Source organism: Agrococcus carbonis (genome assembly GCF_900104705.1).
GTDB classification, from domain to species: Bacteria; Actinomycetota; Actinomycetes; order Actinomycetales; family Microbacteriaceae; genus Agrococcus; species Agrococcus carbonis.
The window spans coordinates 1,729,297-1,784,808 of the sequence record NZ_LT629734.1 but is presented as its reverse complement, the minus strand read 5'-3'; the positions used below and the strand labels follow the sequence as shown (position 1 = coordinate 1,784,808).

Sequence of the window (55,512 nt, the reverse complement as noted above, 5' to 3'; positions counted from 1 at the left end):
GCCCGGCGACGAGCGCGACGGGCGTGCCGATCTGCGCAGCGGCGCCGAGCGCCTCGGCCGCGCCGTCGGCGAGGGCCGGGTCTGCGCCGTCGGCGACGGCGGGCGCCGCGAGCAGCAGCGCGAGGACGGGGGTCTGGGTCTCGCTCACGATGCTCCTCACACCAGCCTGCGGTCGGCGAGGAACGCGACGATGCGCTCGGCCGCGTCGCCCTCGTCGGTGATGATCTCGCCCGCCGCGCGCGGGGGCCGCTGCGCGACCGCCGTCATGATCGAGCGGGGTGCGGCGGTCTCGTCGGCGTCGACCTCGAGGTCGTCGAGCGTCAGCACCTCGAGCGGCTTCTTCTTCGCGCCCATGATGCCGCGCAGCGCCGGGAAGCGCGGGTCGGGGAAGGTCTCGGTGACCGAGACGATCGCCGGCAGCGGGGCGGCGACCGTCATCGCGCCGCCGTCGGTCGCGCGCGTGCCGCGCACCGCATCCGCCGTGATCTCCATCGTCTCGAGCCGGGTCGCGAGCGGCAGCTCGAGCAGCTCGGCGAGCATCGCCGGGATGACGCCGCCCGTGCCGTCGGTCGAGCCGTTGCCGGTGACGATGAGGTCGAAGCCCATGCGGCGCAGCGCTGCGGCGAGCACCTCGGCGGTACGCACGTAGTCGGCGCCCGCGAGCCGCTCGTCGGCGACGTGCACGGCCGACGCCGCACCCATCGCGAGCGCCTTCCGCAGCGACGCCTGCGCGTCGCCGGGCGCCATCGTGAGCGCGACGACCTCGACGCCCTCGGTGCTCTCGGCGTGCTTGATCGCCGCCTCGAGCGCGCGCTCGGTGATCTCGTCGAGCACGGTCTCGCTCGCGGCGCGGTCGGCGAGGCCGGTCTCGAGGCTCAGCGCCCGCTCGCCGTAGGTGTCGGGCACGGGCTTGACGAGCACGACGATCTTCATCGCGGCGCTCCCTTCGTCGTCGGGGCGGGCTCCATCGCCTGGGCTACGGTGAATCGGTACGAGGAGGATGCCATGAGCGCCAGGACCTCGGGGGAGCGCCCGATGCCCATCGACCCGATCGCCGAGGCGCGGCGCCAGTGGCTCGAGCACGGCTGGGCGGATGCGGCGCCGGGCATGACGCTCGTCACGTCGGTCAACCGCGCGCAGCAGCTGCTCGAGGCGCGCGTCGAGGCGGTGCTGCGGCCCTTCGCGCTGTCGTTCGCGCGGTTCGAGGTGCTGCGGCTGCTCGCGTTCACGCGCGAGGGGCGGATGCCGATGCAATCGGCCGTGCGGCGCCTGCAGGTGCACCCGACGAGCGTGACGAGCACGGTCGACCGGCTCGTGCGCGCGGGGCTCGTCGAGCGCGAGCCGCACCCGACCGACGGCCGCGCGACGGTGCTCGCGATCACGGATGCGGGGCGTGCGCTCGTCGAGCGGGCCACGGCCGCGCTCAACGACGAGGCCTTCACGGCGACGGGGCTCGAGGAGGAGGAGCTCGCCGAGCTCGTGCGCATCATCGCGCTGCTGCGGAAGCGCTCGGGGGACTTCGAGGATCCGCGGCCGGTGCCGGAGCCGTTGTAGCCGGAGCCGTTGCAGCTTCCGTCGGTCGGGGAGGCTGCGGTGCTCAGCGCCGCTGCCGTCACGAGACCCGCCTCTCGGGCGAGCTGGTGGTCTCGTGACGCGAGCGGCCTACGGCCGCGCGCTCCTCGACCGGCGGGGTGGGGGCCGCGCGCCGCGTGGTCTCGTGACGCGAGCGGCCTCAGGCCGCGCGCTCCTCGACCGGCGAGGTGGGGCCTAGCGGTGGCGGAACTCGGGCTGTCGCTTCTCACGGAACGCCGCCATCCCCTCTTTCTGGTCCTCGGTGTCGAACAGCGCGGTGAACTGCTCGGCCTCGAGCGCGAGGCCCGCCTCCAGGCCCGTCTCGAGGGCCGCATCCAGCGCCGCCTTCGCCGCCACGAGCGCGGGCAGCGAGCGCCCGGCGATCTCGGTCGCGAGGCGCTCGGCCTCGGCCTGCAGCTCGGCCGCGGGCACGACGCGCGAGACGATGCCGAGCGAATCGGCCTCCGCGGCGTCAATGCGCCGGCCGGTGAGCACGAGCTCGGCCGCCTTCGGGTAGCCGATCGCGCGCACGATGCGCTGCGTGCCGCCGATGCCGGGGATGACGCCCAGCCCGATCTCGGGGAAGCCGAACTGCGCGGTGTCGCTCGCGAGGATCACGTCGCACATGAGCGCGAGCTCGAAGCCGCCGCCGAGCGCGTAGCCCGAGACGACCGCGATGACGGGCTTGCGCACGCGCGCGAACTCGAGCCACGGGCCGAAGTGGTCGGCCTCGCGCATCTCGGCGGCCGACTTGTCGGCCATCTCCTTGATGTCGGCGCCGGCCGCGAAGGCCTTCTCCGAACCCGTCACGACGATCGCGCCCACGCCGTCGTCGGCATCGAGCTCCTTCGCCGTCGCGACGACCTCGCGCATCAGCTGCGCGTTGAGCGCGTTGAGCGCCTCGGGACGGTCGAGCGTGATCCAGGCGACGCGGCCGCGCCGCTCGACGCGGATCGTCTCGGTCTCGGGCACGGCGGCGTCGGCGGCAGCGGTCGAGTCGGTCATGCGGGCTCCTTCATCGCAGCGGGAAGCACCAGGTCGCCCTCGGGCACCGGTGCGAAGCACCCCTCCACCATGGCAGGCGTCACCTTCTCGAGCGTCGACGGCGTCCACTTCGGCGCGCGATCCTTGTCGACGAGCTGCGCGCGCACCCCCTCCGCGAAGTCGGCGGCGAGCGAGGTGTGGCGCGAGACGCGGTACTCCTGCACGAGCGCCTCCTCGAGCGAGCCGAGGCCGCGCGCACGCCGCAGCGCCTCGAGCGTCACCGCGACCGCGAAGGGCGAGCGCTGGGCGATGCGGTCCGCGAGCGCCGCGCCCGCCTCGCCCGCGCCGCGCAGGCGCTCGACGATCGCCGCGGCGTCCGAGCCCGCGAACATCCGGTCGAGGAAGGGCCGATCCCGCTCGAGCGCGCTCACGCCGGGCTCGGCCGCGAGCCGCTCGATGACGGCATCCGGATGCTCGGTCTCGAGTAGCGAGACGAGCTCAGGCAGGCGGTCCTCGGGCACGCACCGGTCGGCGAGGCCGAGCGCGATCGCGTCGGCGGCGCCGAAGTGGTCGCCGGTGAGCGCCGCGCGCGTGCCGAGCTCGCCGCGGCGGCGGGTGAGCAGCCAGGTCGCGCCGACGTCGGGCACGAAGCCGATCGTCACCTCGGGGAACCCGATGCGCGTCGAGTCGGTGACGATGCGGTGGCTCGCATGGCCCGAGATGCCGACGCCGCCGCCGAGCACGATGCCGTGCTGGATCGCGACGACCGGCTTCGGGAAGCGCGCGATGAGCGCGTTGAGGGCGTACTCGTCGCGCCAGAAGCGAGCGGCGCCCTGGCCGCGCGTGCGCTCGACGTCGTCGCGCAGCGTCACGACGTCGCCGCCCGCGCAGAGGGCCCGCTCCCCCGCGCCCGTGATGAGCACGCGCTCGACCGCGTCGTCCGCGGCCGCCGCGCGCAGCGCATCCGTGAGCCCCTGCACCATGCCGTGCGTGAGCGCGTTGAGCGCCTCGGGGCGGTCGAGCTCGATGTGCGCGAGCGCGCCGCGGGTCTCGGTGCGGATGTGGGTCATCGCTCTCCCAGCAGGTGTCGGCCGACGATCATGCGCATCATCTCGTTCGAACCCTCGAGGATGCGGTGCACGCGCAGGTCGCGCACGACGCGCTCGATGCCGTACTCGTGCAGGTAGCCGTAGCCGCCGTGCAGCTGCAGCGCCTCGTCGGCGACGCGGAAGCCCGCGTCGGTCGCGAAGCGCTTGGCCATCGCGCACGCGACGGGCGCGTCGGCGGCGCCCGCGTCGAGCTTGGCCGCGGCCCGCTCGAGCAGCGCCCGCGCCGCCTGCAGCTCGGTCTCCATGTCGGCGAGCGCGAACTGCACGTGCTGGCGGGTCGCGAGCGGCTGGCCGAAGGTCGCGCGCTCCTTGGCGTAGGCGACGGTGCGCTCGAGCGCCCACTGCGCGCCGCCGATCGACGCGGCCGCGATGCCGAGGCGGCCGCCGTTGAGCCCGCGCATCGCGATGCCGAAGCCGTCGCCCTCCTCGCCGAGGCGGTGGTCGGCGGGCACCCGCACGCCGTCGAGCACGACCTGGCGCGTGGGCTGCGCGTTCCAGCCCATCTTGTGCTCCTCGGGGCCGAACGAGAGGCCGTCGGCGCCCGCGGGCACGATGAACGCGGTCATGCCGCGCGAGCCCTGCTTCGCCGGGTCGTCGCCACCCGTGCGGGCCATCACGACGTACACGGCCGAGGTGCCGGCGCCCGAGATGAACTGCTTCGTGCCCGTGAGCACGTAGTCGTCGCCGTCGCGCACGGCGGCGGTCGCGACCGCGGCGGCGTCGCTGCCGGCGCCGGGCTCGGTGAGGCAGTAGCTCGCGAGGTCGTCCATCGTCGTGAGGCTCGGCAGCCAGCGGCGGCGCTGCTCGTCGGTGCCGTGCTGGTCGATCATGCCGACGACCATGTTGTGGATCGAGATGTAGGCGGCGACCGCGACGTCGCCGCGCGCGAGCTGCTCGTAGATGGCGATCGCGTCCATGCGGCTGAGGCCCGCGCCGCCGACGTCCTCGCGCACGCAGATGGCGCCGAGGCCGAGCTGGCCGGCCTCGCGCAGCGTCTCGACGGGGAACTCGTGGTCGGCGTCGCGCTGGTTCGCGAACGGGGCGAGGCGTGCGTCGGCGAAGTCGCGCACGGCCTCGACGAGCGCCTCGCGCTCCTCGGCGCTCGTGGCGCTCGCGCTCGTCCCGCTGCCGGTGGGGCTGGGCATCGTCATGGTCACCCGCACGACCTCCTCGTCGCGTGGCGGCTGGGCCGCGCTCGCCCTTGTGGGGCTTCTTGTGTCGTCCTGCCAGTTGCATGGACGTCCACATATCTACCATCCTGAGTGCACGGCACGCCAGCCGCGGCGATCACGCGCCCACGCGCGGTGCCGCTACGGTCAGAGCGTCGAAGGCGACGGAGGGCACATGGAGATCGACGGGCAGGTGGCGCTCGTCACCGGCGGAGCATCGGGGCTCGGCCTCGCGACGACCGAGGCGCTGCTCGCGCAGGGCGCGCGCGTGGTGGTGATCGACCTGCCCGGCACGCCGGCGGCGGATGCGGTGGCCCGCCTCGAGGGGGTCACGTTCGTGGGCGCCGACGTGCGCGACGAGGCGCAGGTCGCCGCCGCGCTCGACGCGGCCGACGCCCTCGGCGACCTGCGCGTCGTCGTGAGCTGCGCCGGCGTCAACGACGCCGCGAAGGTCGTCGGTCGCTCGGGCGCCTTCCCGCTCGACCGCTTCCAGCGCGTCATCGACATCAACCTCGTCGGCACCTTCAACGTCATCCGGCTCGCCGCCGAGCGCATGGCGCGGCTCGAGCCGATGGGCGGCGAGGCCGGCGAGGAGCGCGGCGTCATCATCTCCACCGCATCCGTCGCCGCCTTCGACGGGCAGATCGGCCAAGCGGCCTACTCGGCGTCGAAGGCCGCGATCGTGGGGCTCACCCTGCCGGTCGCGCGCGAGCTCGCGACCCACCGCATCCGCGTGAACGCGATCGCCCCGGGGCTGTTCGACACCCCGCTGCTCGCGGCCCTCCCGCAGGAGGCGCGCGACTCGCTCGGCGCGCAGGTGCCGCACCCCGCGAGGCTCGGCAAGCCGAGCGAGTTCGCGCTGCTGGTGACGCAGATCGTCGCCAACCCCATGCTCAACGGCGAGACCATCCGGCTCGACGGGGCGATCCGCATGCAGGCGAAGTGAGGAGAGACGGATGCGTTCAGACTTCTACGACGACGAGCACGAGGCGTTCCGCGAGAGCGTGCGCGAGTTCGTCGCGCGGCACATCGCGCCGCACCTGGCGCAGTGGGAGGCCGACGGGCTGACCGACCGCGACCTCTACCGGCGGATGGGCGAGGCCGGCATGGTCGGGCTCGCGATCCCGGAGGAGTACGGCGGCATGGGCGTCGACGACTACCGGTTCCGCCTCGTGATCAGCGAGGAGCTCTCGCGCGTCGGCGCCGCATCCGTCAACGCGACCTTCGGCGTGCACGACGACATCGTGCTCGCCTACCTGCTCGACCTCGCGACGCCCGAGCAGCGCGAGCGCTGGCTGCCGGCGATGGCGTCGGGCGACTCGATCGCCGCGATCGGCATGACCGAGCCCGATGCCGGCAGCGACCTGCAGGGCATCCGCACCGCCGCGGTGCGCGACGGCGACGACTGGATCCTGAACGGCTCGAAGACGTTCATCACCAACGGCTTCCACGCCGACAAGGTGCTCGTCTTCGCGCGCACCGACCCCGAGGCGGGCTCGCGCGGCTTCACCCTCCTCCTCGTCGAGAACGGCATGGCCGGCTTCGAGCGCGGGCGGAAGCTCGACAAGATCGGGCTGCGCTCGCAGGACACGGCGGAGCTGTTCTTCCGCGACGTGCGGGTGCCGGATGCGAACCGCGTCGGCGAGGTGGGCATGGGCCTCATCGCCATGATGGAGCGGCTGCCGCGCGAGCGGCTCTCGATCGGCGCCGCCGCGCTCTCGTCGGCCGAGGCCGCGTACGCGTGGGGCCGCGACTACGTCTTCCAGCGGAAGGCCTTCGGCGGGCTCGTCGGCGACCTGCCGACGGTGCGGTTCGCGCTCGCCGAGCTCGAGACCGAGCTCGACATCGCTCGCGCCTACGTCGAGCGCTGCATCCTCGCGCTCAACGAGGGGCACCTGACGACGGCGGATGCGTCGAAGGCGAAGTGGTGGACGACCGAGCTCGAGCAGCGGGTCATCACCCGCAGCCTGCAGCTGCACGGCGGCTACGGCTTCATGGAGGAGTACCCGATCGCGCGCGCCTTCCGCGACTCGCGCGTGCAGTCGATCTACGGCGGCACGACCGAGATCATGAAGGAGATCATCGGGCGCGACATCGCGAAGCGCGCGAAGGGCTGAGGCCGCGCGGCGCTCAGGCGGCGGGCGGCTCGGCCGTCCTCTCGGGCGCGGGCTCGAGCGGGCCGTCGACGAGCGCCGGGCGCATCGCGTGCGCCATCCACCACCAGGTGAAGATGCTGACGACGATCGGGATGACGAGCGCGAGCAGCTGACCGATCGCGAGCCACGGCCCTGCGAAGCCCAGCAGCGTGCCGGGGTCGGCGATGCGCTCGAGCATGTCGGCGCCGTCGGTCGCGAACCAGCGCTCGAGCTCGGCGTCGTCGACGGGGCCCGGTCCCGGGCCGAAGCGATCGATGTCGAAGCCCGGGCCGAGCGGGAAGCCGCCGAAGAACGGCAGCGTCACCGAGCCCGCGCCCGAGAGCAGCACGGCGGCGGCGACGGCGATGCCGAAGCCGGCCCACGTGATGCCGACGGGTCGTCGCACGTCGGGGTGGCGGAGGATGCGCGTGCTGACCCAGAGGCCGAGGAGCGCGACGAGCAGCCCGATGGGCACGCCGATGCCGAGCAGGATGCCCCACGGGCTGCCGAGCCACTCGAGCATGCTGTTCCAGGCGCCGCCGGTGGCGCTCGTGCCGTCCTGCCGGAAGGCGAAGCCGAGGCCGAACACGAGCGAGCCGACGAGCACGGGCAGCAGCAGCAGCGTCGCGCACAGCTGCATGATGCCGATGCCGAGCCATGCGATGCCGCCGCCGACGCCGCCGGCGAGGCGCGCGCGGCGCGCCGCCTCCTTCGTCAGCTTGGGCCGCGGCGGCTTCGGCGGGCCGGCGTCGTAGACGGGCGGCACGTACGGCCGGGTGGGCTGGGCGGCGGCGTAGGGCTGACCGGCCGCCGCCTGCTGGGCGCCGGGCGCTGCGAAGTCGGGGTTCTGCGCGAACGGCTGCGGCGGCAGCTGGGGCGCGGGGTTGGGGACCGTCATGCCTCCACGCTAGGCACTTGCGGTGCGGGGCGCATGGGGGTTGACCGCCGTCCTGCCGTCGGGCTCCCCACCCCGGCGGGGCGCGTCAGGCGGCCAGGGCGCGCTCGATGTCGGGGCGGATGTCCTCGGGCGTCGTCGTCGACGCGTAGCGCTTGAGCACCGTGCCGTCGCGGCCGACGAGGAACTTCGTGAAGTTCCACTTGATCGCGCCGCCGAGCAGGCCCTTCGTCTCGCGCTTGAGCCACGCGTAGAGCGGATGCGTGTCGGGGCCGTTGACGTCGATCTTCGCGAACATCGGGAACGAGACGCCGTAGTTGCGCTGGCAGAACTCGGCGATCTCGGCCTCGGTGCCCGGCTCCTGATGGCCGAACTGATCCGAGGGGAACCCGAGCACCACGAGCCCCTGGTCGCCGAGCTCCTTCCAGAGCTGTTCGAGCCCCGCGTACTGCGGCGTGAAGCCGCACTCGCTCGCGGTGTTGACGATCAGCACGACCTTGCCCTCGTAGTCGGCGAGCGAGACCTCGCCGCCGGTGAGGGCTTCCGCCGTGAAGTCGCTGAGGCTCGTGGTCGTCTGCGTCATGCGCTCAGCCTGCCACGCGCGGCTATGCGCCCGCCGTGCCGCGGCCGATGCCTGCTGGGGTCTCGGGTGCGTCGGCGATCGCGCCGTCCGCTCGCCCCTCGCCCCGACCGAGCCACACGGCAGCCGCCGCAGCCGTGATCCCGATCGCGGCGAGCAGCAGCAGCCAGCGGAAGTCGAGCACCACCATCGCGCCGGTCGCGCCGGCGAGCATGACCATCTGCGGCACGTTGATCGAGACGTTCATGGCTGCCGACGTGCGGCCCTGCAGCCGCGGCGGCACCAGCCGCATCCGCAGGGTGGAGAGCCCCACGATGGTCCACGGCACGCCGAAGCCGATCGGCCACTGCACGAGGGCGATGCCGGCCCAGCGCATCCACGACTCCTCGAGCGGCCACTGCACGATCGCCCACGCGGCGAACGAGCCGATCGCGACGAGCGTCATGCCCCACGCGAACAGCCGGCGCTCGCCGAGCCGGCGCAGCGCGAGCGCCGACACCAGGCCGCCCGCGAGCGCCGCGACGCCCTGGATCGCCTGCGCGGGGCCGAGCGCGGCGGGGCCCTCCTGCAGGCCGTGCTCGAGCAGCGGGAAGATCGTGGCGTTGAGGATGCCGGTGAGGCCGAAGCCGACGGCGCCCGCGATCGTGAGCAGGCGCAGCAGCGGGTCGCGCAGCAGCTCGCGGAACCCGGCCGAGACCTCGTGCCAGTAGCCGGCGCCGGGCTCGGGCGGCTCGGGCGCCGACTCCGCGATGCGCACGGTCAGCAGCATGAGCGCCATCACGAGGTAGCCGCCCACGCTCACGGCGACGACCGCCCAGGGCCCGGCGAGCACGTAGAGGCCCGCGCCGAGGGGCGGGCTGATGATGCGCATGCCGTTGTCGATCGACGTGAAGATGCCGTTCGCGGTGCCGATCTCGTCGTCGGGCAGCAGGTCGCGCAGGAGGCCCGACTGCGCGGATGCGGTGAGGTAGGCCGAGAGGCCGTAGCCGAAGGTCACGGCGTAGACGAGCCACACGTGCTCGGGCCCCCGCACGAGCAGCAGGGCGAGGATGACGGATGCGGTGGCGAGGTTGGTGACGATGAGCAGCGGCCGACGGCGCACCCGGTCGGCGAGCTGGCCCGCCCACGGCGCGAGCAGCGCCGGCAGCCCGAGGAAGAGGAACACGAGCGCGCCCGCGGCGTCGGAGCCGGTGAGCTCGCGCACCCAGATGGCGAGGACGAGGTAGAGCGCGCTGTCGCCGAGGTTGGTGGCGAGCCAGCCGACCATGAGGCGGCGGTAGGCCGGGCGGCGCATGGGCGACGGCGGCTTGGTGGTGGGGGTGGCGGATGCGGTGCGGGTCATGGGAGGACTCCTGTGTCCTGGGAGGTGGGGTCGCGCCCCTGTCGTTGGTCGAGGAGGCGCAGCAGGCGCCCGCTGTCTCGCTGGTCGAGGAGGCGCGGCCGGCGCCCGCTCCCTCGCTGGTCGAGTAGGCGCCGCAGGCGCCGTATCGAGACCACTTCGGTGGAACGGACGTCGTCTCGATACGCCCCTGACGGGGCTACTCGACGCCCGATGGAGGTGAGGAGGCGGCGCCTACGCGCCCGCCGGCTCCTCGCCCGTCGCGGGCAGGTCGAAGTCGGGGTTGAGCGTGGCGAAGAGGTGCGCCTTGCGGCTCCCCGCGGGCCGCTTCGACGGGTCCTTGCTGCGGCCCTGGAAGCGGTCGACGAGGTGGTGGATGTCCTCGGCGAGCTGGGCGAGCTCGTCGGGCGTCGCCCAGATGGCCGCAGAGTTCACCGTCGTCCCCGGCAGCCACCGCTCGTCCCCGAGCCCGTGCCGCGTCAGGAAGTCGACCATCCGGTTCGCCTCGTGCTGCACGTACATCGCGGCGACGGACGCCGAGGTGCGCATCGACTCGGGGTTGCTCGGATCGGGGCGCAGGTCGCGGCTCTGGTGCACGGGCTTCCAGGGCTTCGACGTGCCCTGCGCCTCGGCGCGCTCGATGAAGCCGGCCTTGGCGAGGGTGCGCAGGTGGAACGAGCAGTTCGACGGGCTCTCCCCCACCTTCTCGGCGATCTGGGTGGCCGTCGCCTCGCCCAGCTCGTCGATGACGGAGAGGATCTCGACCCGCAGCGGATGCGCGAGCGCGCGGAGGAGCGCCGGGTCGCCGGTGCGGAGGCCCCGCCCGCCGTCGACCTCGAACTCCTCGGTGCCGACGCCGTGGCTGTCGGCACCGCCGCCGCTGGGCTGCGCGTCTCGCTGCTCGGCCATGCTCAGATCAAACCACGCTGCGTGGTGAGCTCTGCGCGCAGGCGGTCGTAGTAGCGCTGCTGGTCGTCGCGCTCGAGGCGCGTGCGGTTGCGGCGCTCGGCGACGATCGCCAGTGCAGCGTCTGCGCTGCGGGCGATGCGGCTCTTGCGTGCCATGGGATGCCTCCTGGGTGGGAATCGGCGGGCCGTTCCCTGCCGACATCCGAAAGACTACTTTCAAAGCGCTCGCTTCGCAAGGGTTCTTTCAAAAGAAGTGCTTCGGCGTGTCGCGCCCACGCATGGGATAGGGCTCCCGCCGCGCGGCGGGAGCCCTCGAAGCAGACGCGCCCCTAACTCAGGTGAGCTCGTCGCGGCGGATCTCGACCCAGGGGCCCGCGGGGTTGATGACGAGCGACGAGAAGCGCGTGCTCCGGTGCAGCCGCTCGAGCACGGTGCTCGTCGTCGTCGAGATCACGCCGTCCTCGGGGTGACGCGCGGCGATCTCGGGTGCCGACGTGAAGGCGAGCAGCGACATCCGGCCGTCGGGGCGCGTCGTCATGCGCAGCCGCGGGTGCTCCTCGCGCTCTTGCCCCTCTGCGAGCTCGCCCGCGAGCAGCAGCGGGCCGTCGACCTGGAGCGCCTCGACGATGGCCTCTCGCGAGCCGCCGCGCTCACCGGCGGCGATCGCCCGACTGAGGCGGTCGTTGCGGGGGTGCCGCAAGGCGTAGGCGATGTCCTTCTTCGCGATCGCGACCGAGTCGTCGCCCGGATCGATCGAGAGCCACGCGACGCCGTGGCGCTGCGCCATCTCGAGCACGGCGCCCGCGGGCTGCGCGACCGCGCGATGCGGCGCGCCGGCGGGGTGCATGCGCGCGACCTGGTCGTCGCTCGTGAAGGCGAGCATCGCCGGCTTGCCGTCGGGCCCGATGCCGCCCGTGAGCGGCACCTCGGCGCCGTCGACGGATGCGCCCTCGGGCAGGTCGACGCCCGTCACGTCGAGCAGCAGGTCGCCGACGAGGGCGGCGCGCAGCACGTCGATCATGGTGCGCTGGTTGGCATCGTCGGCGAAGGCGACGATCGCGCGGCGCAGACGCGCGTTGTCCACGTGGCCGGAGCTCATGCCGCCCACCGTAGTCCGCGGGAGCGGCCGCTGGGAGATCCAGGCGAGCGGACGGATCTCGCCGCGGGTCTCGACGATCGCATCACTGTTGACTTATATAAGTTCACGTGCAACCATGGCCCCATGCACGCCCTCGACGTCCTCGGCGACCCGGTGCGACGACGCATCCTCGAGCTCCTGACCGATGGGGAGGCGAGCGCGGGCGCCATCGCCGCCGTGATCGGCGACGAGTTCGGGATCAGCCAGCCCGCCGTGAGCCAGCACCTGCGCGTGCTGCGCGAGCAGGGCTTCGCGACCGTGCGCCCCGAGGGCCAGCGCCGCCTGTACGCCGTCGACCCCGAGGGTCCGCGGCAGGCCCGCGAGTGGCTCAGCGCGTTCGACGGCTTCTGGATGCCCAAGCTCGCCGCGCTCGACACCGAGCTCGCGCGCGGCCGGCGGCAGCGGCGCCTGCAGGCGGAGGCTCGAGCCGCGGCGGACGCCCGGTCGGCACCCGGCGGGGCGGCAGAGCGCACGACGGAGGATGCTGCGGCCGCTCGGGCCGACGCATCCGCCGCGCATGACGACACCGACGGCGAGGGCTTCGGCCCCGCCGAGACCCGCGAGGAGGAATGACCATGGTGGATGTGCAGGGGCAGCTCGGCGCCGTGTCGCGCGGCGTGCGCAGCGAGGTGATCGACGGCGAGGCGTCGAGCGTGCAGACGCTCGAGCAGGTCTACCCGTCGCCGGTCTCCGACGTGTGGGATGCGGTGACCGATCCGGCGCGGATCGCGCGGTGGTTCATGCCGGTGACGGGAGAGCTCGAGCTCGGCGGCAGGTACCAGCTCGAGGGGAACGCCGGCGGTGAGGTGCTCGAGTGCCGCCCGCCGGAGGGCGAGGGCGCGAGCTACCGCGTGACGTGGGAGTTCGGCGGCGGCGTGACCTGGCTCACCGTGCGGCTGCACGCGGAGGGCGAGGGCACGCGCCTCGAGCTCGAGCACGTGGCCCGCGAGGCCGATCTCCCCGCCGAGCTGGCGGCGACGTTCGGCCCGGGCGCCACGGGCGTCGGCTGGGACGGCGGGCTGCTCGGCCTCGCGCTGCACCTGGGATCGCCCGACACGGCGATGACGCCCGAGCAGGGCGAGGCGTGGGCGTTCACCGGGGAGGGGCGCTCCTTCTACCGCGGCTCTGCCGATGCGTGGGCTGCCGCCTCGGTCGCGAACGGCACCGACGAGGCGACGGCGCGGCGGCAGGCGGATGCGACGTACGGCTTCTACACGGGCCAGACCGGCGAGGCGACGGGCACGGAGGACGGCGACGCGACGGGCGCCGGGGGAACGCCGAGCGCGTGAGCAGCTGCCCGGACGACTCCGGGGCCACGTCGGGGCGGGTCGGCGCATGCCGACCTGCCCCTCGTCGCGCGGCCGCGCCCGTGGTGCCGCCCGCCCGCGTCAGATCGCCCGCAGGTGCGCGCGCACTTCGGCGCGCAGGTCGTCCTGCCGCTGGATGAGCCGCGCGGCCTCGTCGCGCACGGTCTGGCGCTGCTGCCACGACAGGCGCTGCGCGGCCCGGCGCGTGCTTCGCTGCATGCGTCCCATGGTGATGCCTCCCTCGGTCGCGGCGACGGCTCTCGTCGCCGGCCTGCGAAGCGCCTCGCGGGTGCCGCCGCGGCCCCGGCCCCGTCGATCGCTTCGCCTCCATCCCAGCACCGGCCACCCACATGGATGGGGGCGGCGGGAGCCGGTCGGCGACCGCGCCCGAGGGCCGCGCTACCGCACCGACACGGTCAGCAGCACCACCGCATCCGTCTCGGCGTCGAGGGCGTGGACGGCGTCGGGCAGCTCGACCCAATCGCCGGCGTCGAGGTCGAGCGCCTGCTCCTCCCAGCGCAGCCGCACGCTGCCCACGACCACCTGCAGGGTCGCCTCGCCGGGCGCGACGTGGTCGTCGAGCCCGCGCCCGCGGGTGAGCGCCATGAGCGTCTGGCGCAGCCGCGCATCGCGGCCGGATCGGATCGAGCGGGCCGCTCGGCCGCTCGACGCCTCGCGGGCGGCGGCGAGCAGCTCGTCGGCGGTGGGGGTGAGATGCACGAGCTCCATGGCCCCAGCATGCCCGCACGCGCGCAGAAGGCCTAGCCTCTCGGCATGACGACGGATGCGGCGGGCCGGGCCGCGAGTGCCCCGGCACCGAGGATCGTGGCCGACACCGGGCTGCTCGCGGCGGCGGCCGCCGATGCCGACCGCGCCGACGAGCGAGGCGCCGTGTGGCGGCTCGCGGAGGCCGAGCGGCACCTCGACGCGAACGTGATCGCGGTGCCGGCCGGCGCATCCATCGACCGCCACGTCGGCCCCGACGAGGACGTGCTGTGGCACGTCGTGAGCGGTTCGGGCACGCTCTCGACCGACGAGGGCGACGTGGCGCTCGCACCGGGCGCGGTCGTCTGGTTGCCGCGCCGGTCGCGCCGCGCGGTGACGGCCGGCGAGGCGGGGCTGCGCTACCTCACGGTGCACCGCCGGAAGCCCGGGCTGCAGATCGGTGAGCGGCCGGGCTGACCGAGCAGCGGAGCTAGCGCGGTAGCGGAACGCGGTCGCGGCAGGCGGATGTTGTCGAAGCGTGCCCGGCGGGCGGACCCCAGCCCGCCTCGACGCAACGGATCGCCGCTCCGGCAACCCCCCGCGCAGACCCGTTGCGCCGATTCCCGAAACATGCGCGCGATCGTCGCTACATTCGGCGATGTGAGCGCTGTCGCACCCCATGCCGTCATCCTGATCCGCGCGCAGCGGTTCCGCCCGAACCCCGCGACCGCGGCCGACAACGCCTTCCAGGCCGACGCGCCGGCGAGCCAGAGCGACGACACGACCGCGGCGAAGGCGCTCGCCGAGATGGACGCCGTCGCCCATGCGCTCCGCGACGCGGGCGTCACGGTGCACGTCTTCGACGACGAGGACCACACGCGTCCCGACAGCGTCTTCCCCAACAACTGGCTCTCGACGCACGCGGGCGGCACCGTCGCGGTCTACCCCATGTACGCATCCAACCGCCGCCACGAGCGGCGGGCCGACATCCTCGAGTTCCTCAAGGCGCAGTACCGGGTGCAGGCGATCATCGACTACTCGGGGCTCGAGCCCGACGGCATCTTCCTCGAGGGCACGGGTGCGATGGTGCTCGACCCGGTCTCGCGCGTCGCCTACCTGGCCCGCAGCCACCGCGCCGACACGCATGTGCTCGAGCGCTTCTGCACCGACTTCACCTACGAGCCGATGGTCTTCGACGCCGTCGATTCCGAAGGCGTGCCGGTCTACCACACCAACGTCATCGCGACGATCGGCACCGAGGTGGCGCTCTTCGCGCTCGAGATGATCCCGGATGCGCGGCGGCGCGAAGAGGTGCGCGAGCGGCTCACCGTCAACGGCCGCACCGTCGTCGAGCTCACCGAGCACCAGGTGCGCGAGTTCGCGGGCAACGCGGTCGAGCTCGCCGGGCGGTGGCCCGACGGCCGCCGCCGCACGATCATGGCGATGTCGGCGCGCGCGAAGGCGTCGCTGACGGATGCGCAGGTCGCGGTCATCGAGGAGTCGTGCGAGATCGTCGCGGTCGACATCCCGACGATCGAGCTCGCGGGCGGCTCGGTGCGCTGCATGATCGCCGGCGTGCACCTCGACCCGCGGCCGGCGCGGCAGCCGGAGCTCACCGAGGCGGTCGAGGCGATCGCCGAGGAGCCCGAGACGATGGACGGCGTCGAGGCCGCGTCGGAGCTGCCGGTCGGCTGAGGCGGCCCCGGTCGCGCGAGGAGGCGGCGCCCGTCGCGTGAGGAGGCGGCGCCGGTCGCGTGAGGAGGCGGCGCCGGTCGCGTGAGGCGGCGCCGGTCGGCTCGGGCGGCGTCAGAGCATCGCGGGCCGCACCGCCTGGCGGCGCGCCAGCATGAGCCACGCGGCTCGGCCGATGAGGGCGCCCACGACGATGCCGAGCAGCGCCGCGACCGGCACGAGGCTCGTCAGGGCGATCGCGACGCCCGTGAGCTCGCGCGCGACGGAGACGGCGAAGACGGCGAGGTCGACGAGCACGCCGCCGATCGCTGCGAGCACGACGCCGAGGCGGGTGATGCGGCGCCGCGCGTCGCCCCACGCGCGCAGCCGGCGTCGGCTCAGCCAGACCGCGCCCACGAAGAGGAGCGCGGAGACGGCGAGCAGCCCGACGGGCAGCACCGCTTGGCCGTAGTCGACCTCGGTGCCCTTCCAGCCCGCGAAGAGCACGAACGACACGAGCGTCAGGAGGCCCGGCAGCAGGAGCGTCGCGCCGATGCCCGCCATCGCGCCGGCCACCATGCCGGCCGAGCGGAGCTCGCGCCACGACTGCGGCGTCAGCGGGGGTCTCGCGCTCGCAGCGTCGCCGCCCGATCCCGACGCCGCAGTCATGACTGTCGACTCTACGGCGGCAGACGCGAGGGATCCTCAGGGCTGTGCGAGCATCCGCTCAAGAAGGCGCGGTCACTCGACGCTCAGCAGCGCGTCCCCGGCCTCGTCGTTGAAGTAGGCGCCGACGACCACCGCGACGTCCTGCGCCTGCTCGCCGGCGAGCGCGATGAGCGGGTTCAGGTCGCCGCCGCTGTCATCGTCGTCGTAGCGGATGTCGGCGCCGGGCACGAAGGCCCACATGCGCGTGTCGACGTCGGAGGTCGCGAGGATCCGCTCGTCGCCGGTCGCGAGCGGCACGAGGGCGACGACCGGGATGCCCGGCTCGAAGGCGAACGCCGCGGTCTCGCCGGGGGCGACGACCGTCGTGCCGGTGAGGATCTCGAGCTCGAAGTCGGTCGCGTCGCCCGCGAACTCCTCGAGCTCGACCGTGTAGGTGCCGGGATCGAGCGCGGGGTCGAGCGCGGTGAGCTGGAACGAGAAGACGTCGAGCTCGCCGATCGAGTCGTCGTCGGCCTCCGACACCTGGTCGCCCACGAGCCGCATCCGCAGGTCGCCGCCGTCGGGCGAGGTCGCGCCGAGCACGACCGCGGCGCGCTCCGAGATCCGGAGCTCGATCGTGGCGGTGCCATCGGCCTCGACGCGCCCCTCGTACTGCGCGACGGAGGGGGCGCTGCCGGGCCGCGCGTCGCCCTGCGACGGCAGCGGCTGCTGCGGGCCGGAGGGCACGGCGGTCGGGCCGGTCGGCGGAATCGCAGGGGGCGGCGGGATGCATCCGGCGAGCGCCAGGCTCGTGACGGCCGCGACGCCGAGGGCACCGACCGCTCTCCGAACCACTGCTCCGTGTGCGCTGCGCATGCTCGATCGATCTCCCTGGTGCTGGCTCGGCGAGGACTCCTCGATCGTATTGCCCGCATGCGGTGCGCCCGGTCTCGCCGCGGGGGCCGAGGGCGATACGGGTCGGTACGGGGCGTCTTCGCTCACGGCGAAGACACCCACTCGCCGCGCACGCCCGCGAAGTGAGAGGATGGAGGGTCGGAGCGCGCCGGATCGGCGATGCTCCCCATCCCACTCCAATGGCGGATGCGCCCGCGCGACCGCCGTGCTGCATCCGTCGTCGGCATGTCACCACTCACCGCACGGAGGACAGGCAGCATGAGCGCCACCATCACCCAGGACAAGACCGCGACCGCACCCGAGGCGGGCGCGAAGGCACCGGAGCAGCCCCGCAAGGCCCGCCGCTGGCCGTGGATCGTCGCGCTCGTCGTCGTCGCCGCGCTCGGCGCGACCGGCACCGGCATCGCCGCCTCGCAGGCGCAGGCCGCGAACGCCGAGCTCGCCGCGCTGCAGGCCGACTACGGCGACCTCGAGACCCGCGCGGGCATCGCCCAGAGCAGCCTCGACCTCATCCGCGACCACCGCGACCGCCTCGAGCTCGAGCTCGAGGAGCTGCGCGCGGCCGAGTAGTCCACCGCCCTCGAAGCGGCGCCGCGCCTGATCGCGCGGCGCCGCTTCGTCGTCCCGGGGCGGCCGTCTACCCCGCCGCGAGCCAGGCGAGCGTGGCCGACACCGCAGCCGGCAGCGGCGTCGTCGGCAGCCGCTCCGGCACGGTGCGCCACGGCCACGCCTCGAGCGTGCCGCGCTCGCGCAGCCGCGGCGCGCATCCGTCGACGTCCTGCCGCGCCACCTCGGCGTGCAGCTCGAGGAAGAGATCGGGCGTGTAGCCCGCGTCGCGCCAGCGCCGCGCGACCGGGAGCCAGCGGTGCGCGATACTCTCGGGCACCTCGCCGCGGCGCAGCTGCCCGTAGACCGTCGGTCCGTGGAAGGGCTTCAGCCACGTCGGCGACCAGTGCGCGAGCACGGTGAGCCACTCGAGGTCTAGCGCCCGGGCGCGCGCGGCCTCGAGCGTCGGGAGCTCGTCGGGGCGCGGGCGCGGCTCGGGAGTCGGGGCGGCGGTCGGCCGGCAGGTCGGCCCCTGCGTCGGCCAGGCGGTCGGCCCGGGCGTCGGCCCGGGCTCGGGGATGGGTGCGTGCACGTGCATGGATGCTCCGTCCTCTCGGCGAGAGGCGCGCGCCTCCCGCTGACTTGCCCCGCGCGGGTGCGCCGGGCCGGCTCTTCCCCTGGGGCACCCCGCTCAGCGGAGGAGGGTTGCCGTGCAGCCGGCCAGGTACCGAATGGCTGCAGCTCGTGAGCTCGGCATCAGTGTAGGCGGATGCGGTGACACGGCCGGGCAGCGCAGCGGGCAGATAGGGTCGCGGCATGGCCGAGCGCACCACCTACCTCCTCGTCGACGGCGAGAACATCGACGCGACGCTCGGCGTCTCGATCCTCGATCGCCGGCCCGAGCCGCAGGAGCGGCCGCGCTGGAACACCGTGCTCGACTTCGCCGAGTCGGCGTGGCAGCAGCCCGTCAAGGGGCTGTTCTTCCTCGCGGTGCCGCACGAGCTGCCCACCTCGTTCGTGCAGGCGCTCATCGCGATCGGCTACCGCCCGGTGCCGCTGCGCGGCGAGGGCAAGGTCGTCGACATCGCGATCCAGCGCACCGCCGAGGCGCTCGTCGAGCGCGACGGCGACGTCATGCTCGTGAGCCACGACGCCGACTTCGCGCCGCAGCTCGAGCGCCTCGCCGAGCACCCGCACCGGCGGGTGGGCATCGTGGGCTTCGGCGAGTTCATGGCGGGCGGCCTGCGCGACGTGCCCGGCGCCGAGTTCTTCGACCTCGAGTACGACGTCGCGGCGTTCAAGAGCCGGCTCCCGCGCGTGCGCATCATCCCGATCGACGAGTTCGACCCGCTCGAGTTCCTCTAGCCGCGGTCGGCATCGCGGCGCCGACGTACACTCCGGTCATGAGCATCGTCGCCGCCGGCAAGGACGCCGCGCCCTTCCTCGACCTCGCCGATCCGGCGTTCGACGTGACGGGTGAGGCGGTGCATGCCGCGCGCGACGACAGCTGGTACGCCGAGACGCCGTACGGCTGGGCGATCCTGCGCTTCGAGGAAGGCACGGCGCTGCTCAAGGATCGCCGCTTCCGGCAGGGCAACGACAAGTGGCCCGACCAGAACGGCATCCACGACGGGCCGTGGCGGCAGTGGTAGCAGGAGACGCTCCTGAGCCTCGACGGCGACGACCACCTGCGGCTGCGGCGGCTGCTGACCCCCGCGTTCCGCTCGAAGACGATCGAGGCGATGCGGCCGCGCTTCCAGGCGCTCGCGAACGAGCTCATCGACGGCTTCGCCGCGCGCGGCGAGGCCGAGTTCGTCAGCGAGTTCGCCGAGCCCTACTCGAGCCGCATCCTCTGCATGCTGCTGGGGCTGCCGGACGACGAGTGGCCGCAGGTCGCGCACTGGGCCGACGACCTCGGCAAGTCGTTCGGCATCAACGTGCGGGCCGATCTGCCGCGCATCGAGGCGGCGCTCGAGGGCCTCGCCGGCTACATCGAGCGCGTGATCGAGGATCGCCAGGCGCGCCCGCAGGACGACCTCGTCTCGACGCTCATCGCCGCGCACGAGGGGTCGGATGCGCTCAGTCGCCGAGAGCTGTCGGTCGCGCTGGTGTTCCTCGCGTTCGCCGGCATGGAGACGACCCGCAACCAGCTGGGCCTCGCCGTCCAGACCTTCCTCGCGCATCCGGAGCAGTGGCGGCTCATGGCCGAGCGGCCCGAGCTCGGCGCGCGCGCCGTCGAGGAGGTGATGCGCGTGAACCCGACCGTCACGTGGGTCACGCGCGAGGCCAGGGAGGACGTCGACCTCTACGGCCTGCAGATCCCGAAGGGCGGCATCGTGCAGGTGCTCTCACACGCGATGGGCACCGACGAGCGCGCGATGGCCGAGCACGTGCCGTTCGACATCCGCGTCGACGACCGGCCGCTGCACTCAGGCTTCGGCGGCGGCGTGCACCACTGCCTCGGCCACTTCGTCGCCCGCACCGACATGTCGGTCGCGCTGCCGCTGCTCGCGCAGCGAATGCCGGATGTCGCGGCCGACGGCCCGGGCGAGTGGCTGCCGGTCTCTGGCAACACGGGGCCCATCCGGTTCCCGCTGCGGTTCACGCCCACGCGCTGACGCCGCCGGGCGCAGGGCGCCCTACCGCTCGAGCAGCAGCTTGCCGCCGGGCGCCTCAGGCGAGCCCATGAGCGCGTGCGCGCGCTCGGCCTCGGCGAGCGGCACGCGCGCGCCGATCACGGGGCGCACGTCGCCCGCGGCGATCTGCGGCCAGACGGCTTCGCGCGCCTGGCGCACGACCTCGGCCTTCGAGCCGCGGCCGCCGGTGCGGGGGCGGGCGCGAAGCGTCATCGCGCGCAGCGTCACGCGGCGCTGCATGAGGCGGCGCAGATCGACCTCGGCCTTCGTGCCGCCCTGCACCGCGATCACCGTGATCGCGCCGTCGAGCGCGAGCGCGTCGAGGTTGCGGCCCAGGTAGTCGGCGCCGATGACGTCGAGCACGAACTCGGCGCCGCGGCCGTCGGTCGCGGCGAGCACGACCTCGACGAAGTCCTGCTCGCGGTAGTCGATGACGACCTCGGCGCCGAGCTCGCGGCACAGCGCGTGGTGCTTCGCGCTCGCCGTCGCCGCGACCCGCCAGCCGGCGGCGCGCAGCATCTGGATGGCCATCGTGCCGATGCCGCCCGAGCCGCCGTGCACGAGCGCGAGCGCGCCCGGCTCGGGCGCCGGCACGTCGCGCATCGCCGACCACACGGTGCAGACGGCCTCGGGGAGCGCCGCCGCATCCGCGAGCGCCACGCCCTCGGGCACCGGGAGCAGCTGCGTCGCCGGCACCGCGACCCGCTCGGCGTAGCCGCCGCCGGCGAGCAGCGCGCACACCTCGTCGCCGACCGCCCACCCCTCGACGCCGTCGCCGAGCGAGACGATCGTGCCCGAGCACTCGAGGCCCAGGATGTCCGACTCCCCCTCGGGCGACGGGTACTTGCCGGCGCGCTGCATGAGGTCGGCGCGATTGACCGCCGTCGCGGCGACCTCGACGACCACTTCGCCGTCGGCCGCCACCGGCTCCGCCGCATCCGCCCACCGCAGCGGTCCATCGATCTCGAATGCGATCGCCTTCATGCGACGCTCCCCTCTTCGCCTCTCGTGCCGCCGACGGTCGGCCGGCAGGCACCACCACCCTGCCGCACCCGCGAGCGCGATGTCGCCGACCCCGCAAGCCGCCCCTACCGGAGCGCCGCCGGCAGGCATACCGTCGCCGCATGGATGACGATCCTGTCGCGACGAATCCGCAGCTCTACTCGGTGGTCTTCGAGAACGAGCGTGTCCGCGTGCTCGAGTACCGCGACGAGCCGGGCGCCGAGAGCACCCCGCACCGGCACCCCGACAGCGTCATGGTCACGCTGAGCGACTTCGACCGACGGCTCTCCTCCGGCGTCCGCGCGGTCGACGTCGCGATGGCCGCAGGGCAGGCGCGGTGGCTGCCGGCACAGGCGCACGCAGGCACCAACATCGGGTCGACCGAGACGCACGTGATCTTCGTGGAGCTGAAGGAGCCGGGCCCCGCAGCGCCACCGGAGGACGAGCCGCTCGGTCCGCGATAGCGCTCGCCCGCGCTCCGCGGCGACGGCGCCCTGCCTTCGTGCGCCGCGCATCCGACCGGGGATCGGGCGCGGGGCGTGTCGGCTACCTCGCACGCGGCGTCAGCAGCGGGTGCTCGGCGACGAGCGCGTGCAGCGCCTGCGTGATCTCGCGCACCCGCAGCAGCTCGGCGAGGTCGCGCGGCACGACGAGCCAGTAGGTGCGGCTGACGCGCACCTCCTCCGGCAGCACGCCGACGAGCGACGGGTCGGCGTCGCCGATGTAGGTGGGCAGCAGGCCCACGCCGAGGCCGGCCCGGGTCGCGCTGTGCTGACCGGTGATGTTGTTGGTCTGCAGCCGGGCGTTGGCGCGCGGCAGCAGCTCGTCGAGGATGCGCAGCGGCTGCACGTCGAGCAGCGCGTCGACGTACCAGATGAGCGCGTGGTCGCGCCGCAGCTCGTCGACGGACGCGGGGGTGCCGTGCCGCTCGAGGTAGTCGCGGGAGGCGTAGCAGCGCAGCTCGTAGTCGGCGAGGTGCTGCACGGCGGCGGCGCGCGGCGAGGGCCGCTCGAGCGTGACCGCGACGTCGAAGTCGCGCGCGGTGATGAGGTCGTGGCTCGTCGCGGTGATGACCTCGAGCGACAGGCCGGGGTGCGCGTCGAGCAGCGGACGCATGCCCGGCACGAGCACGTTGGCGCCGAAGCCGTCCGGTGCGAGGATGCGCGCGGTGCCGCTGAGATCCCCCGCGCGCGAGACGACGGCCTCGAGGGCGCGCGAGACGCTCGACTCGATCGCCTCCGCGTGCGGGATCACGAGCCGGCCGGGCTCGGTGATGCGCCACCCCTGGGGCGTGCGGTCGAACATCCGCACCCCGAGCTCCTGCTCGAGCCGGCTGATGCGGCGCGAGACCGTCGTCTCGTCGACCTGCAGCTGCGCCGCAGCGTCGCGCAGCCGCCCGGTGCGCGCCACTTCGAGCAGGTAGCGGAGGTTCTCGGCGTCCATGCCTCCAGTCTGCACTTCTGCAGTTGAGCCTGCGGTATTGGTCGTTGCGTCCTGCATCGGTGCATCCGATGCTGGAGGTTCCCGACCACCCCGCCACCCGCGGGACCGACCACGAAGGCGTGCACCGGTGAGCTTCGACATCAACACCCCTCCCGTCCTCCGATTCGGCGCGGGCAGCGTCGACACCATCGGCGAGCTGCTCGCCACGATGGGGGCCGCGCGGCCGCTCGTCGTCACCGACGCGTTCCTCGTCGGCGCGGGCGTCGCGGCACGGGTGACGGATGCGCTGGCCGCGGCAGGCGCGCAGGCCGCGGTCTTCGACGGCACGATCCCCGACCCCACGACCGACTCGCTCGAGGCGGGCGTCGCCGCGATCCGCGCGCACGGCGCCGACAGCCTCGTCGCGCTCGGCGGCGGCAGCCCGATCGACACCGCGAAGGCGCTCGCAGTGCTCGCCGAGCGCGGCGGGCACATGCGCGAACTCAAGGCGCCGTTCCGCTTCGCGGGCCCCGCGCTGCCGGTCATCGCGGTGCCGACGACCGCCGGCACGGGCTCGGAGGTGACGCAGTTCACGATCATCACCGACAGCGAGACGAACGAGAAGATGCTGTGCGCGGGCCCCGGCTACCTGCCGAAGGCCGCGGTCATCGACGTCGACCTCACGCTCTCGATGCCGCCGCGGCTCACCGCCGACACCGGCATCGATGCGCTCACCCACGCGATCGAGGCGTTCGTGAGCCGGAAGGCCAACCCGGTCTCCGACACCTACGCGCTCGCCGCCATCTCGCGCATCGGCCGCTACCTGCGCCGCGCTTACAGCGACGGCGGCGACCTCGAGGCGCGCGAGGAGATGATGCTCGCGGCGACGCTCGCGGGGCTGGCGTTCTCGAACGCATCCGTCGCCCTGGTGCACGGCATGAGCCGCCCGCTCGGCGCGCACTTCCACATCGCGCACGGCATGGCCAACGCGATGCTGTTCGCCGAGATCACCGCCTTCTCGGTCGACCACGCCACCGAGCGCTACGCGACGTGCGCGCGCACGCTCGGCGTCGCATCCGACACCGACACGGATGCGGCGGCGGCCGCCGCGCTCGTCGCCGAGCTGCGTGCGCTCGCCGTCGAGGTCGAGGTGCCGACGCCCGCGACGCGCGGCATCGAGCGCGAGCTCTGGGAGGAGCTCGTGCCGGTCATGGCGCAGCAGGCGCTCGCGTCGGGCTCGCCCGCCAACAACCCCCGCGTGCCGACCGCCGAGCAGGTCGAGCAGCTCTACCACGCCGTCTACGCGTGACCCCTCCCCCCGAGTCCGCAGACCCCTTCACGACCAGGAGCATCCCGATGACCATCACCGAGCAGGCCACCGGCCAGCAGACCACCGAGACCATCCCCCACTTCATCGCAGGCGCCCGCCGCGAGGGCTCGGGCCGCACCGCGCCCGTCTTCAACCCCGCGCTCGGCACCGTCGCGCGCGAGGTCGCGCTCGCGTCGGCCGACGAGGTCGCCGAGGCGATCGCCGCGGCGAAGGCCGCCTTCCCCGCCTGGCGCGACCTCTCGATCGCGAAGCGGCAGGCGATCATGTTCCGCTTCCGCGAGCTGCTCGTCGCCCGCAAGGACGACCTCGCCCGCATCATCACCGCCGAGCACGGCAAGGTGCACTCGGATGCGCTCGGCGAGATCGCGCGCGCGATCGAGGTCGTCGAGCTCGCGACCGCGTTCCCCCTCATGACGAAGGGCGAGTTCTCCGAGAACGCCTCGACCGGCGTCGACGTCTACTCGCTGCGCCAGCCGCTCGGCGTCGTCGGCATCATCAGCCCGTTCAACTTCCCGGCGATGGTGCCGCTGTGGTTCGCGCCGGTCGCGCTCGCCGCCGGCAACTCGGTCGTGCTGAAGCCCTCCGAGAAGGACCCGTCGGCGGCGGTCTTCATCGCCGAGCTCTACGCGGAGGCCGGCCTCCCCGACGGCGTGCTCACCGTCGTGCACGGCGACAAGGAGGCGGTGGACGTGCTCCTCACCCACGAGGACGTCGCCGCGATCTCGTTCGTCGGCTCGACCCCGATCGCGCAGTACGTCTACGAGACGGGCTCGAAGCACGGCAAGCGCGTGCAGGCGCTCGGCGGCGCGAAGAACCACATGCTCGTGCTGCCCGACGCCGACCTCGACGTCACCGCAGACGCGGCCGTCAACGCGGGCTTCGGCTCGGCCGGTGAGCGCTGCATGGCGATCTCGGTCGTCGTCGCGGTCGAGTCGATCGCAGACGAGCTGCAGGCGAAGATCGCCGAGCGGATGCAGAGCATCCGCACCGGCGACGGCACGCGCGACAACGACATGGGGCCGCTCATCTCGGGCGCCCACCGCGACAAGGTCGTCGGCTACATCGGCACCGCCGAGCAGGACGGCGCGACCGTCGTCGTCGACGGGCGCGACCCGGCTGGTCCGAACGGCTCTGGGGTCGATGGCGACCCGAACGGCTTCTGGGTGAAGCCGACGCTGCTCGACAACGTGCCCACGGAGTCGGCCGCCTACAAGGAGGAGATCTTCGGCCCGGTGCTCTCGATCGTGCGGGTCGCCTCGTACGAGGAGGGCCTCGAGCTCATCAACGCCAACCCGTTCGGCAACGGCACGGCCATCTTCACGAACGACGGCGGCGCGGCCCGCCGATTCCAGAACGAGGTGCAGGTGGGCATGGTCGGCGTGAACGTGCCGATCCCGGTGCCCGTCGGCTACCACTCGTTCGGCGGCTGGAAGCAGTCGGCGTTCGGCCAGGGCAAGGCCTACGGCAAGCACGCGTTCGACTTCTACACCCGCGAGAAGGTCGTCACGAGCCGCTGGCTCGACCCGAGCCACGGCGGCCTGAACCTCGGCTTCCCGCAGAACTGAGCCGCTCGCTCGCCTGAGACGACGGATGCGGTGGCCGGCCCCGGTGGCCTGGGCACCGCATCCGTCGTCTGGGCCTGCGCTGCCCGCTGACCGCTGCCTGCTGCCGCGGCCGCGGGCGGTCAGCGGCTGGGCACGCGCGAGCGGCGCTGCACGGGCCAGCCGAGCAGCAGGCCGATCGTGACGCCGAGGATGCCAGCCGCCGAATCCCAGGGGTCGCCCGCGCGCTCGGTGAGCAGGTAGTGCTGCACGACCTCGCTCGCGACCGCGTGCGCGCCGAGGCCGAGCCCGAGCAGCAGCGACCGCATGCCGGCGAGCATGCCGACGAGGGCGGGCGCCGCGAAGATCAGCGTGTGCACGACCTTGTCGGCGTGCGGGAAGCCGACGCCCGACGGCAGGCTCGGCAGGTAGAGCGCGACGAGCTGGCCGACCATCGCCAGCCAGAACACCCAGGTCCACGTGCGCTTCCGCTGCGCCGTCATCCTGCGATCGTCGCACTGCCGACGGGCGGCCGGGCCGAGGATTCACGCAGGGTTGCGCCGATCGGCCAGCCGTCCGCTCGGTCGGGCCTCGCTCGGTCGACCGTCCGCTCGGCCAGGCCTCCGCCCGGTCAGCGCAGCGCCGCTCGTGCCTCCCCGAGCACCTCCGCGATCGAGGTGATCGTCGCGAAGCGCCCCGACAGCGCGGCCGCCGTGCGGGCGATCACCTCGTCGGCGCTCAGCTCGCCCGAGCCGTCGTGCAGGGCGAGCGGATGCGTCGCGGTCGCGTCGAGCACCACCTCGACCTCGTAGCCCAGGTCGCTCGCGAGGCGCGCGGTCGTCTCGACGCACTGCTCGGTGCGGATGCCCGCGAGGCGCAAGCGGCGCGTGCCGGCCCGGGTCAGCCGCTGCTGCAGGTCGGTCGTGGTGAAGGCGTTGTGCGCGTGCTTGGTCAGCACGGGCTCCCCGGCCTGCGGCTCGAGGCCCTCGAGCATCCGCACGTGGCCGCTCGCCGGATCGAAGACGCCGCCGCTGCCGGGCTCGGCGTGCAGCACCCAGATGACGTCGTCGCCCGCGGCGCGAGCGCCCTCGACGAGCCGCGCGACGTCGTCGGCGATCGCGGGGTTCGAGATGCTCGCCCACTGGGGCTGCTGGCGGAAGGACTCCTGGACGTCGATGACGACGAGCGCGGTCTGCATGGGGCAAGCGTCGCCGATCGCAGGCGCCGCGCCAAGGGGCGGGAGCGCCAACCGTCGTCGAGATCGCGCCAGTCGGCGACGGCGGCAGCGGTCCGCGCGTCGGTTCCCGACCGGCGCTTGACGGTTCCGCACGACCGTGCTTTTCTGATGCCATGCGCAAGGGCGAGGCGACCAACCAGGCGATCCTGCGCGCCGGCCTGAGCGAAGCGAGCCAGGTCGGCCTCTCGCGGCTCACGATCGGCGGCCTCGCGACTGCGATGGAGATGTCGAAGAGCGGCCTCTACGCCCACTTCGGCTCGAAGGAGCAGCTGCAGGTCGACATCCTCGACTTCGCCGCCGACCACTTCCGCGACGTCGTCGTGCTGCCCGCGCTCGCCGAGCCGGCCGGCCTCTCCCGCATCCGCACCGTGATCGAGCGCTGGATGGGCTGGGACGGCGAGGGCGAGTACGCGCTGCCCGGCGGCTGCGTCTTCGCGGCTGCCGCGACCGAGCTCGACGACGCCCCCGAGGGCCCCGTGCGCGACCGGCTCGCCGAGCACCACGCGGCGTTCCAGGAGGCGCTGCGGCGCATCCACCGCTCCGCCGTCGTCGTCGGCGACCTGCGCGACACCGACAGCGCCGACTTCGCCCACATGCTCTACGGCCACATGCTCGGCTTCCACTTCGCGCACCGCATGATGCGCGACCCCCTCGCTCGCGAGCGCACCTGGCGCGCGATCGACGCCCTGCTCGAGTCGCAGCGGGCCTGACCTCTCCCCCTCCTCTCGCCACGCATCCGAACGGAGCCCTCATGTCGGCAAAGAAAAGCACGATCGTGCGAAACGCGCAGGCGGCGACACTGCGATCGACCTTCGGGGCGCTCGAGCGCACGGCGCCAGCCCTGGGCGCGCAGCTCGCCGAGCGCCTCTGGTTCTCGGTCGGCCGGCCGCCGTCGCGCGCAGAGCGCGGCCGGCGAGCCGGGCTGGCCGAGGCGGGCGTGGCGTTCACGGCGGATGCGGCGGGTGCGCCGGTGCGCGGTCGCGTCTTCGGCGACGCGGTCGCCCCGCTCGCCACCCTCGTGCACGGCTGGGGCGGGTGGTGGCAGCAGCTGGGCGCCTTCGTGCCGCTGCTGCTCGAGCGGGGCTACCGCGTGGTCGCGTTCGACGCGCTCGCGCACGGCGACTCCGGGGCGGGAGCGCTCGGGCGCCGCTCGACCACGGTGCCCGAGATGGCGGAGAGCTATGCCGCTGTCGTCGATCGCTTCGGCGCGCCGACGCTGACCGTCGCGCACTCGATGGGATGCGTGTCGGTGGCGTGGGCGCAGCGCGAGCACGGCATCGTGCCCGAGCGGCAGGTGCTCGTCGCGCCGGCGGCGACGACCGACGGGATGGTCGACACCTTCGCGACGGCGCTCGGCATCGGACCCGCGGTGCGCGCCGGGCTCGTCGAGCGCTTCGTGCGCCGCGTCGGCCGCCCGCTTGAGGACTTCGACCTGCTGCCGCTCGTCGAGGCTGAGCAGGCGGCGGGCCGCCTCGCCCCGGCGCTCATCGTGCACGACCGGGCGGATGCGGTGACGTCGGCGGATGCGTCGGCTCGGCTCGCGGAGGCCTGGAGCGGGTCCGAGCTGCTGCTGACCGACGGGCTGGGGCACCGCCGAGTGCTGCGGGACGCAGGCGTGGTTGCGGCCGCGAGGCGGTTCCTCGACGCGACGGCCGACCGGCCAGCGACGCGACTCTGAGCATCACGCCGAGGCGGGCGCCAGCGAGCCGCGCCGCCTCGCGGCCTTCACGCTGAGGTCCGACCGGCTGCGGGCCGTCGTCGAGCGCGCCCGCCTTTCCGGCGTGCGCGACCGCGTATGGTGACGCCATGCACCGCATCGCCGCGTTCGCGCTGGCCCTGCTCGTCCTCACCGGCTGCGCGACCGGCGAGCCCACCGCCGACGTACGCAACGAGGTGCAGACGGCGATCAACGTTGAGCTGATCCCCGAGAGCATCGTTGAGGCGGTCATGGACGGCGACGAGGCCGCGCTCGAGTTCGTCGAGAGCATGCACATGGTCTCCGAACAGCTCACAGTCGACATCCTCGACGACGACATGTGCGGGTCGGTCGCGTACCGGGTGGGGCTCAACGAGCCGACGCTCATCACGGCCCACGAGCGCGGCTGCGCGGTCGCGGCCGAGCTCGGCGCGCGCTGATGGTTTCGCGCTCAGGCGCGCGATCGCGACGCTCGCGAGCCCGACCGCTGCGACGGCGAGGTTCAACCTCGAGATACCGCTCCGACCTGGTGGATGACGACGACGAGAACGGGCGGGCCGCGCTGCGAGATCACGGCGAGGCTTCGAGGCGAGCATGCCCTTGATCTCGGACTCGTTGCGCCGCAGCTGCAACGCGGAGCGGCTCCAGAGACGGCGAAGGGGCCCGGCGACGCATCGCCAGGCCCCTCTGTACGGCAGCGTCAGCCGATCACACCGTCCCCCTCGTACCCGACGACCGACCGCGACTCGAGCAGCGGGATGATCTGCTCCTTGCCGATCTCGGCGAAGTGGGTGCTCTCGCGGTGCGCGGTGAACGCATCCGCGTCGACGTACGTCTCGACGATCGTGAAGACGTGCGGCTGCTCGAGGTCGCGCGCGACCGAGTAGGCGATGTTGCCGGGCTCGGTGCGCGACGCCTCGGCGAGCTGCGGCAGCAGCGCCGCGACCTGGTCGGCGGTCTCGGGCTTGGCGGTGTAGGTGGCGACGACGATGTAGTGCTGGGTCATTGTTCTTTCCTGTAGGTCCAGAGCGAGCGCTGGCTGGTCGAGATGCCGGCCGCGCCGCACGCGAGCGCTGCCTGCAGCGATCGCTCGTTGGCGACGAATCCGCCCGCGATCACGGGCGAGATGCGCATGACGGGCTCGTCCATCACGTAGGGCAGCACCGGCGCGGGCATGATCTGCACGAAGCTCGGGAGCGATCCCTCGAGCCCGTGCGTCGAGCGCGGCAGGTTGAGCCGGTCGGTGACGAAGAGCTTCTGCATGGCCACCATGCCGGTCGCCTCGATGCGGGCGACGGCGGTGGCACGAGTGGTGACGACACCGGCCGCACCGATCTTCGCGAGGAAGTCGATGCCGCCGCGGTCGAGCTGGAGGCCGCCCACGCTGTCGGCGTTCACGAACGTGAATCGATCCGCCGCCTGGAGCCGGCTCAGCACCGGCTCCAGGCTCAGCAGGTCGAAGCTCGCGACGATGCCGATCGGCGCGTCCGTGTCGAGGAACGCGTCGACGTCGTCGGGTGAGAAGAGGGCCGCGATCGCGGGTCGCGTGCGGAGCCTCGTCGACACCCACTGCCGACGTCGCGTGAGCGCATCCATGGCTACCAGATTATCGAGCGAGCCCCAGCTTGCCGGGGTTCAGGATGCCCTTCGGGTCGAGCGCGCGCTTGACCGTCTGGAGCACGCCGAAGGCGCCGCCGAGCGACGGCTCCATGAAGCGCGCGCGCAGCAGCCCGACGCCGTGGTGGTGGCTGAGCGTCGCGCCGTGGCGGATGATCACCGCGTTGGCCGCATCCCACGCCGCCTGGTACCAGTCGGCCCGGTCCTCGACCGCGACGTCGCCGCGGAGCGAGAAGTAGAGGCAGGCCGAGTCGACGTACGCGTGCGACTGGTGCGCCGAGCCCGCGAGGGTGCCGGGCACCTGCTGCAGCGCCTCGACGACCTCGTCGTAGATGGCCGGCAGGTCCTTCCAGGGGCCGATCATCTCGAGGGTGTCGGCGACGAAGCCGGGGCTCTTCTTGAAGCCCTCGGCGCTCTTGCCGGTGAGGTAGCGCGTGTCGAGCCAGCGCTCGAAGATCACGTCGCCGTCGAGCTCGGTGCCGCCGACCTCGCGGCACACGCGCTCCGAGATCTCCATGCCGGCGTCGACCAGACCCTGCGGGCCCTCGTCGGCGATGAGCAGCACGTGGCGCTCGGGCTCGTCGAACTGCAGCCCGCTCTCGAGCGCGTCGTAGAGGCGCAGCGCACCCGGCGTCGCGCCCTCCTGCATGATGCGGCGGCACGCCTCGAGCCCATCCGCGAACGAGTCGAAGCCGTAGGCGATCGCGCGGCCGTAGTCGGGCAGCCGCTCGAGCTTGAAGCGGATGCGGGTGATGACACCGAGCACGCCCTCCGAGCCGATGAAGAGCTGCAGCAGGTCGGGGCCGACCGCGGCGCGCGCCGAGCCGCCGAGCGTCACCTTCTCGCCGTCGGCGAGCACGACGTCCATGCCGACGACCATGTCCTCGATCTTCCCGTAGCGGGTCGAGAGCTGGCCGGCGCCGCGGCACGCGACCCAGCCGCCGACGGTCGAGATCGCGTACGACGACGGCCAGTGACCCATCGTCATGCCGTACTCGCGCTGGATGGTCTCCTCGAAGATGTCGCCGAAGACACCCGTCTCGACCTCGACGATCTGGCTCTCGGGATCCCACGAGACGAACTTGTCGAGCCCGCACACGTCGAGCACGATGCCGCCCGCGAGCGGCAGCGCGGCACCCGTGACGTTCGAGCGGCCCGCCGAGACCGTCACCGGGATGCCGTTCGCCGAGGCGATGCGCATGACCTGCTGCACCTGCTCCTCGGTCGAGACCTTGACGATGACGCCCTCGATGGCGGCAGGGGCCCCGCTCGTCTCGGCGATCATCGTGCGCGCCCACCAGTCGCGGGTGCCCTCGATGAGGCCGGCCTGGTCGGTGATGACCTCGTCGGATGCGGCGCGCAGCTCGTCGACGACGGCTGCGGGCACGTCGATGGTCGCCGTCGCGAGCGAGGCGCTCGTGGCCTCCGCGGGCGACTCGGGCGCCCAGTGCGGCTGCGTCGGCGCGCCGACGGTGTAGTTGCCGCGGTTGTACCCGCGCTTCACTGCTTCCTTGCTGATCATGCTGCTGCCCCCTTGGCGCTCAGTGTGTGGATCTCGGTGGTCTGGCTGCTGGCGGTGTGCCCGAGCAGGATGGCCTTCTCCTTGGCGGTCGCCGCGCGGTACTCGGCGACCTGGCGGTCGCGCTCGGCGTCGCTGAAGCCGAGCTCGGCCTGCAGCAGCTCGGCCACGCGCGGCGCCGCCGCTGCCGAGGCGTCACGCGCCTGGATGCGGCTGCGGGTGCGGCGGCTCAGCACGTCGTCGACGCTGCGCGCGAGCTCATGACGGGCCGAGTAGACGACCTCGGCCTCGAGGTACGGCAGCCCCTCGACGATCGGCGTCTCGAGCGACGGGTCGGCGGCGAGGATCTGGCTGAGGAACGCCGACTCGGTGCCGTAGCGCTCGCCGAGGTGGGCGGCGAGGCCGCCCGAGGCGACCACGGCCTCCGGGTCGTAGCCCGCGGCGCCGAGCAGGTACGCATCCTTCGTCTTCACGCGGCGGCGCTCGCCGAGCACCTTCTGCACGGCGTCGATCGTCTGCTCGGCCATGTGGCGCGAGGTCGTGAGCTTGCCGCCGACGACCGTGACGAGGCCGTCGTGGTCGGTGCGGATCTCGTGGTTGCGCTTCACCTCGACGGTCTTGCCGCCGGGCGGGGCGACGAGCGGGCGGGTGCCGGCGATGGAGCCGAGCACCTCCTCGGGCTCGATCTCCATGTTGAGCGCCGTGCGGGCGCCGTCGAGCAGGAAGTCGAGCTCCTCGCGGGTGGTGTGCACGTCGTCGAGGTCGCCCCGGTAGTCCTCGTCGGTCGTGCCGAGGTAGGAGGTGTTGCCCCAGCGGGTGATCGTCGCGCGGCGGTTGCGGCCCGGCACCGGGATGGTGACGGTGCAGTCGTTCTGGATCTTGAGCCACGGCACGGCGACGTGCACGCCCTTCGCGGGGCGGATGTTGGGCACGTCGGCGTCCTTCGCGGCGCCGTTCCAGTCGCGCAGCCACGACCCGACGGCGATGATGACCGAGCGCGAGCGCACGGCGATCTCCTCGCCGTCGACCTCGACGGTGACGCCCGCGACCTTGCCCGACTCGCGCCGCACATCCGTCACCTTCGCCCCGTTGAGCACGGCCGCGCCGTGGTGGGCGGCGGTGCGGGCGATCGCGAGGGTGAGGCGGGCGTCGTCGGCGCGCGCGTCGAAGTAGAGGAAGCCGCCGTCGAGGCGCTCGGACTTGAACGTCGGGCAGTGCGCGAGCACCTCGTTCTTCGAGAGCTTCTGATGCAGGATCCCCTCGCGCCAGCCGCCGGCGAGGTCGTACGTCCACAGCAGCGACTCGAAGCCGGCCGCGAGCCGGCGGTCGAAGACGCCGCCGACCGACATGACGGGGAAGAGGAACGGCAGGCGCTGCACGAGGTGACGCGCGTTGCGGCGCAGGCGCTGGCGCTCGAGCAGCGAGTGGCGCACGAGCGGCAGGTTGCCCTGCTCGATGTAGCGCAGGCCGCCGTGGATCATCTTCGACGACTTCGACGACGTGCCCGAGGCGAAGTCGTCCTTCTCGAGCAGCGCGACCTTGTAGCCGCGCAGCGCCGCATCCATCGCCGCGTAGACGCCGGTGATGCCGCCGCCGACGATCACGATGTCGAAGCGCTCGCTGCGCAGGCGCTCCTTCTGCTCGGAACGCTGCAGCCGCAGCGGCTCGGTGATCGTCATGCTCTCCCGGGCACGATCGGTCTTGCGAGCGGGCAGGCCCACCATGTCAGTCCTCCTCGTTCTGGTCGCGCACTCGGCGCACTTCTTCGTTCACGCGGTCGCGCCAGGCGCCCACGCGGTCGTCTCGCTCGGCCCGGTCGATCGCGGGCTCGAACTCGGCATCGGGCACGAGCGTCGCGGTCGCCGCCGCGAGGTCGGGCCACACGGTGCCCGCGCCGCCGAGGAAGGCGGCGCCGCGCAGGCTCGCCACGTCGGTGGCGCGCAGCCGGCGCTGGGGCACCTGGGTCAGGTCGGCCTGCATCTGCAGCAGCGGGTCGCTCTGCGACAGCCCGCCGCCGACGAGCACGCTCGAGGCGTCGACGCCCGCCGACTCGCTGCTGCCCTCGAGCGACCACGCCATCGAGTGCGCGATGCCCTCGAGCACCGCGGCCGCGACATCGGCCTTGGTCGTCGAGAAGTCGAAGCCCGTGAGGGTCGCTCGCACGCGGGGCTCGACCACGGGCATCCGCACCCCCGTCATCGCCGGCACGAACTGCACCTGGCGGCGGGCGGATGCGTCGGCCGCGGCCGCGGAGATGGCCCGGCCGCTCTCGAACCAGCCGAGCGTGTCGCACAGCCAGTCGATCGCGCTGCCGGTCGTGGCCGAGAAGGTCTCGACGGTGAAGCGCGACTGCTGCTGCGCGCGCCAGGCGACGAGCGCGAGCGCGCCCTCGTAGAGCCCCGGGCGCTCTGGCATCGCCGCGCCGAGGGTGAGGTCGACGAACGAGCCGGTGCCGTGCACGCACATCGCGTCGCCCGGCTCGAGCGCGCCGAGGCCGACGAGGCCCGCGTGCTGGTCGCCGAGCGCCGCGGAGACCGGCACCTCGATGCCGAGGATCGCGGGGTCGGTCGTGCCGAAGTCGTCCTGGTCGTCGCGCAGCTCGGGCAGCAGCTCGCGCGGGAAGCCGAGCGCGTCGAGGTAGTCGGTCTCGTAGCGGTGCTCGCCGAGCACGTACGCGCCGCAGCTCGTGGCGCTCGTGGCCGTCGTGACGAGCGGGCGGCCCTGCACGAGGTTCCAGAGGAGCCACGTGTCGATCGTGCCGAACGCGAGCGTGCCGGCCCGGTGGGCCTCCCGCACCCGCGCATCCGTCTCGATGAGCCGCACGGCGCTCAGGTAGGGCGAGCGCACGCCGGTGGGGCGGCCGACCTGCGGGATGAGCCGCGCATCCCACTCGGGTGCGAGCTCGGCGAGGTCGGCCGCGTACCGCGTGTCCTGCCAGACGATCGCCGGGGCGAGCGGCTGGCCGGTCGCGGTGTCCCACACGACCGCGGTGGCGCGCTGGGCGGCGATCGCCATGCCGACGATCGCCACCCCCTCGCGCCGAGCATCCGCCACGGCGTGCTGGACGGCGTCGATCGTCTTGCGGAGGATCTCGGCGGCGTCCTGCTCGACCACGCCGGGTCGCGGCGCGGCGACGGCGAGGCGCTCGTAGTGCAGCCCCCCGACGATGCCGTCGGCCGCGACCCACGCGGCGCGGGTGCCGGTGGTGCCCTCGTCGATGGCGAGGATGCCTCGGCGGATGCTCATGCTCTCCCCCGCCCTCAGCGAACCGCGACGGGCTCGGCGTCGTCGGCGAACTGCGGTGCGTCGGTCTCCTCATCGGGGCTGACGAGCGCGCGGCTCGGCTCCCACTTGATGACGCTGCAGATGATGCAGGCGGTCAGCGGCACGAGGGCCAGGATGAGGAACGTCGTGCCGAGGCCCAGCTGCTCCTTGAGGAGCGGGAAGACCATGAGGCCGAGCGCCGCGCCGAGCGAGCCGATCGCGCCGATGATGCCGTTGGCGCCGGCGCGCAGCTCGCTGCGGAACGACAGCGTCGAGAGGCTCTTGCCGTTCGCGCCCGGGCCACCGGAGTGGAACAGGATGAACAGGCTCGGCACGATGAACGCGAGCCACAGCGGCATCGAGTCGAAGAAGAGGCCGAGCACGACGAGCATCGCGAAGACCGCGCCGAAGCCGATCGCGGATGCGCGGCGGAGGCCCAGCTTCCCGGCGATGAACGACGACGAGAAGCCGCCGATGATGCCGAAGACGTTGAACACGAGCGTGCCGAGCGTGGCGAGCACGAAGTCACCCTCGCCGAAGATCGCGATCGAGATGATCGGCAGGTACCAGCCGACGGCGAAGTACTGGATCGACTGCGCCATCTGCACCGTCGCGGCGAGCACCGTGCGCGGCAGGTAGGTGCCGCGGAAGATGAGCGCGACGTTGCGGACGCCCTTGCTCGCGAGGTTCACGACCGGCACGCGGTCCTCGACCGGCGCGGCGGTGAACTGCTCCTTGTAGATCTTCGTCATCGACTGCGCGGCGCGCTCGAGGCGCTCCTTGCGCGCGAGCCACGTGGGGCTCTCGACCATGAAGGTCGCCTGCAGGATGAACAGCACGAGGGCCACGACACCCGCGGCGCCGACGGCGTAGCGCCAGATCGCGTCGCCGACGTTCCAGTTGTAGAACATGATCGCGAGCAGCAGGTTGGAGCACACGGCCGTGTACCAGATGCCCTGCCACGTGTTGAGGCGGCTCTTGAAGCGGGCGGGCGTGAACTCGGCGAGCAGCGCCATCGCGATGGCGAAGTCGATGCCGTAGGCGGCGCCCACGAAGAAGCGGCCCGCGACGACGAGCTCGAAGGTCGGCGCCCACGCGGCGATGCCGGCGCCGGCGAGGGCCAGCACCTTGGCGACGAGCAGCGGGGGGATGCGGCCGAAGCGGTCGGCGAGCCAGCCGCCGATCGGGTTGAACGCGAGCGCGACCCACGACGCCATCGAGGTGAGGATCGCGACCTGCGTGGGCGTCAGCTCCATGTCGCGCGTCATCGGCCCGAGCCCGGCGCTCAGCGCCGAGTTGGAGAACGCGTCGAGGAACAGGCCGCCGAGCGCGAGCCACCAGATGATGCCGGCTCGGCCGCGGATGCCCGGGCGCGAGTCGATGTAGCCGACGACGTCGTGGACGCCGCGAAGGATGTTCGTTGCCATCAGGAAGTTGACCTCTCTGTCAGCCCCGACGGATGCAACGTCTACATGGGAAAAGGGCACTACGAAGACTCCGCCAGGAATCTTCGTCTTGCCCTAGTGGCTCTGACTGTACACGGAGGTGGGCGTCGTGCCAAACGCACCGGTAACAGTGTGATCCGGGGGCTCAGGTTCAAGCATGGCGGTGGGCGCATGCCTTCTCCCCTCCACCGCGACTCAACCGTGGACGCGACTCGCGAGTCGGGCGGCAGGCGCGACTACTCCTCTACGTCAATACGGCGTGCGAGGTGGACGACCGCGCGCCTCACGTGGGGACCGCGCTTGCGGCGGACGAGATGATCGCGCATCGCGCAGGTCGTCTACGAGCCGTGTGCAGGCGGCGCGCGACGAACGAATGTTTGGCATTCGCCCCGGGGATGGCACTTCCATTCCATGCAACTTCGTGCGTCCGCTGCAACTGGCTCCCTCGCGGCAAGATCGTCGGCCATGGCAAACCGCTGCTCCCTGGAGGCCCCCACCGCGCCCTCCTCCCCAGCGGAGGAGGGTTTCGGCCCGGCTCTCTTGAACCTCTGAACGGCGCCTCCCCGGGGCAGGGCGTCGAGCTCATCGTCGCAACCCCCGTCCGGCAACGGCACGCCCATCTTCACAGACGACGGCGGCGCCGCGCGCCGCTATGCGTGCCGGTCGGCTTCCACTCGTTCGGCGGTTGGTAGCAGCCGGCCTTCGGCCGGGACGGCCTCCTGGTGAGTGGAGCGGTGAACTGAACCACTCCACTTCCGAAGGCCTGCGCCTACCCGCGGATCAGGCCAGTGTCAGGAAGCAACGTCGCCGGGCGTCGCAGTGACCCGCGACGCTGGCGCGGCAGCTGGGGGAACCAGGGCTTCCGGACGCATGAGTGCGCGCGGCAGTTAACGTGGCACCTGTGAACATGAAGCCTTCGCTGAGCAGGTCGACGGCTGGACGCGAGTGGCTACGCAACTTTGAAGAGCCCGATGCTTCTTCAGCACGACTACTACTGAATGCCATCCAGGTAGTCTCCGAGGCGCAGTTCCGGACTGAAATGAAAGCGCTACTCGCTGCGCTCAGCGATCAGAACCCCAACGGCTGGGATGCAGCAATCCCGGTCTGGTCGCTTCCGAGAAATTTCGAGCCCCATTACCTGTGGTGCGAGGGGAAACACTCGCGCGCTCCCGCCACGCCGTGCCCGCGCCCAGAGATGACGGGCAGTTCGCTGATTGTGCAGAACTTGCTTGGCCAAGTAGCCAGCGCGCATCGACTTCTGAACTCCCCAATGCAAACAGAAGCGATCGACAGAAAGGTCCGCCGACTCTTCCTGGTGACCGACAACGTTGTGTCGGGCGAGGAGGTTTCTCGCTTCATTCGGTACGTCCGCACCAGCCCAGCTATTCGAAGTTGGAACTCATATCAACTAATCAGCGTGGAACTGGTCACACACTCAATTGTTGAATCTCGGCTGACTGACCTTGAGGCGGTGCTTCCCGTGCATTTCGTGCAGCTCAGCCCCACCTTCAGGGACGCCGACTGGTCCGACGCTGAGCGCGAGGAGGTGCGGCGGTTCTGCTTGAAGTACGGTGGCGGTCGCGCTGATGCGCTGGGTTGGGCAAGAGCCGAGTCTCTTCTCGTCTTTGGCCACACTTTCGGTAACGGAGTGCCCGCTGTTGTGCGCCTCAGCGGCCGCCCTGGCGGCGGGCCCTGGAATGCCATTGTGCCAAAGGGCCGGAACTTCGGCATGAGCCAGCGGATTCCGGAGCGCCGGGTGGCGATTCCGATCTCACAGCGCATACAACGCGAAGTCACCAGCGGCCCGACCGTCCGGCGACGCCGCCTGCCCGTAGTCGTGGGCGCATTGCGGGGCGCGATGACGCTGAAGCGCCCTATTGACGAGGACGGCGAAATCACGGCTTTGCTCGCCGCTCTGTACATGAGCAACCAGTCCTTCATCTCGTTGATGCGCACCATGAGCAGGAGCCGACCGGAAGTCGTTGAAATGCTCCGGAGGGCAGAGCGGCTCAAACTCATCTCGGGATTGGATGCATTGCTCCGCCGTCTCGCAACACCGCTTTCACAGGGACAACGCTGGCTCAGCTCCGACTCTCTACCGGTGCGGCTCACCATTCAAGGCAGGCACTACCTCTTGCGCGCGCGCCGCGCCGCTTCGAGGAAGTTGGCGGTCCCGGTGACACCGGCCGACGACTTCTACTATCCTCAACAACTAAGGTGAGGCGGCTCTACGAACTAGTGCAGTTGCCGGGTTCCGGCAACGCCGGCTCGGGCTGGCAGAGTGTGCAGCCTGAGGCGTCCGCAGGACGTGCCGGCAGGAGACCTGTCGGCATGAGAAATCGACCGCTTCCGGAAGCAGCGCGACTCTCGCTTGGTTCCTCGGAGCCTCGGCGCGAGAGCCGCGCGGCCCCTCCGGGGCCTTATCGAAGGTAGCCAGTGGAGTCGCCTCACCTGTACCGAAGCAAGGCGCCAATCGGCCTCGATCCCGCTGTGATCGAGCGCGCCATACGCCTATCGACGACGCAGTCAGCGAACGGTGTTCAGCCCATTCTCACCCTGAAGCACCTCGCCAATCAGGCTGGCGTCGGTTTCGTTTTTCTAGAGCGCGTGTGCGATCGCTCAATCGATCCGTACGTCATATATGGAGTCCGCAAGCGCGTCGGTAGTTCCAGACGAATGATCGCCGCGCCAGAGGAACAGTTGCGTGTGGTACAGCGCTGGCTTCTCGACCATGTTTTCACCAATATGCATGTGCACTCGAGCGCATTTGCGTATGTCAAGGGGCGGTCGGCCCCGATGGCCGCAAGGCTACACCTGGGCGCGAACTGGATGCTCAAGTTGGACGTGCGCAACTTCTTCCATGCGTTCGATGAGAGGCAAGTTTACGATGTTCTCGCCGGGACGGGGTACAGCGATCTGGTTCGCCTACAGGTAGCTCGAATCTCCACCCGCCACGTTCGCGAGTACCTTCCGTGGCTCCCGGAAAAGTACAGGGAGTCCCGCAGCCAAGAAGGGGCAAGTGCAGCCCGGTTCGCGCACACCGCTGCGGAGATAGACGCCTTCGAACTGACGGCGCTGCCTCATGACGGAGGGAGTCGGCTCGGCTACCTGCCGCAAGGCGCGCCGTCGAGCGGCGCTATTTCCAATCTCCTGTCCCGGGAGTTGGATCGGGACCTTGCTGAGCTGGGGATAAGTCGCGGCCTCGTGTACACGCGTTATGCGGACGACATCGCGCTGTCGGCGTCGACACCGTTCTCCCGGAAAGAGGCTGAGGCGCTGATGCATGACGCAAGCAGGGCGCTTCGGAAGCACGGCCTGGAGCCTAACCACACCAAGACCCGTATAGTGCGACCGGGCCTGCCGATAGAGCTCCTCGGCGTTCGGGTTGACGGCGAGTACACGCGAGTATCGCGGCGCGTCCGGGAAAAGATTGAGTTTCACATCCGTGCGATCGAGAAGTTCGGCCTCGCCGCCCATGCAGCACACGCGGGCTTCGGAGACGCAATCGGATGCGCGAATCACGTGATCGGCCTAGTGCGATACGCGCACGACGTAGAACCGCAGCGCGCGGGGGCGTACTTCGCCCGAATAGAGCGAGCTATTCCGGGCTTGCAAGTTCGCCCGTTGTAATGCGGCTCATCGCATTTGAGGGTGTAGCGCCGGTCTGAAGCCGCAGGCTTCGAGCAGGACCTCGCGATGTAGTTGGCGAGGTTGCGGAAGCCGAGCGCGGAGCCGCGGAGGTGCTCGAGGCGCGCGTTGATCGCCTCGGTGGGGCCGTTGGAGGTGCCGGGTCGGTCGAAGTAGGCGAGGACGTCGAGGCTGCGCTGCTTGAGCGTCCGGCCGAGCGTGATCAGCTCGCGCAGCGCCGCCGGGACGCCGCTGCTGACGGTGCCGATCAGCTCGACCATGAGCGCCCGCCCTGCCTTCCGGTCAGCGTTGCGGTAGGCGGCGATCATGCGCTGGTAGATGCCCCAGGTCACCTCGACGGCGAGGTGCCGCTCGTCCGCGAACAGCGCGTCGAGGCGTGCCTGCTGCCGTGGCGTGCGGAACGTCGCGCCGGTGTGGAGCGTGCGGCGGGCGGCGTAGAGCGGGTCGCCCTTGCGGCCCCGGTGCCCGTGGATCTCCTGCTGAACCCGCCGCCGGCACGTGTCGAGCGCGTTGCCGGCGAGGCGGACGACGTGGAACGGATCCATCACCGCGACCGCTCCCGGCAGCTCCTCGGTGGTGGCGGTCTTGAAGCCGGAGAAGCCGTCCATCGCGACGACCTCGACGGCGTCTCGCCTGGGGTCGGGCGGCGAGCCAGTGCTGGAACGCCTGCTTCGAGCGGCCCTCGACCATGTCCAGCAGCCTCGCCGGCCCCGTGCCGTCGCGGATCGGGGTGAGGTCGATGACGACCGTCACGTAGCGGTCGCCGCGGCGGGTGTGGCGCCAGACGTGCTCGTCCACGCCCAGCACCGCGACCTGGTCGAAGCGGCCCGGATCGTCGAGCAGCCGCCGCCGTCCCTCGGCGAGCACGGCGGTGTTGGCGGTGTGCCAGGCGACGCCGAGACCGGCCGCGACGCGGGAGACGGTCAAGTGGTCGAGCACCAGCGCGTCCAGCGCCCATCGCAGCCCCGTGCGGCAGATCTTCGCCCGCGGCTCCGCCGCCGCGGACGTGTCCTGCCGCCAGATGCGGCCGCAACCGGTACAGCGGTAGCGGCGGAGACGGATCAGCAGCGTCGTCGGCCGGTGCCCGAACGGCGCGTGCGCCAACCGGCGCGTGACCGTATCGCGCAGCACGCCCTGACACCCGCACCAGAGGCACCAGTCGTCCGCTTCCACGACCCGGCACGACAGCACCGCCCGATCCGGCTCAAGCCGCTGCCCGGTCGCCACCAGACCGAGCTCGTCGAGTCGGCAGAACGTGGTGAGGCAGGGCGCGTCGAAGGTAGCGTTGAGCACGTCGAGGTCTTTCGGACGGTGAGTGTAGGAACTTCCATCCTGGAAGACCTCGACCCCTATCCCCGAACCGACGCGACCCGAACGCCTACACCGTCAACTGCGAAGAGCCCGTAATGCCTTCTGGCGCTGAAGGAAGTACATCCAAGCGATGTTGCGCTCGCTATGGCGTAGCACCACAACGCTGCATCGTTGCACGCGAAGCTCGTCAGCGCAAGAAGCTGCAGCGGCGCTCGGGTTGGCTCAGGCCGCCGATTCGCCGATGGGATAGAGGTGCCCTGCACCCCGCAGCGCGGCGAAGCGCTGCCTCAACGATGACGCGAAACCGGCGTCGCGGATGATGACCCCGGCCTCGAGATTGCGCTCGTGCGCCGCCTCCGAGAGATTGGCGCTCGTGATGAAGGCGATGTGGGAGTCGACGATGACGACCTTGGAGTGTTGAATGCCTCCATCCGGGCCCGGGTTGAAGCCCAGAAAGCGCGCGCCCAGCAACTTCTTCTGGATCCACGCCGCCGTCTTGCCGTCATTGAGCGTGGGCTCCAGCAAGACCGTCACCTTGACGCCGCGCGAGACCGCTCGCCAGAGCGCCTGCATGTACAACGAGCCCGAACTCGCCGAATAGGTCGAGGCGAACACTTCCTCTGTCGCCTCGTCGACGATGTGGGCGAGTGCAGCTGTCGTGTGGTCTCCATCGCCCTGGAACGTAGGGCCGCTCCACACGGGCCGGAGGTCGACGGTGTTCGCGGCTGCCGCCGCGGCGAAGCCACGCAGCGCGTCGGCCAGAGCATCCGACCCGACTTCTACGAAGGCGGCCTGCAGCAGCGGCTTCGTCGCGTCGGGCAGACTCGCCGAAGCCTTCGAGTGGCTCCCGTCGATCTCAAGGCTCGAGGCGAGCTTCACCGCGGTCGAGGGTGATAAAGCTCGCGCAAGGCGCTCAAGCGCCCCAGCCATCTTAGGCCCCGACCTTCAGGTCCACGCCGCCGAGCAGGGGGGTCACATCGCGCGATCCCGAGTGCAGGTCGAGCGCGAACCGGCGGTCGAGGAAGCGGTTGGCGCGCTCGCACGAAGTCTCGGAGAGGAACGCGCAGAAGTGGCACGCCGCGCCGTGGAGGAAGTCCTCCTGGTCCTTCGGCACGCGGTGCGCGCAGATCGGATCCGACGAGCAGCGCTGCGCTCTGTGCAGGGCCTCGTGAACGACCTCCTCCAGTCGGTCGGTGCGAGCGAGATCGACGAGTCCGCCAAGCGTCCCCTCGCTGTCGGGCGAGGTGGTGGTGATGAGAATTCCCGCAGCGGGGTCGCGGCCGTCCGAGTCCCGCCACGCGTAGATGCGCTCAGAAAGCGAAGCGGAGCCATACCCGCTCGACATCGCCATCTCGCGGATGAGCAGGTGCGAGATCGTGTGCAACGCCCAGTAGCGAGGTGGAGGCATCCTCTCCTCGGCGTCGAGTTCCACCGCCGTCGTGCTCTGTCGGCGTGCGAGGTTTCGCTCGTGCGCGGCGACGTGGTCCGCCCACACGGAGCTGTCGAGCACCTTCGACTCCCACGCGGCGACGTCCTGCTCCGAGAAGCGGATGAAGACGCCCTCGCCGCGGTCCTCGGTCGCGGGCGCCCACTTCGGCTTGCCGGAGATCGCGATCGGCGCGATGCGCGCGGCCTCGTCGCCCACTCGGTCCAGCGCGTCGATGCGTGTGAAGCCGATGAAGGCGTTCGCCTTGCGGATGCGATCGACCGCCACGACTTCTTGCACGACCGATCCGAGGCTGAGAGCCACAGGCACGGGGTGGACCTTGAAACCGTTGCGTCGATCCTCGGCGAGGAACTCGTCGGGGTGCGTGAGCGTGTTCCACTCCGGCACCAGCAGGTGGTTCGGGTCGTAGCCGGTGGGCCCCGTCGCAGCAGCCGGTGCAGGCGCAGGCACGTCGCCCCTCGCGATCCGGATCGCGTGCCAGAGGTCGTCGTCCGAGATGCCCGTGAACTTGGCCACCATGTTGTCGGGCGCGAACTTGCGCCAGCCGTTCACGTCGCCAACCGACCTCAGCTTCGCGATCTGAGCGGGCGGCAGTCCGAGCACCTCGTCGACGATGTCCGTCGGCTTCGGCTGCTTGCGCGAAGGCAGCACGAGCACGCTGATCGTCGCCGGGAACCACTGGTTCGCCGCTCCAAGCAGCATCAGCCGCACCTCGCCGCCACACGGCTCGTCCGCAGAGGCGAACGTGGGGAGGTGCGGATGGCGTCCCCGGCAGTCGGGGAGGACAGCATCGCTGCCGCGGGTGAGTTCGGCGATGTTGCGCGTGGTCCCGCACTGCACGCACTTGATCGACACCTGCGGGCCGAGGTTGGAGCGCCACTCCATCATCCGCAGCTGCGGGGTCGGCACGCACTCCTTCCGATGGCTGTCAGCGCCGTGCACCCAGGCTTCGTAGGGGAACTCGTCGAGGTGGCCATTCGTGCAGGCGATGAGGTAGCGCGCCGGCACGGCAACGCGGTCCCGTCCGTCGCCCTTGAAGCGTCCCTTGCACTTGCGGTGCACGAAGCGGGCGAGGTCGGGACGATGCTTGCGCGTGTTCTCGAAAGCAAACTTGTTTTGTGAGACGGACGCGAGCAGGTCGCAGCCGGTGCAGCGCAGCCACTGCGGGAACACGCGTGTGGGGATGCCGACAGGCGTCGTGTCGCCCCCCGGCTGCTCCGGCAGCCATGGGGGCTGGCGGAGCTCACCAACCTGCTGACCGAGCTGGCGCCGCACGGCTTCGAGTAGGCGCGGCACGAGCACGAGCTCGGGTTCACCGCCCATCCGCACGTACGCCTTCTCCCAGGCGTCGATGCCCTGCGGCATGACGGCGAGATGCGGCAGATCGACCGACGCGCCGATGCCTGATGTGTAGAGCATCGCGTTCGGCCTGATCGATCCGACGCGAGCCCGATTCGGGCTCTTCTTCGCAGTGTCGACGAAGGGGTCGGCGACCACGCCCGCGACGCCCACGGCTCCCTCGCCAGGGGCCGAGTCTTCCACGACAGCGGATGCGGTGGCGTCGGTCACGGCTTCCCTTCCTTCTTCGGGGTGAATGACCATGCGGGAGTTTCGAGGGTCACCGGCTCGGCCAGCTTGTCGGGGAACGGGGAGACCAGCAGGTCGATCTCGGGCTGCACCTCGCGCATGGAGTTCGCGACTTGAAAGAGCCGATCGCCATCCTCGCCGAACGAGTCCTCGGGGCTCGCGAGCAGGCGCACGACATGCTGCTTGGGCAGCGTCTTGCGATCGTAGGTGAGACTGCCATTGTTGAGATCGGCCCGCTCGGTCCACTCGTCGAGGCGCAGCACGAGCTTGCTCTTGGCGAGCTTCGCGGCAGCGTCATCGCCTGCGAGGCCGACACGGGCCACCAACCGATCGACGAGCTCATCAATGGCCTTGCGCCGGCTGGCGATGCGCCCGGCCCCCGCGGTGGCATCCGGCGAGAGTGACTGGTCGGGGGCGCGCCCAGCGTCGAGCACCCGGGCAGCCGACACGATCAGCCCAGTCAGGCCTCGCTCCAGCGCAGCCTCCGAGAACGGCGTCACCGAGAGCGCCTCGACGTTCGCGTAGAACGTGTCGTGGTAGTGCTCGAACTGCTCGTAGTGCGCCATGTCGCGTGGGCGAGAGCGGTTGGCGAGCGTGACGACGAGGCCGGGCTTCGTGGCTTCGCGGCCGACACGGGAGGAGGCCTGAATGTACTCGGCGGTGTTCTTCGGCTGGCCGACGATGAGCATGAGCCCGAGGCGCGGCACATCGACGCCCACCTGCAGCATGGAGGTCGCGAGCACGACGTCGAACGGCAGCTCGCGGGCTGCGAGCTCCTCGCCCGCTTGGAGCTTGGCGCTGACCGCCTTGCGGCCGGCGGTCGTGTCGAGCGTCGCGTCGAAGGGAGTCGCGAGATGCGTAAGCGTGCGCCCGATCTCCGACGACGAGATCCTTGACGTGAGCTCTCCGATCTTGAGCGGGGTTCGACGGCGCGGGTACCCCGTCGAAGCATCGGGCGAACTGACGCGCGTCGTCACGTCGTCCTCAAGGTAGCGCCGCATGCCGGCGAGCTCTCGGGTCGCAGAGAAGTAGTCGACGAGGGTGAGGTACGGCTCGGCGGCAGCGCCGTGTTCGTCGAAGAGCCGCTGAGAGGCGAGCAGCAGGATCTCGCTAACGCGGATCTCGGCGAGTGTGAGTCGCGCGCCATGCAAGCAGACGCCGAGGTACTGGCGCCCGGGCTCCTCCGCAAGCGGCACCTCCGCCGAGAAGAACGTGTCGCTCACCGACAGCACTTGCGGCGGGAACACCTCGACATCGCGCGCGTACAGCCGCTGCACCTGCTCGGCCGCCTTACGGACCGTCGCAGTCGAGGCGATCACGAGCGGCTTCACGGGCTTCGCGGATCCCACGGCGCCGAGTTCCCACGACGAGAGCATGTCGATGACGCCCTCGAATAGCCCGACGGCGGTTCCGAGAGCACCGGTGATGAGGTGTAACTCGTCCTGAATGATCAGGTCCGGCGGCCGGAGGCGACCGGAGGCCATGACTTTCGTCGGCAAGTATGTGCGACCGTTGGCCTTTGTGGCCGTGTGGCTATCATTCCCGCAGACGCTGCCATCGGTGTCGGCGTGCTTGTAGCCGTGCCGCGGACACCTCCGCGACACGTAGCCGAAGAGGCTCGCGGCCTCGCCCTCACGAGCCAGGCGGGCGAACTTGTCGACGGTGGCGAGCAGGAAGGTTGGCGGGTGCCGGTAGATTTCATCATCGACGGTGAGCACAGGAAGCCCCTCGTCCGCGGAGCCGCCCATCGCGAAAGGACAGCCCGCCCGCCGGTCGCCGCAATAGACCCGGATGCGCTTCTCGATGTCGTCGGCCTCGACGTTCGCCTTCGGGTTGATGCCGGTGCCGCACCAAGGGCAGTGGTCGAACTGCAGCACCGAGAGGCCATAGGCCTTGCTGCCTTCGCTCTCCCGGACGTCCTTGACCTGTTCTGCGGCTTCCGCGTAGCGCTTCGGGCTGACGCTGGAGCCGACCCAGAGACCAATGCGGAACGGAGTCTCGCCCCAGGTCGCCGGATCCTCTCGGCGCACGATCTCGGCGGCACACATGAGCGTCGTCGCGCGGATGAACTGCTGCGAGGTGAGCAGACGGAGCGTGTACCGCATGAGCACGGCCACGCCATCGCCGCCATCGAGGAACCCCTCCGGGGTCTCAACCTTGCCCTGCAGTCGCCGGATGCCGAAGGTGAACGCCGCGAGGCCGAGGTAGGCCTCGGTCTTGCCGCCACCGGTGGGGAAGAAGAGCAGTTCGGCCCGAGGCACTGTGGTGGAGCGGCGAACGTGGGTCGGGTCCACGACTGAGGGCAGCTGCATCAGGATGAACGCGAGTTGGAACGCGCGCCACGAGGCGGCCTTGTCGCCCTTGGCTTCTACCTGCGCAACCGCATCAGCGATCTTCAACGTCTTCTGCTCGATGCGGAGCGCCGCAACCTGAGACCGGAGGCGCTGATCGCGCATCGCGCGGTTCATGAACCAGAACGCGCGCTGCGCCTGTTCGTCCGACGCGAGAAGGTCGAGTCCGAGCTTCAGCCGCTTGAGCGCTCGATTGGCATCCTCTAGCCCCAGGCTTCCCTCGCCCTGGAGGTGATCCGGGAGCTTCGCGTTCTTGACGGCCTGCTTCTCGATCCAGTCACCGTAGGCATCGACGAGCGGCTGCAGCCCAGCCCGCAGCTCGGCCGGCTTGGACTCCATGAGCGCGCGCATGCTGAGCACCGCGCCCGGTACCTCGGGAGCACGAGTCTGCGGCACCTCCGCGGTCGGCAACCAAGTCGTACGCACTGCAGTCGCGCGTCGCGAGTCATCAGTCGCTTCGTCCCACGCGACAGAGGCAGTGCGACCGATCGCGAACTCGAGCTTGTCCCGGTAAAGGAGGTCGAGCCGCCGGACTTCCCCGTCGCGTGAGCCGCGGTCATCCGCGAGCGCGTCTCGCGCGGGCAGGAAGACAGCTGCCCCATCTGGAGCCGTGACTTCGAGCTCGGCCTGAAACAGCCAGAGCTTCGGCGGCAATTCGCGACCCGTGACCGCCGTGTTGAGCAGCGCCGCTTCGACCACGCGACAGCCCTCGTAGTCGAAGACCTCGACCGAGATCGCCACGTCGTCGCCAAGATCGGTTCGGTGCGATCCACCACCCGGGATGCTCGTGAGATCGATGTTGACGGGCTTCTCGAATGGCGTTCGGTCGTAGATCGTCCTCGTGCGGCCCGAGTCGGGGTCGACCTCGCGACGGCCGGCGTACCGTCCCCATCGGCCGGTGAAACGCAACACCCTTGTGTTTGCTGCGACCTGAAATCGGAGCCCCATCGACGACGGAGCGATGATCTTCGACTCGGGGCCGCGGTCCTCGTCGGGCTCAGAGGGCGACGCCTCACCGATCGACTCGTCTTCGTCGACCGGCACGCCCGCGGTTTCGTGCGCATTCGACAGATCGACGACGGCCGTCTCATCGTCTCCTCGCACCGCATCGAGCGTCTTCGCCGGTTCACCCGACGACACCGGCGAAGACGCTTGCCCGTCGAGCAGCGAGATCGGCGCTAGCGCGCCTGCCAGATAGCGTGCACGGGGCGTGCCGATGATCTCCTCGGTCGGTCCGTCCCACGGCCCGACAAGATCACGACGGAGCAGATCGAGCAGCTCTCCGCGCACCTGCGCGGACGAGACGACGGATGCGTCGGTCATCAGAACATAGCTCCTTCGGGCTTCTCGGACTCCTCAAAGGTCTTGCCGCGCTTCGCTCTCTTCGGAGCGGACTGCGTCTCGATCGCCGCGCGCCGGTGGTTCTCCTCAAGCAGACGGTCGAGGATCTCGATGCGTGCGGCAGGGCTTACTGTCCACCGCTGCAACTGGCGATACGTGTGGAAGCCATGGTCAAGCGAAATGTCGGTCCAGCCGTACGCCGCCATGACCTCCTCGTCCAATCGCGTATGCAGCTGCCGGATCTCCCGGACATCTGCGTCATCATGGCTCGAATCGTGCACGAGACCGTAGCCCTCGGTAAGACCGACGCCCCTCTTCAGGAGCCGGGTCGCACGCTCTTGCTCCAAAGCCACAGCCGCCTCCCGCAATCGTGCGGTGGGCTCGGGTCTCGGGAAAGTTTCGAAACCCTCCCGCAACAGATATCGCAATCCAGTGCCCAGGGTGGAGCTATAGCGCGTCACCCAAACGTTGTGGATATTGGAAGACAGCACACCGTGAATAGCCCAGTCCTCTGAGGCGAACACCGCTACGCTGTGATCGTACACCACGCTGGACGGCCCGATTGTCGGCATCGCGGTGTTGCTAGTTAGCGCGAGTACGAACACAGTCTGCAGCTGAGTAATCGCCCTCACCATGGCTGGCCGCGTCTTCTCGTATTGCCACCAGTTGTCGTACGCATGACGGCTATATGTCACTTGCAACCGCTGAGGCAGAACGCGCTCTTCGACGATTCGGAAAGGCCCGCGGTACCTCTCCGCCTCCGAGCGACTCATAGTTCCAAAGTTGATTGCGTATTCCTTGCCCAACCACAGCATGGACTCATTCAGCGCGCCGCCTCCCACGTACGGCTTGACTACCTCTTCGTTGCAGGGATCCTCGAAGAGTAAGATCTGCGCTTCGGCGGGACGCAAAATGAAGCCTTTGCCGAGGATATTGAACCCCTGGAATCCGAGCGCAGCATTCTCCTGCAGACGAGCCGGGTCGCCCTCGACCCGCCCCTCCGGCTCAAGCAATGAGTTGATTCTCTCGCAGGCGGTGCCGTCTGCGACGCGAACTAGAGTCGCCCTGCCGAATGACCCCCAAACAGCCGCGAACGACACACCCGCTGATCGCGCTGGCCACGGGCGACTCTGCACTGCGGCGTCGATCTCAAAGCCATCGTTGATTAGACGAACCAAGCCGACTTGCCGCGTTGCGCCCTGAGCGAGCGTGTTCGTAGCAATGATTCCGAGTCGGCCGTCGGTGCGCATCAACTGTGCTGCGCGCAAGAGGAAGTACGCGACCAGATCAGCGCTTCCAGGAGTCCCTCCTGCGACAACATTGATTATCATGTCGCGAACGTTCTTGCCGACGGCACCGGTGATCTTCTGCCCTCCCAAGAAGGGTGGATTCCCCACTACGGCGTCGAAACCGCCGTTGCCGACGATGACATCGGGTGCCTCGATAATCCAATGCAGCGGCTTCCAGCGGGCTTCCATTGAGTCGACCGTCGCGGTGAGACCCGCTTCGATAGATGCTACGAGCTGACTGCGGTCGCCCTTCGAGCCGTCCGCCGGGTAAGCATCGCGGAGGGCTTGTGCGAGATCGTCGTACCGATCATCGAGCTTACGACCGGGCTTTCCCCCCTCACGTAGTGCCGCGGCGATGACGCCGTCTCCGATATCGCGAAGCTTCGCGGTGACCTGCTTCGCCTGCGCGAGCAGGGCGCGCTTGGCGCGGGTCGAGCGCATGCGATCTGCGTCGTCAGCCTGGCCGGACGAAAGTTCACGCCGGAGCCGAGCAGCGTCCTTGAGGTCCTTGTCGACATCGAAGCCGTCTAGTTGCCGCTTTACCGAGACTGTTGGGGAGATGTGCTGAGCTTTGAGCTGCGCCTCGGTGGTGACGCCAAGCAGGGAGTTACCGTGGAAGACGCGATCGTCGACGAACGAGAACGGCTTGCCCGGATCCATCGAGATGAGCCAGAGGGAGAGCTTGCACATCTCGACGGCCATGCCGTTGATGTCGGCGCCGTAGAGGCAGCGAGCGACGACTTCGCGGATCGCAAAGCGCTTCGGATTCTCCCCGCGGATGGGCACGCCCTCGGCGCTACGCGCCTCGATCACGCGGTCGGCCAGATAGCGAGCCGCAGCGACGAGGAAGGCGCCCGAGCCGGCGGCGATGTCGGCCACCCTGAGATCGAGAATCTCGGCCGACGACTTCAGCTTCCACTGCGTGCTGTCCTCGACGTCGAGCGGGCCGGGCGAGTAGACGAGCGGCTCCAGAGCCTGCAGCACCACCTCTTCGGCGAGCGAGCGAGGCGTGTAGTGGGTGCCGGTGTTGGCGCGCTGCGCCGACTCGGTCATCACGAGGCCGCCCGCGGGCACGACGTAGGGAAAACCGCGCAGGTCGTCGCGGATGAGCGCGTGGAATCGCTCGAGTCTGCCAGCGAGCTCGTCATCGCCGAGCAGGGCGTGGCGCAGTCGAGTCCGAGCGTCGGCGGCGGCGTCGAGGTCCGCCGCGCCGTAGACCTTCGCGATTTGCCCAGCGGTTCGGGGCTTCGCGTGCTCCTGGGTCTTCTTCAGGTGCGCGACGAGCGCGTCCCCGAACTGCTTGGAGGAAGCCGCGGCCGACGCAAGCTGCTCAAGCTCGACCAGCGGGACTTCCGGCTCGAAGCCTGGCTTGCCCTGCAGGCCGACCACGAGCTCGCTGGCGTACTCGGCCGAGTAGCCGAGCAGCCCCTCGTACACGTAGCCAATCTGCTCGACGTCCAGATCGCGGAACGACAGCTGCATCGCTCCGTCCTCGATGGTCTGGACGGCGCGGAGCACAGCGAGCATGGCCCTGTCGGTGAGTCGGACCCGGAGGCGGCCCTGCGCATCCGTAGCCTGCAGCCAAGGAAAGCGCTCGGGATCGAACAACGAGCCGCCGTAGGCCGGCATCCGCATGTCCTCGAAGCTTGCACCACCGAAGACGGCGTTGCTCGCGGCGAGCAGCCGATGCCAGGCTTCCCAAGAGTGGTCGAGTGCCTCGGCAGAGGTCGCGGTCGCCTCGCGCTGCAGTTGCCCGCGGAGTCCCGCGATCGCGTATGACGAGCGATAGAGATCGTGCTCGGGCAGCAGCCCCCGCTCCTCAGCGAACAGGATGAACACGATGCGCATGAGTGTCGTGACCGCGCCCTCGTAGACCGCCCGAGGATCATCGGGCAACGGCGAAGCCTCTCCCCGGGCTACGGCGCGCAGGTGCGTGTCGGACATCGATTGCAGCACGAGCTCCACCGCGCGACGCACCTGGTCTCCCAGAGCCTCCGTGATCTGTTCGGCGCTTGCGACCGACTCGGCGAACAGAGCGGGAAGGCGCTGCTCGGCCTTGCCACCGGCGAGCGATGTGAAGCTCGCGAGCGCCAGGAACGCGTCACGACTGGGGCGCTCCTCGCGCCACAGCAGGGCGTCCCACACGCCGCTCGCGGTAGTGACGTCCTTGGATGCGGACACAAGGCCCCACCAGCGTCCGTCGGTGACGATGCCGATCGGCACCCCCGTCTCGCGCAGGAGCACGGACATCCGATCAATCGCGCTCGCCGACCAGCCGTCAGTCCCCACCGCACGAAGGTCCGCGATGCGATCGACCAGCGTGACGAGCGCGGCCGGGGCGTCCCCCTCGCCAGCGAGCGCCGCGAACGGTTCGATCGTGACCGCACCGCTCGGCGAGTTCGCCGAGAAGCCAGCGGGGGCGAGTTCGAGCTCGTCGGACCAGTCGAGCAGGGTTCGCAGCACGACCTCGACCCACCGATCGCGTGCTTTGGCGTAGGTCGCCGACTCGGCCGTCCACATCGACGACCAGCGGCTGAACTCGTCGACGAACGTCTCGTTGACATCGTCCACGGAGGCATGCGCCTTCGGCAGGCCGCTCGGGAAGAACGACTGCAACGCAGCGCGTGAGAGGAACGGCCCGTCCGCATCGATCAGGGACAGCCACTCCCACGCGTCGACTTGGGGCTTGCGCCTCCTACCGGCCATCGGCGGCCTCCAGCTCCTCGACGTCCTCGGGGGTCAGGGCGAACACGAGTGCCGCCACGAAGACGTGCGCTTGCACGTCGCGGTAGCGGCGTTCGACCGAGCCTCGCTCGCGCTGCTGCTCCTCGTCGAGCGCGTCGAGGCGCCGCCGCACTCGCCTGAGGTCCTCGTCGCGTTGGCGGCGCTCCTCCGGCAACTGGAACAGCATGTCCTCGCCGGCGCGACGCGACGCGTCGGCGCTGTCGATCGTGCTGCGGAGCGTGCCGCGGAAGCGGTCGAAGATCTGGTCGATTGCGGCCAGATCAGCGTCGCGACGAGTGTCGAGGCTCGTCTCGACGTCGCGGCGCAGCTTCTCGGCACGGCGGTCGACCGCCTCAGCGACGCGGGATCGCAGGCCCGCCGCTTCGCCCGCATCCGAATTCCACTGCGCGGCGATCTGGGATAGCGCCTCGCTGCTGGGCTGAGAGATGCGCGAGCCGTCGAGCGCGGAGACCAGCAGATCCTCGGACCGCTCGATGCCGAGCTCACGGCGCTGGTGCAGGCGCGTGCCCGCGAGGAAGATCTCCTCGTGCAGGCGCATACCGCCCTCGCCGACGAGCACGAGCCGGGCGACGCCGGCTGCGAACGACTGATCGAGGCCGTCGACCACGACCGCACTGATGCCTCGCACCTGATCGGTGCGGGTCCAGACCTGCCCGCGGAGCTCACGGGCCGCGCGCTGGATGAGCGGGTGCCCGAGGTGCGCATAGACGACGTCCGACTGCTGCCGTGCGCGCTGCTCATCGAACGTAATCGGCCGCAGCACGTCGCGCGCCAGCCGTGTGTCGAGCCCGGCGAGAGCCGGGACCCACGTTCGGCTGAGGCCTGACGGCACTTCGAAGAGGCGTGCCTCCTCCCGAGGATCCCCGACCTCCGTGAGCTGCGGCTGGCCGGAGATGCGAAGTCCCTCCTCGAACACGCGCAACAGGTTGCCCTCGTGCAAGTGCATACGATCGCGCGAGTTCTCGAGGCGCTCGGCAAGACGGGTCAGATCGCGCCCAAGGGTGTGCTCGGCCTGCAGCACCTTGTTGATCGTCTGCTCACCGGCATCCGTTTTCCGCTTGCGGGCCGGGCCGCCGCCAAAGCCGAGTTCACGTTGCAGGTCGGGGGCGATGATCTCATTCGCCGAGACGCCATCGTGCTCGGAGTTCGCGATCTTGCTCGCGAGGCGGGCGAGCAGGTCGGTGTCCTGGGCATATGGCGACGCGTTCTGCTTGTCGGCGCGCAAGTGCCAGATGAGCGGGGTGTGCCGCTGGCCGAAACGGTCGATGCGACCGATGCGCTGCTCAAGGCGGTTGGGGTTGAAGGGGATGTCGAAGCTCACGAGCCGGTGGCAGTGGGCCTGCAGATCGATGCCTTCGCCGGCGGCATCGGTCGCGAGCAGGATGCGCACGGGCTGCTCGCGCGGCGGGGCCGTGAACCGCGCGCGGATCTCCTCGCGGGTCTCAGCGTCGGTCGAGCCGTCGATGACTTCGAGCCGTTCGCCACCAAGGCCGTGAGCCTCGAGCACCTCGCGCAACCACTCGAGCGTGCTGACGTACTCGGTGAAGATCACGATGCGCTCGTCGCCCCAACCGAGACCGGGGATGAGGAGCTCGCCCTTGATCAGCGTGAGCAGCGCGGCCAGCTTCGAGTCGGGTCGGCCCTCGTAACGCTCTCCCCATGCAATCAGGGCCTGGAGGTCTTCGCGATCCTCCGCGGTAAGCGCCACCTGCGCGCGCCTCGCCGAGCGCAGAGACTCCAACTCAGGCTGCTCGAGGCGGCCCTCCTCCTCGTCGGACGCCTCCTCGCCGAGTACGTCGTCGTAGTCGGGCAGTTCCACGTCCTCGTCGCCGCGCGCATCTAGGAACGCCTGCGCGGTCGAGGCGAACGCAACGGGCGACGAGAGGAACCGCTTCTTGAGGAGCAACGTGGCCAGCTCGGCTGCGCGCTTGCCGCGCTCCTGCTTGACGGCGGCACTGCGGCGCCGCGTGAAGGCGATCAGGCGGTCATAGGCGGCGGCCTCGTCGTCGCTCGGGTCGAAGACGAGCTGCCGCACCTCGCGGAGCATGAAGTCGGACTCCGGAAGGTCGCGCTTGAGTCGACGGACGGCGACCTGTCGGAGGGCACGCTCGTCGAGATCCGCGCCCCGAGCGAAGCGCTGAGGGTCGACCATCTCCAGCAGCGCCGTGAACGACTCGGTGTATCCGTTGTGCGGCGTCGCGCTGAGGAACAGGCGATGCTCGCACAGCTCGGCCAAACGCCGCACCGCGATCGTGCGCTGGCTGTCGACGGCGTATCGCGGCTGGGTCGAGCTCGATCGACTCGGCGTCGCAGGGGCGACGTGGTGCGCCTCATCGACGACCAGGATGTCGAACGCTCGCTGCGCAGCCGTGCCGGAATCCTTCACGCTCGCGTAGACCTCCTCCAGCATCCGCTCGGCGCGGGGCTGAGGCAGCCAGGACATCGAGACGATTACGCGGGGGTAGACGCGGAACGGGTTCGCATGCACGCCGAAGGTGCGGCGGAACTGCTTCATCGTCTCGGAGTTGATGATCTCGAAGTGGAGGCCGAACTTGTCGCGCAACTCCTCCTGCCACTTGATGACGAGCCCGGCCGGGCAGACGACGATCACCGAGCGAGCGCGGTGCCGCAGCAGGAGCTCCTGGATCACCAGCCCCGCTTCGATCGTCTTGCCGAGCCCGACATCGTCGGCGAGCAGCATGTTCGCGCGAGGGGACTCGATCGCTCGCCGTAGCGGCTCCAGCTGGTAGGCCTCGACTGACGCGGAGCTGCGGAACGGTGCCTGCAGCGTCCTTGGATCCGCACTCGTGAGCGCCCCCCATCGGAGCGCGTCCACGTACGCGGCAAAGGTCTTGGGATCGTCGAACTGATCAGCGCGGATGCTGTCGGGCAGGCCCTGCTCGCGCACGACGCTGCGGCCGGGCTCAAGCTCCCAGATCACCGTCAGCTCTCGCCCGTATCGCTCCTCCTCGACCGACTGCAGGGTGACGGCGTGCTGGAGTTCGGCGGTGCCGTCATCGGCGCTGGAGCGAGGAAGTGACTGCGCCGCGACGTCGGTGACGATCCAGCGGTCGCCTCGCACGTTCACCAGGAGGCCGGGTTCCGGCACCTCAAGTGCCCCGCGCTCCTTTGTGTTGACGTCTGCAGCGACGCGATTCACGAGCAATCCTCTCCTAGCCTCTCAGCAGTCTTCCAGATGAAGGAGCGCTGAGCGCGCTATGCCGAGCGCCGCGTCAGGAATGCGGCCTCGGCCTTGGCCTGGGCCCGCAACGAGAACACGCTCTGCAGAATGGCCGCACCCAACGGCGGGGGCACCGCATTACCGATCATCGTCGCCAACGCCGAGCCGGTCGAGCATCCTGAGAAGTCGAAGTAATCGGGGAACCCTTGAATGCGCGCGGCTTCGTGCGCCGTCAGTGCTCGAGGCAGCTCCGGATGCATGAAGCGCCCCTGCCCGATGCTG

General features: G+C 70.9%; 51 protein-coding genes, 1 pseudogene and 1 riboswitch (2 of these 53 cut by a window edge). Of the genes and pseudogenes, 19 read left to right on the top strand and 33 right to left on the bottom strand.

Features of this window, described 5'->3' with window-relative positions:
• Both BLT67_RS08640 and BLT67_RS08635 read right to left on the bottom strand, forming a co-directional pair.
• Window positions 1-148: the 5' portion of an electron transfer flavoprotein subunit alpha/FixB family protein gene (locus BLT67_RS08640; RefSeq protein WP_092667594.1), read on the bottom strand. The gene continues 848 nt to the left of window position 1, outside the view; the window shows 148 of its 996 coding nt (coding positions 1-148); it begins with the start codon at window positions 146-148; its stop codon lies off the left edge, out of view.
• An 8-nt stretch (window positions 149-156) separates the two neighbouring features.
• On the bottom strand, window positions 157-933 hold the full coding sequence (locus BLT67_RS08635; RefSeq protein ID WP_092666646.1) for an electron transfer flavoprotein subunit beta/FixA family protein: 777 nt from the start codon (window positions 931-933) through the stop codon (window positions 157-159).
• A 72-nt stretch (window positions 934-1,005) separates the two neighbouring features.
• Here BLT67_RS08635 and BLT67_RS08630 point away from each other — a divergent pair, with 72 nt between their 5' ends.
• Window positions 1,006-1,554 carry a MarR family winged helix-turn-helix transcriptional regulator gene (locus tag BLT67_RS08630; protein WP_092666645.1) on the top strand — a complete coding sequence of 183 codons (549 nt, stop codon included), beginning with the start codon at window positions 1,006-1,008 and terminating at the stop codon, window positions 1,552-1,554.
• 213 nt (window positions 1,555-1,767) lie between these two features.
• On the opposite strand, the gene BLT67_RS08625 is transcribed toward BLT67_RS08630, so the two are convergent.
• Genes BLT67_RS08625 through BLT67_RS08615 form a run of 3 tightly spaced genes read right to left on the bottom strand, consistent with a single transcriptional unit; the run spans window position 1,768 to window position 4,816 of the window.
• Window positions 1,768-2,544, bottom strand: coding sequence for an enoyl-CoA hydratase-related protein (locus BLT67_RS08625; RefSeq protein ID WP_092667593.1), 777 nt, complete (start codon window positions 2,542-2,544; stop codon window positions 1,768-1,770).
• Window positions 2,545-2,573: 29 nt separating this feature from the next.
• The gene (locus tag BLT67_RS08620) at window positions 2,574-3,626 is read right to left on the bottom strand and encodes a 3-hydroxyisobutyryl-CoA hydrolase (protein ID WP_092666644.1); all 1,053 of its coding nucleotides are present in this window, start codon (window positions 3,624-3,626) and stop codon (window positions 2,574-2,576) included.
• Window positions 3,623-4,816 carry an acyl-CoA dehydrogenase family protein gene (locus BLT67_RS08615; RefSeq protein WP_407922521.1) on the bottom strand — a complete coding sequence of 398 codons (1,194 nt, stop codon included), beginning with the start codon at window positions 4,814-4,816 and terminating at the stop codon, window positions 3,623-3,625. The genes BLT67_RS08620 and BLT67_RS08615 overlap by 4 nt, the downstream gene beginning before the upstream one ends.
• A gap of 193 nt (window positions 4,817-5,009) precedes the next feature.
• Between BLT67_RS08615 and BLT67_RS08610 the strand changes: the two genes are divergently transcribed.
• Both BLT67_RS08610 and BLT67_RS08605 read left to right on the top strand, forming a co-directional pair.
• On the top strand, window positions 5,010-5,780 hold the full coding sequence (locus BLT67_RS08610; RefSeq protein ID WP_092666643.1) for an SDR family NAD(P)-dependent oxidoreductase: 771 nt from the start codon (window positions 5,010-5,012) through the stop codon (window positions 5,778-5,780).
• Between the two features lie 10 nt (window positions 5,781-5,790).
• Window positions 5,791-6,951 carry an acyl-CoA dehydrogenase family protein gene (locus BLT67_RS08605; protein WP_092666642.1) on the top strand — a complete coding sequence of 387 codons (1,161 nt, stop codon included), beginning with the start codon at window positions 5,791-5,793 and terminating at the stop codon, window positions 6,949-6,951.
• A 13-nt stretch (window positions 6,952-6,964) separates the two neighbouring features.
• Here the strand turns inward: BLT67_RS08605 and BLT67_RS08600 are convergent, their stop codons facing one another.
• The 6 genes from BLT67_RS08600 to BLT67_RS08580 all read right to left on the bottom strand — a co-directional run bounded on the left by BLT67_RS08600 (window position 6,965) and on the right by BLT67_RS08580 (window position 11,790).
• Window positions 6,965-7,867, bottom strand: a complete 903-nt coding sequence (locus BLT67_RS08600; RefSeq protein ID WP_092666641.1) for a hypothetical protein — start codon at window positions 7,865-7,867, stop codon at window positions 6,965-6,967.
• An 85-nt stretch (window positions 7,868-7,952) separates the two neighbouring features.
• Window positions 7,953-8,447, bottom strand: coding sequence for a glutathione peroxidase (locus tag BLT67_RS08595; RefSeq protein WP_092666640.1), 495 nt, complete (start codon window positions 8,445-8,447; stop codon window positions 7,953-7,955).
• A gap of 22 nt (window positions 8,448-8,469) precedes the next feature.
• Window positions 8,470-9,786 carry an MFS transporter gene (locus tag BLT67_RS08590; RefSeq protein ID WP_092666639.1) on the bottom strand — a complete coding sequence of 439 codons (1,317 nt, stop codon included), beginning with the start codon at window positions 9,784-9,786 and terminating at the stop codon, window positions 8,470-8,472.
• Between the two features lie 231 nt (window positions 9,787-10,017).
• On the bottom strand, window positions 10,018-10,692 hold the full coding sequence (locus BLT67_RS08585) for an ArsR/SmtB family transcription factor (protein ID WP_157674293.1): 675 nt from the start codon (window positions 10,690-10,692) through the stop codon (window positions 10,018-10,020).
• 2 nt (window positions 10,693-10,694) lie between these two features.
• Window positions 10,695-10,847, bottom strand: coding sequence for a hypothetical protein (locus BLT67_RS13415; protein ID WP_157674292.1), 153 nt, complete (start codon window positions 10,845-10,847; stop codon window positions 10,695-10,697).
• A gap of 178 nt (window positions 10,848-11,025) precedes the next feature.
• On the bottom strand, window positions 11,026-11,790 hold the full coding sequence (locus BLT67_RS08580; RefSeq protein WP_092666637.1) for an SseB family protein: 765 nt from the start codon (window positions 11,788-11,790) through the stop codon (window positions 11,026-11,028).
• A gap of 123 nt (window positions 11,791-11,913) precedes the next feature.
• Between BLT67_RS08580 and BLT67_RS08575 the strand changes: the two genes are divergently transcribed.
• On the top strand, window positions 11,914-12,402 hold the full coding sequence (locus tag BLT67_RS08575; protein WP_092666636.1) for an ArsR/SmtB family transcription factor: 489 nt from the start codon (window positions 11,914-11,916) through the stop codon (window positions 12,400-12,402).
• 2 nt (window positions 12,403-12,404) lie between these two features.
• Window positions 12,405-13,118, top strand: coding sequence for an SRPBCC domain-containing protein (locus BLT67_RS08570; protein ID WP_092666635.1), 714 nt, complete (start codon window positions 12,405-12,407; stop codon window positions 13,116-13,118).
• Window positions 13,119-13,217: 99 nt separating this feature from the next.
• Here the strand turns inward: BLT67_RS08570 and BLT67_RS13410 are convergent, their stop codons facing one another.
• Window positions 13,218-13,355, bottom strand: coding sequence for a hypothetical protein (locus tag BLT67_RS13410; RefSeq protein ID WP_157674291.1), 138 nt, complete (start codon window positions 13,353-13,355; stop codon window positions 13,218-13,220).
• A 180-nt stretch (window positions 13,356-13,535) separates the two neighbouring features.
• The gene (locus tag BLT67_RS08565; RefSeq protein ID WP_092666634.1) at window positions 13,536-13,865 is read right to left on the bottom strand and encodes a cupin domain-containing protein; all 330 of its coding nucleotides are present in this window, start codon (window positions 13,863-13,865) and stop codon (window positions 13,536-13,538) included.
• A 45-nt stretch (window positions 13,866-13,910) separates the two neighbouring features.
• Here BLT67_RS08565 and BLT67_RS08560 point away from each other — a divergent pair, with 45 nt between their 5' ends.
• Window positions 13,911-14,318 (top strand): cupin domain-containing protein, encoded by a 408-nt coding sequence (locus BLT67_RS08560; RefSeq protein WP_092666633.1) that lies wholly within the window; start codon window positions 13,911-13,913, stop codon window positions 14,316-14,318.
• 183 nt (window positions 14,319-14,501) lie between these two features.
• Window positions 14,502-15,536, top strand: a complete 1,035-nt coding sequence (gene ctlX / locus BLT67_RS08555) for a citrulline utilization hydrolase CtlX (RefSeq protein ID WP_092667591.1) — start codon at window positions 14,502-14,504, stop codon at window positions 15,534-15,536.
• A 111-nt stretch (window positions 15,537-15,647) separates the two neighbouring features.
• Here ctlX and BLT67_RS08550 read toward each other — a convergent pair whose 3' ends face one another.
• Both BLT67_RS08550 and BLT67_RS08545 read right to left on the bottom strand, forming a co-directional pair.
• Entirely contained in the window at window positions 15,648-16,181 is a 534-nt protein-coding gene (locus BLT67_RS08550; RefSeq protein ID WP_092666632.1) for a hypothetical protein, read from the bottom strand.
• Between the two features lie 72 nt (window positions 16,182-16,253).
• Entirely contained in the window at window positions 16,254-17,036 is a 783-nt protein-coding gene (locus BLT67_RS08545; RefSeq protein ID WP_157674290.1) for a hypothetical protein, read from the bottom strand.
• A gap of 297 nt (window positions 17,037-17,333) precedes the next feature.
• Between BLT67_RS08545 and BLT67_RS08540 the strand changes: the two genes are divergently transcribed.
• Window positions 17,334-17,645, top strand: a complete 312-nt coding sequence (locus BLT67_RS08540) for a hypothetical protein (RefSeq protein WP_092666630.1) — start codon at window positions 17,334-17,336, stop codon at window positions 17,643-17,645.
• A 67-nt stretch (window positions 17,646-17,712) separates the two neighbouring features.
• Here the strand turns inward: BLT67_RS08540 and BLT67_RS08535 are convergent, their stop codons facing one another.
• Window positions 17,713-18,213: a hypothetical protein gene (locus tag BLT67_RS08535; protein ID WP_157674289.1), complete on the bottom strand. Its 501-nt coding sequence runs from the start codon at window positions 18,211-18,213 to the stop codon at window positions 17,713-17,715.
• 41 nt (window positions 18,214-18,254) lie between these two features.
• Window positions 18,255-18,371, bottom strand: a riboswitch (SAM riboswitch).
• Window positions 18,372-18,437: 66 nt separating this feature from the next.
• Between BLT67_RS08535 and BLT67_RS08530 the strand changes: the two genes are divergently transcribed.
• From BLT67_RS08530 to BLT67_RS08525, 3 genes are all read left to right on the top strand, one after another.
• A complete protein-coding gene (locus tag BLT67_RS08530) occupies window positions 18,438-18,986 on the top strand; it encodes an NYN domain-containing protein (RefSeq protein WP_092666628.1) in 549 nt (182 codons plus the stop codon).
• Window positions 18,987-19,024: 38 nt separating this feature from the next.
• Window positions 19,025-19,273 (top strand): hypothetical protein, encoded by a 249-nt coding sequence (locus BLT67_RS13725; RefSeq protein WP_231945449.1) that lies wholly within the window; start codon window positions 19,025-19,027, stop codon window positions 19,271-19,273.
• A 90-nt stretch (window positions 19,274-19,363) separates the two neighbouring features.
• Window positions 19,364-20,239, top strand: a complete 876-nt coding sequence (locus BLT67_RS08525) for a cytochrome P450 (protein ID WP_231945448.1) — start codon at window positions 19,364-19,366, stop codon at window positions 20,237-20,239.
• A gap of 21 nt (window positions 20,240-20,260) precedes the next feature.
• Here the strand turns inward: BLT67_RS08525 and BLT67_RS08520 are convergent, their stop codons facing one another.
• Entirely contained in the window at window positions 20,261-21,241 is a 981-nt protein-coding gene (locus BLT67_RS08520) for an NAD(P)H-quinone oxidoreductase (protein ID WP_092666627.1), read from the bottom strand.
• Between the two features lie 140 nt (window positions 21,242-21,381).
• Between BLT67_RS08520 and BLT67_RS08515 the strand changes: the two genes are divergently transcribed.
• Window positions 21,382-21,723: a cupin domain-containing protein gene (locus tag BLT67_RS08515; RefSeq protein WP_092666626.1), complete on the top strand. Its 342-nt coding sequence runs from the start codon at window positions 21,382-21,384 to the stop codon at window positions 21,721-21,723.
• Window positions 21,724-21,805: 82 nt separating this feature from the next.
• Here the strand turns inward: BLT67_RS08515 and BLT67_RS08510 are convergent, their stop codons facing one another.
• Window positions 21,806-22,702 (bottom strand): LysR family transcriptional regulator, encoded by an 897-nt coding sequence (locus BLT67_RS08510; protein WP_092666625.1) that lies wholly within the window; start codon window positions 22,700-22,702, stop codon window positions 21,806-21,808.
• Window positions 22,703-22,829: 127 nt separating this feature from the next.
• On the opposite strand from BLT67_RS08510, the gene BLT67_RS08505 reads away from it, so the two are divergent.
• On the top strand, window positions 22,830-23,990 hold the full coding sequence (locus BLT67_RS08505) for an iron-containing alcohol dehydrogenase (protein WP_092666624.1): 1,161 nt from the start codon (window positions 22,830-22,832) through the stop codon (window positions 23,988-23,990).
• A gap of 47 nt (window positions 23,991-24,037) precedes the next feature.
• On the top strand, window positions 24,038-25,576 hold the full coding sequence (locus tag BLT67_RS08500) for a CoA-acylating methylmalonate-semialdehyde dehydrogenase (RefSeq protein ID WP_092666623.1): 1,539 nt from the start codon (window positions 24,038-24,040) through the stop codon (window positions 25,574-25,576).
• Window positions 25,577-25,695: 119 nt separating this feature from the next.
• On the opposite strand, the gene BLT67_RS08495 is transcribed toward BLT67_RS08500, so the two are convergent.
• Both BLT67_RS08495 and BLT67_RS08490 read right to left on the bottom strand, forming a co-directional pair.
• The gene (locus BLT67_RS08495) at window positions 25,696-26,055 is read right to left on the bottom strand and encodes a hypothetical protein (protein WP_092666622.1); all 360 of its coding nucleotides are present in this window, start codon (window positions 26,053-26,055) and stop codon (window positions 25,696-25,698) included.
• Window positions 26,056-26,183: 128 nt separating this feature from the next.
• Window positions 26,184-26,750 carry an isochorismatase family protein gene (locus BLT67_RS08490; RefSeq protein ID WP_092666621.1) on the bottom strand — a complete coding sequence of 189 codons (567 nt, stop codon included), beginning with the start codon at window positions 26,748-26,750 and terminating at the stop codon, window positions 26,184-26,186.
• A 152-nt stretch (window positions 26,751-26,902) separates the two neighbouring features.
• On the opposite strand from BLT67_RS08490, the gene BLT67_RS08485 reads away from it, so the two are divergent.
• The 3 genes from BLT67_RS08485 to BLT67_RS08475 all read left to right on the top strand — a co-directional run bounded on the left by BLT67_RS08485 (window position 26,903) and on the right by BLT67_RS08475 (window position 28,925).
• Window positions 26,903-27,499 (top strand): TetR/AcrR family transcriptional regulator, encoded by a 597-nt coding sequence (locus BLT67_RS08485; RefSeq protein WP_092666620.1) that lies wholly within the window; start codon window positions 26,903-26,905, stop codon window positions 27,497-27,499.
• A 65-nt stretch (window positions 27,500-27,564) separates the two neighbouring features.
• The gene (locus BLT67_RS08480) at window positions 27,565-28,467 is read left to right on the top strand and encodes an alpha/beta fold hydrolase (protein WP_092666619.1); all 903 of its coding nucleotides are present in this window, start codon (window positions 27,565-27,567) and stop codon (window positions 28,465-28,467) included.
• Between the two features lie 128 nt (window positions 28,468-28,595).
• On the top strand, window positions 28,596-28,925 hold the full coding sequence (locus BLT67_RS08475; protein ID WP_092666618.1) for a hypothetical protein: 330 nt from the start codon (window positions 28,596-28,598) through the stop codon (window positions 28,923-28,925).
• Window positions 28,926-29,185: 260 nt separating this feature from the next.
• Here the strand turns inward: BLT67_RS08475 and BLT67_RS08470 are convergent, their stop codons facing one another.
• The 6 genes from BLT67_RS08470 to BLT67_RS08445 are packed head-to-tail and all read right to left on the bottom strand — an operon-like array spanning window position 29,186 to window position 36,312.
• Complete coding sequence (locus tag BLT67_RS08470; protein ID WP_092666617.1) at window positions 29,186-29,491, bottom strand: putative quinol monooxygenase; 306 nt, start codon at window positions 29,489-29,491, stop codon at window positions 29,186-29,188.
• Entirely contained in the window at window positions 29,488-30,081 is a 594-nt protein-coding gene (locus tag BLT67_RS08465) for a glycerol-3-phosphate responsive antiterminator (protein ID WP_092666616.1), read from the bottom strand. Before BLT67_RS08465 ends, BLT67_RS08470 begins: the two co-directional genes overlap by 4 nt.
• Window positions 30,082-30,091: 10 nt before the next feature.
• Complete coding sequence (locus BLT67_RS08460) at window positions 30,092-31,624, bottom strand: FAD-binding oxidoreductase (protein WP_092666615.1); 1,533 nt, start codon at window positions 31,622-31,624, stop codon at window positions 30,092-30,094.
• Window positions 31,621-33,345, bottom strand: coding sequence for a glycerol-3-phosphate dehydrogenase/oxidase (locus tag BLT67_RS08455; protein ID WP_092666614.1), 1,725 nt, complete (start codon window positions 33,343-33,345; stop codon window positions 31,621-31,623). Before BLT67_RS08455 ends, BLT67_RS08460 begins: the two co-directional genes overlap by 4 nt.
• Before the next feature lies 1 nt (window position 33,346).
• Complete coding sequence (locus BLT67_RS08450; protein WP_092666613.1) at window positions 33,347-34,867, bottom strand: FGGY family carbohydrate kinase; 1,521 nt, start codon at window positions 34,865-34,867, stop codon at window positions 33,347-33,349.
• A 14-nt stretch (window positions 34,868-34,881) separates the two neighbouring features.
• Window positions 34,882-36,312, bottom strand: a complete 1,431-nt coding sequence (locus BLT67_RS08445; RefSeq protein ID WP_092666612.1) for an MFS transporter — start codon at window positions 36,310-36,312, stop codon at window positions 34,882-34,884.
• A 925-nt stretch (window positions 36,313-37,237) separates the two neighbouring features.
• Between BLT67_RS08445 and BLT67_RS13405 the strand changes: the two genes are divergently transcribed.
• Window positions 37,238-38,551: a phosphoribosyltransferase-like protein gene (locus tag BLT67_RS13405; RefSeq protein WP_456236381.1), complete on the top strand. Its 1,314-nt coding sequence runs from the start codon at window positions 37,238-37,240 to the stop codon at window positions 38,549-38,551.
• Window positions 38,552-38,820: 269 nt separating this feature from the next.
• Entirely contained in the window at window positions 38,821-39,960 is a 1,140-nt protein-coding gene (locus BLT67_RS08435) for a reverse transcriptase family protein (protein WP_157674287.1), read from the top strand.
• 6 nt (window positions 39,961-39,966) lie between these two features.
• Here the strand turns inward: BLT67_RS08435 and BLT67_RS08430 are convergent.
• From BLT67_RS08430 to BLT67_RS08400, 7 genes and pseudogenes are all read right to left on the bottom strand, one after another.
• Window positions 39,967-41,271, bottom strand: a pseudogene (locus tag BLT67_RS08430) (ISL3 family transposase).
• Window positions 41,272-41,511: 240 nt separating this feature from the next.
• On the bottom strand, window positions 41,512-42,219 hold the full coding sequence (gene drmC / locus BLT67_RS08425; protein WP_092666609.1) for a DISARM system phospholipase D-like protein DrmC: 708 nt from the start codon (window positions 42,217-42,219) through the stop codon (window positions 41,512-41,514).
• Window position 42,220: 1 nt separating this feature from the next.
• Window positions 42,221-44,305, bottom strand: a complete 2,085-nt coding sequence (drmB, locus tag BLT67_RS08420) for a DUF1998 domain-containing protein (RefSeq protein ID WP_157674285.1) — start codon at window positions 44,303-44,305, stop codon at window positions 42,221-42,223.
• On the bottom strand, window positions 44,302-47,997 hold the full coding sequence (gene drmA / locus BLT67_RS08415) for a DISARM system helicase DrmA (protein ID WP_092666607.1): 3,696 nt from the start codon (window positions 47,995-47,997) through the stop codon (window positions 44,302-44,304). Before drmA ends, drmB begins: the two co-directional genes overlap by 4 nt.
• Window positions 47,997-51,875, bottom strand: a complete 3,879-nt coding sequence (locus tag BLT67_RS08410; protein WP_197674411.1) for an Eco57I restriction-modification methylase domain-containing protein — start codon at window positions 51,873-51,875, stop codon at window positions 47,997-47,999. Before BLT67_RS08410 ends, drmA begins: the two co-directional genes overlap by 1 nt.
• A gap of 124 nt (window positions 51,876-51,999) precedes the next feature.
• The gene (gene drmD, locus BLT67_RS08405; RefSeq protein WP_092666605.1) at window positions 52,000-55,209 is read right to left on the bottom strand and encodes a DISARM system SNF2-like helicase DrmD; all 3,210 of its coding nucleotides are present in this window, start codon (window positions 55,207-55,209) and stop codon (window positions 52,000-52,002) included.
• A 56-nt stretch (window positions 55,210-55,265) separates the two neighbouring features.
• A protein-coding gene (locus BLT67_RS08400) for a DNA cytosine methyltransferase (protein ID WP_092666604.1) crosses the window boundary here: on the bottom strand, window positions 55,266-55,512 show its 3' portion. Its footprint extends 938 nt past the window's final position; the window shows 247 of its 1,185 coding nt (coding positions 939-1,185); the start codon falls outside the window, past its right edge; its stop codon occupies window positions 55,266-55,268.

Excerpts from the sequence above, each read along its gene's own strand:
- BLT67_RS08635 (WP_092666646.1), bottom strand. The coding sequence starts at position 933 with ATGAAGATCGTCGTGCTCGTCAAGCCCGTGCCCGACACCTACGGCGAG.
- BLT67_RS08630 (WP_092666645.1), top strand. The coding sequence starts at position 1,006 with ATGAGCGCCAGGACCTCGGGGGAGCGCCCGATGCCCATCGACCCGATC.
- BLT67_RS08620 (WP_092666644.1), bottom strand. The coding sequence starts at position 3,626 with ATGACCCACATCCGCACCGAGACCCGCGGCGCGCTCGCGCACATCGAG.
- BLT67_RS08615 (WP_407922521.1), bottom strand. The coding sequence starts at position 4,816 with ATGACGATGCCCAGCCCCACCGGCAGCGGGACGAGCGCGAGCGCCACG.
- BLT67_RS08610 (WP_092666643.1), top strand. The coding sequence starts at position 5,010 with ATGGAGATCGACGGGCAGGTGGCGCTCGTCACCGGCGGAGCATCGGGG.
- BLT67_RS08605 (WP_092666642.1), top strand. The coding sequence starts at position 5,791 with ATGCGTTCAGACTTCTACGACGACGAGCACGAGGCGTTCCGCGAGAGC.
- BLT67_RS08600 (WP_092666641.1), bottom strand. The coding sequence starts at position 7,867 with ATGACGGTCCCCAACCCCGCGCCCCAGCTGCCGCCGCAGCCGTTCGCG.
- BLT67_RS08595 (WP_092666640.1), bottom strand. The coding sequence starts at position 8,447 with ATGACGCAGACGACCACGAGCCTCAGCGACTTCACGGCGGAAGCCCTC.
- BLT67_RS08590 (WP_092666639.1), bottom strand. The coding sequence starts at position 9,786 with ATGACCCGCACCGCATCCGCCACCCCCACCACCAAGCCGCCGTCGCCC.
- BLT67_RS08585 (WP_157674293.1), bottom strand. The coding sequence starts at position 10,692 with ATGGCCGAGCAGCGAGACGCGCAGCCCAGCGGCGGCGGTGCCGACAGC.
- BLT67_RS13415 (WP_157674292.1), bottom strand. The coding sequence starts at position 10,847 with ATGGCACGCAAGAGCCGCATCGCCCGCAGCGCAGACGCTGCACTGGCG.
- BLT67_RS08580 (WP_092666637.1), bottom strand. The coding sequence starts at position 11,790 with ATGAGCTCCGGCCACGTGGACAACGCGCGTCTGCGCCGCGCGATCGTC.
- BLT67_RS08575 (WP_092666636.1), top strand. The coding sequence starts at position 11,914 with ATGCACGCCCTCGACGTCCTCGGCGACCCGGTGCGACGACGCATCCTC.
- BLT67_RS08570 (WP_092666635.1), top strand. The coding sequence starts at position 12,405 with ATGGTGGATGTGCAGGGGCAGCTCGGCGCCGTGTCGCGCGGCGTGCGC.
- BLT67_RS13410 (WP_157674291.1), bottom strand. The coding sequence starts at position 13,355 with ATGCAGCGAAGCACGCGCCGGGCCGCGCAGCGCCTGTCGTGGCAGCAG.
- BLT67_RS08565 (WP_092666634.1), bottom strand. The coding sequence starts at position 13,865 with ATGGAGCTCGTGCATCTCACCCCCACCGCCGACGAGCTGCTCGCCGCC.
- BLT67_RS08560 (WP_092666633.1), top strand. The coding sequence starts at position 13,911 with ATGACGACGGATGCGGCGGGCCGGGCCGCGAGTGCCCCGGCACCGAGG.
- BLT67_RS08550 (WP_092666632.1), bottom strand. The coding sequence starts at position 16,181 with ATGACTGCGGCGTCGGGATCGGGCGGCGACGCTGCGAGCGCGAGACCC.
- BLT67_RS08545 (WP_157674290.1), bottom strand. The coding sequence starts at position 17,036 with ATGCGCAGCGCACACGGAGCAGTGGTTCGGAGAGCGGTCGGTGCCCTC.
- BLT67_RS08540 (WP_092666630.1), top strand. The coding sequence starts at position 17,334 with ATGAGCGCCACCATCACCCAGGACAAGACCGCGACCGCACCCGAGGCG.
- BLT67_RS08530 (WP_092666628.1), top strand. The coding sequence starts at position 18,438 with ATGGCCGAGCGCACCACCTACCTCCTCGTCGACGGCGAGAACATCGAC.
- BLT67_RS13725 (WP_231945449.1), top strand. The coding sequence starts at position 19,025 with ATGAGCATCGTCGCCGCCGGCAAGGACGCCGCGCCCTTCCTCGACCTC.
- BLT67_RS08525 (WP_231945448.1), top strand. The coding sequence starts at position 19,364 with ATGCGGCCGCGCTTCCAGGCGCTCGCGAACGAGCTCATCGACGGCTTC.
- BLT67_RS08520 (WP_092666627.1), bottom strand. The coding sequence starts at position 21,241 with ATGAAGGCGATCGCATTCGAGATCGATGGACCGCTGCGGTGGGCGGAT.
- BLT67_RS08515 (WP_092666626.1), top strand. The coding sequence starts at position 21,382 with ATGGATGACGATCCTGTCGCGACGAATCCGCAGCTCTACTCGGTGGTC.
- BLT67_RS08510 (WP_092666625.1), bottom strand. The coding sequence starts at position 22,702 with ATGGACGCCGAGAACCTCCGCTACCTGCTCGAAGTGGCGCGCACCGGG.
- BLT67_RS08500 (WP_092666623.1), top strand. The coding sequence starts at position 24,038 with ATGACCATCACCGAGCAGGCCACCGGCCAGCAGACCACCGAGACCATC.
- BLT67_RS08495 (WP_092666622.1), bottom strand. The coding sequence starts at position 26,055 with ATGACGGCGCAGCGGAAGCGCACGTGGACCTGGGTGTTCTGGCTGGCG.
- BLT67_RS08490 (WP_092666621.1), bottom strand. The coding sequence starts at position 26,750 with ATGCAGACCGCGCTCGTCGTCATCGACGTCCAGGAGTCCTTCCGCCAG.
- BLT67_RS08485 (WP_092666620.1), top strand. The coding sequence starts at position 26,903 with ATGCGCAAGGGCGAGGCGACCAACCAGGCGATCCTGCGCGCCGGCCTG.
- BLT67_RS08475 (WP_092666618.1), top strand. The coding sequence starts at position 28,596 with ATGCACCGCATCGCCGCGTTCGCGCTGGCCCTGCTCGTCCTCACCGGC.
- BLT67_RS08470 (WP_092666617.1), bottom strand. The coding sequence starts at position 29,491 with ATGACCCAGCACTACATCGTCGTCGCCACCTACACCGCCAAGCCCGAG.
- BLT67_RS08465 (WP_092666616.1), bottom strand. The coding sequence starts at position 30,081 with ATGGATGCGCTCACGCGACGTCGGCAGTGGGTGTCGACGAGGCTCCGC.
- BLT67_RS08460 (WP_092666615.1), bottom strand. The coding sequence starts at position 31,624 with ATGATCAGCAAGGAAGCAGTGAAGCGCGGGTACAACCGCGGCAACTAC.
- BLT67_RS08455 (WP_092666614.1), bottom strand. The coding sequence starts at position 33,345 with ATGGTGGGCCTGCCCGCTCGCAAGACCGATCGTGCCCGGGAGAGCATG.
- BLT67_RS08450 (WP_092666613.1), bottom strand. The coding sequence starts at position 34,867 with ATGAGCATCCGCCGAGGCATCCTCGCCATCGACGAGGGCACCACCGGC.
- BLT67_RS08445 (WP_092666612.1), bottom strand. The coding sequence starts at position 36,312 with ATGGCAACGAACATCCTTCGCGGCGTCCACGACGTCGTCGGCTACATC.
- BLT67_RS13405 (WP_456236381.1), top strand. The coding sequence starts at position 37,238 with ATGAAGCCTTCGCTGAGCAGGTCGACGGCTGGACGCGAGTGGCTACGC.
- drmC (WP_092666609.1), bottom strand. The coding sequence starts at position 42,219 with ATGGCTGGGGCGCTTGAGCGCCTTGCGCGAGCTTTATCACCCTCGACC.
- drmA (WP_092666607.1), bottom strand. The coding sequence starts at position 47,997 with ATGACCGACGCATCCGTCGTCTCGTCCGCGCAGGTGCGCGGAGAGCTG.